This window comes from Rhizobium mongolense USDA 1844, from assembly GCF_000419765.1.
Taxonomy (GTDB): domain Bacteria; phylum Pseudomonadota; class Alphaproteobacteria; order Rhizobiales; family Rhizobiaceae; genus Rhizobium; species Rhizobium mongolense.
Window position 1 is genome coordinate 448653 of the sequence record NZ_ATTQ01000001.1, and the last position, 56234, is coordinate 504886.

Here is a 56234-nt window from a genome sequence, read left to right on the forward strand (position 1 = left end):
GGCCGGATTCGGCCACCGTGCCGACATCCTTTTCCAGACCGGCGAGAGCGGCGGCCAGATCGGTCTGTTCCGGAAGCGTTGCAGGTTCGTCCCACTTCGCTGCTTTTTCGACGGCGCGCATGGCCTTGATCGCCTGCCATTCTTTCTCCGCCACGACGGCAAGGAAACTGCCGTCGCGGATGACCGAGATGACGCCAGCCATGGCGGCGGCCGCCGTGGCATCGATGTCTTTCAATGTTGCACCATAGCTCGGCGGACGGATTACGCGTGCGTGCACCATTCCGTCGAGGCGCAGGTCCTGCACATAGGCTGCAGCACCGGTGACCTTGCCCGGGATGTCGATGCGCTGCACATCACGGCCGATGATGCTCAGCGCATCGGGCTGTTTCAGTTTCGATTGCGGCTGGGCTTCGACGTGCAGGAACTGGCCCGACACCAGCTCGCCATAGGTCGCCGATCTGCCGTCCGGCCCGGAGACGCTTTTCTTTTTCGCTCTCAGCTGGTCTGGGGGCAGGTTAAGACGGCGCGCTGCCTCGGCGATCAGCAGCTCGCGAACCTGCGCGGCTGCGTTGCGGATGGCAGTACCGCTGTTCTGCATCGACTGGCTGCCTGCCGTAAACCCTTCGTCGGGCGTGCGCCCCGTGTCGGCCGTCACGAGCGCGATCTCTGAGGGATCGACGTCCAGTTCCTCTGCGGCGACCTGGATGAGGGCCGTGCCGATCCCCTGTCCAAGCTCCACCTTGCCGGTAAACACGGTGATCTTGCCTTCAGAATCGATCCTTATCCAGCTATCGAGATAGCGGTCGTCATCCAGGCTACCCGGCAACTTCGGTTTTTCGGGCGCCGCAGTCGGTATCTCTTGGGCCAGCGCACGGATCGTGGAAAAGCTGACGATGAGAGCGCCGGTACCGGCAAGCAGGCCGCGCCGGCTCATTTCATGTTGGGTGAGAATATCCATCATCCGGCACTCCTTTTGGCGACCGGAAGCCCCGCAGCTTCCATCAGTTCACTCGCGCGCCTGATGGCGGCAAGGATGCGCATATGTGTGCCGCAGCGACAGAGATTGGTCCGCAACGCCGATCGGATTTCCTCGTCAGTCGGCGTGGCATTCTGCTTCAGAAGCGCTGCTGCGCTCATCATCATGCCGGGAATGCAGTAGCCGCATTGCGCCGCCTGTTTCTCGATGAAGGCCGCCTGCAGCGGTCCGGGCTTTTCAGCTGTTCCAAGCCCTTCCACGGTCACGATTTCCTTGCCTTCGACGACGATGAGCGGCGTCACGCACGAAAGCACCGCCTGGCCGTCGACCATGACGGTGCAGGCGCCGCATTGGCCAAGGCCGCAGCCAAATTTTGCGGCGTTGAGATTAAGATCGTTGCGAAGCACGTAAAGCAGTGGCGTGTCGGGCTCGCTGGCGACCTCGTGGGTGTGTCCGTTGACGTTGAGCGTTGTCATCTCGGCTCCTTCGCGCCGACATTGAACGGCGCTCGTTCAATTCCTTCCGAGGGGCGGACGGCGACAAAATATTCACCGGACCGTGTGCGGTTGACGCGTTGCAGCAGATCGGGCCAAGGATCGCCCGTCGTAAAGCGCCGGCGCATGAAATCGAGCAGATCGGCGATCTGCTGGTCGTTCAACGCCCCGGCAAAGCCGGGCATCACGGCGCTTGGCTCACCGTCGGCCGGTGGCAGGCCGAAAAGCACGACATTGACGATGTTTTGCGGATTGGGCGCGTTGACGGCGGTGCTGAGATTGAAATTCAGTCCTCCAAACGGCGCGGCGCGGCCGGACTCATGACAGGTCGCACAAGCCGCGCCATAGATGGCTGCACCCGGATGAGAGGCAAGTTCGGCCGACGCCTTGGTCTCGTCAATCGCCGCCGTCACCACGCCATCTTGCGCCGGAACGAACTGCTTCTTCAGCTCTTCGCCCCTTTGAACGCGTTCGCCAGACGGTTCGCCCATGATCGAGGCGACATAGGCTGCGATTGCATTGATATCGCTGTCGGGAAGCGCACCGAGATTACCGGTGACTTCCGCCATCGGACCACGCGAGACGCCGTGGAACGCGTGGTAGCCATGACGCAGATAAAACGCGAGCGAACCCTTGTCCCATGGGATCGGTGAGGGGCTTTGCGCATTAATCGCATAAGCCTGCCAGCCTTCCGCCTCGCCGCCGCCGAAATGCCTGCCGCGCGCCTCGGCACCAAAGGCGTTGCGAGGCGTGTGGCAAGCGCCGCAGTGGCCGAGGCCTTCGGTAAGATAGGCACCGCGGTTCCATTCCTCGCTTTTCTGCGGATCGGGCGCGAAATCGCCCTTGTCGAAGAAGACCAGTTTCCAGGCGGCAAGGATCGGGCGGACATGGAGCAGGTACGGCAGCTCGTTTTTGGGTGCCATCGCCTTGATGGGCGTGCGCGTCATCAAGAACGCATAGAGTGCCTTGTTGTCCTCGTCGGTGACGCGGGTAAAATGATCATAGGGAAATGCCGGATAAAGATGATCGCCCTTTCGATCCACTCCTTCGCGCATGGCGCGCTGGAAGGCAGCCTCGCTCCAGCGTCCGATACCGGTGTCATCGTCCGGCGTAATGTTCGTCGAATAAATGATCCCGAAAGGCGTCGGCAGTTTAAGCCCCCCGGAAAAAGCTTCCTTTCCCGGGACTGTATGACAGGCGATACAGTTTCCGACCGCCGCGAGGCTGGCTCCCTTGGCGACCAGTGCGTTATCGAAGCGCATGGTCTCTGAAGGGTTTTGCGGCTTGATTTCGGGGCGCCAGGCAAGAAAAAAGAATGCGAGACCGAAAACGATGAAGAGGGTAAGGATCGTCGACAGCAGTCTGATGGCTCGCATTGCCGATATGACCCTCCCGGGAGTGCAAACCGAACTGCACAAAACGCAAGGAGCAGGAATTTGTTCCCGAAATAGGTGCTGAATCTCTAGCGTTTGGCGATCGTGGCGCGCTCTTGAATGATCTGAGCCCGGTGATTGTCGCCGGCGCGCATAAGACGTCCGGTGGCGCGCAGCATCTCGATCAGGTCAGTTCCATCGATGGACGCCTTGGTCGTTTGCAGCTGTTCGAACTCGGCCGCCGCCTGCTGCCAGTTTTCGGTCTCGCGCCCGCAGGGGCGTCCCTCCGCCTCCCATATGGCGTATGCGCGCTGGCTGATCCAATCTTCCTTGTTGTAAACCATGACACCCAACTCCAATGGAGAAAATATTCGTCTGGAGGTTGCCAGATTTCGCTTACGGAGTTGTTACTCCGCCTCAGACCGGAAGCGCGATTTGCGCGGTATTGCGCCGGAAACAGCAGTGCCGCTCAGATACTGGTGTTGCCGAGCAACTGCCTCAATCGGTCCGCTCGGCGAGCTCGATGAGGATGCCGTCGGGATCGCGCAGAAAAGCAACCTTGTGCAGAACCTCGGAGTTGTAAGCAAGACGCGGGCGCTCCTTGACTTCAACTCCGGCCGCTTCGAGCTTTGCGAAGGTTTCAGCGACGCTGCCGAACAGGAACGTGAGATGGCGCAGACCGGCGGCACCCTCGGGTATGTCGGTTGCGCGCACCGCCCCGCTTGCAGGCGCGAAGACCTCCAGCATGCCACCGCCGGCATCGAGAAAAGCAACGTGCGAGCCGTCCGGCATCGTCTTGCGCAGATGCAGCCGAAGGCCGAGGAGGCCGCAATAAAAGGCGACGGCACGGTCCATATCGCTTACCGTCATGCCGATATGTTCAAAGGATTTCAGCATTCAGAATTCCTCCCACAGATAATGCTCGAGCTGACTGCGGTCCCTTGCCGCCGTCAAGACTAAATCGTGTGATGGCAATCGAAGCGACCTGGCTTGCGGTCGATGAAATCGGGCGCTATCTGGTTGGAAAAGCCACGACGTCACGACCTAACCATCGAAAGCCGGGAGGCAGGGCATGCGCAAAGCGATCATCGTTTGGGGCGGCTGGCAGGGCCACGAACCGGAAGCATGCGCAAGCATCGTCGGCGAACTTTTGCGGGAAGACGGCTTCTCAGTTGAAATTACCCGCGATCTCGACATCTTCGGCTCGCCGGTGATTGCCAATGCCGATCTGCTTGTTCCGATCATCACCGGGGAGCAGTTGGAAAAGGTGCATGCGAATGCGCTGGTCATGGCTGTTCGTGACGGCCTTGGCCTCGGCGGTCATCATGGCGCGCTGGCGACATCCTTCAAGGAGAGTGCGCCGTTCCACTATGTTTCGGGCGTCACCTGGGTTTCTCATCCGGGCAACATCATCGACTTCCGCGTGAATGTGAGCCGACAAAACGATCCGCTGATGCAGGGCATTCCGGACTTCGACTATCACTCGGAGCAGTATTACCTGCACTACGATCCATCCGTTGAGATTCTGGCGACCACCACGTTCACCGGCGAATATGACGAGGCCGCCCGCAATGTCGTAATGCCGGTGGTCTTCAAACGCCACTTTGGTGCGGGCCGCGTCTTTTATTCGGCACTCGGCCATGTCGCAGCCGAATTCGACCATCCTTACATGCGTCTCATTCTTCGCCGCGGCCTTGCCTGGGCTGCGCGCCGGTAGACCCCGATGCAGTCCGGCGCGCGCAACGGTCAGTTCTGAATGATGTGCTGCCTCACCAGTCGCTTGAGCTCTTCTGCGTCCTGGCGCTGAATGGCGTCGATCATCAGGTGATGTTCGCGGCCGGACTGTTCGATGCGGGCGCGCGTGCGCCATTGAGCGACGGGTGCCGAGGAGGTTCGCTGGCGAATTTCCGCAATAAGGTCGACAAGCTCCTGATTGCCGCCAAGGACCAGAAGTTGCCTGTGAAAGGCGAGGTTGGCTTCGTAAAGCTCCAGCATCGTACCATCAAGGACCATCCGGTCGAAATGGACCGCCAGCTTCCGCAGGGTATCGAGATCGTCAGCAGACGCATTCTTAACGATCGTGCCGGCAACCGCCGTCTCGAGAATGATACGGATTTCGCTTACCTCCCTGGCGCGGCGGCCGTCGGGCTCGTAGACGTGGTAGCCGCGATTGGGCACGTGCTCGACCAGCCGCTTCTGCGCAAGGCGATCGAGCGCTCGGCGGACTTCCGGCCGCGTGCATTTGTAGCGTCGCTCGAGATCGATCTGCTTGAGCCAGGTGCCGGGAAGAAGCACGCCCGCCAGAATATCCTGGAGGACAAGATCGGTTACGTCTTTCGAATTTTCGATCTCCGGCGTCGGCCCCATCATAACGTCTGCCATTCAAGACTCCCTTTTTCGAAACGGATATCACGGCACCTTCGGTTTCTGTAGGCAGCCAGACAATTTCGACCCTGTTCAAATTTTATTCATGCCCACGGATTGCGCAAAAACCTTTTGTATCCTAAATTGGCGCCAATTTTGGATACTAAGCGAAAAGAAGCCGTTTTGAAAGCCATGAAAAACTCGGACAGTGTATGGGACATCGTCGAAGGCAAGCGCGAAATCTTCTTTGCGCTCAGCGATCGCATCTGGGATCTGCCGGAAACGAACTATGAGGAATATCGCTCGTCGGACGAACATGCGCGGCTTCTGCAACAGGAAGGCTTTCGCGTCGAACGCGGCCTCGCCGGGCTGCCGACAGCGGTCATGGGAGAGGCCGGCGAGGGCGGACCGGTTATTGCAATTCTCGGCGAGTTCGACGCTCTGCCGGGCCTCAGCCAGGTGGCAGGCCTTGCCGAGCAGCGCGAAGCAATTGCCGGCGGCAATGGTCATGGTTGCGGTCACAACCTTTTGGGCGCCGGTTCGATGCTTGCGGCCGCCGCAGTCAAGGATTTCCTTGCACAGAACGGCCTGAAGGGACGCGTGCGCTATTATGGTTGCCCGGCCGAAGAAGGTGGCTCCTCCAAGGGCTTCATGGTGCGCGCCGGCGTCTTCGACGACGTCGATGTCGCCATCTCGTGGCACCCGGCCGCCTTTGCCGGGGTCAACAATCCGATCTCGCTTGCCTGCAACGAACTCAACTTCCATTTCACCGGCCGCGCCTCGCATGCCTCCGCGACACCGCACCTCGGCCGCAGTGCGCTCGATGCCGTCGAGCTGATGAATGTCGGCGTCAATTACATGCGCGAACATATGCCATCGACAGCCCGCATTCATTATGCCGTGACCGATACCGGAGGCGCTGCGCCAAACGTCGTCCAGGCCCGCGCGACCGTGCGTTATCTCATCCGCGCCCGCACTTTGCCCGAACTTTTGTCGCTTGTTGCGCGCGTCAAAAAAGTCGCCGAGGGGGCGGCGCTGATGACCGAGACGTCGGTCCGCAGCGAGATCCTCAGCGGCGATGCGAACCTGGTCGGCAATACCCCGCTGGAAGAACGGATGTTTGCCCATCTCCAGCGTCTCGGCCCTCCCGTTTTTGACGAAAATGACAAACAAACCGCCCGCACGTTCCAGCAGACGATGAGTGCGGAGGATATCGCGTCTTCCTATGACCGCTTCGGCTTGAAACCGAATAAGGATCACCCGCTTTGCGAGGAGATATTCCCGCTGTATTCCGGAGACGGCTCTATCGTCGGCTCGACCGATGTCGGCAGCGTGAGCTGGGTCGTTCCGACCGTGCAGATGCGCGGCGCGACTTATGCGATCGGTACGCCCGGCCATTCCTGGCAGCTGGTCGCACAGGGCAAGCTTCCGGCCGCCCATAAGGGCACCGAACATGCAGCAAAGGTGATGGCAAGCATGGCCGTTGATCTGATCTGCGACCCGTCACTCATCGATGCCGCCAAGGCCGACCTCAAGGCCCGCCTCGACGGGACACCCTTCGTCAATCCTATCCCGGATGATGTGCAGCCGCCGCTGCCGGAAAAACGACATGCCTGACGAACTTACACAGCCCGATGTCGGGCGGCTGATGGCGCATCTTCGTGAGTTTTCCCGACGCGTCAAGCTGTCCGGAACGCCTGAAGAGCTGGAAAGTTTCGGCTACCTCGACCGGCAGATGAAAAGCTATGGCTATCGCACCGAGCTTTTGTTTCATGAGGCCTTCATCAGCCTGCCGGGACAGGCAAAGGTGGAAATCGACGGCGCAGATCTTCGTTGCATCACCCATTCGATGTCCGCGTCCAGCCCGCCTGCGGGCGTCAGCGCCGAACTCGTTCATGTCGGCGAAGGCACCGAAGCCGATTTTTCGCAGGCCGAGGTGGCTGGAAAGATCGTTCTCGTGGACGGCATTGCAACCGAAGAGGTCGCGGCGCTGGCAAGTGCGGCCGGCGCGCGCGGCCAGCTCCATATCAGTCCTACCGAGCATCTTTATGAAATGTGCGTGTCGCCCGTGTGGGGAAACCCCTCCCAGCATACCCGCGACCGGCTCCCTGCGACCGTGATCTGCTCGATCGACAGGCATGACGGTGCCGCGTTGCGCAAACGCCTTGCAGACGGCCAAACCGTCAAGGCCATCTTGTTTGCCGAGGTCGACACCCGCTGGACCAAGACACCTTTGCTGGTGGCCGAGATACCCGCCCCCGGTAAAGGGCCAGACGATCCGTTCATACTTTTGTCGGGTCATCACGACACCTGGCACTACGGCGTCATGGACAATGGCAGTGCGAATGCGACGATGCTGGAGGCAGCACGACTCCTGGGCGGAGCGGCGTCGAGCTGGAAGCGCGGGTTGCGCATCTGCTTCTGGTCGGGTCATTCGCATGGGCGCTACTCCGGCTCAGCCTGGTATGCCGACGAGTATTTCGATGATCTCGAGCGCCGTTGCGCCGCCCACGTCAATGTTGACTCGACGGGCGGGAAGGGCGCGGCGATTTTGAGCAATTCCAGCGTGATCGACGAGCTCAGACCGCTGGCGGCCGAGGCGATCGAGAAAATCACCGGCCAGCGCCATGCCGGCCGACGTCACGGCCGCGCCGCCGACCAGTCCTTCTGGGGCATCGGCATTCCGTCGATGTTCGGCAGCCTGAGCCATCAACCTCCCGGACCGATAAAGATGCTGACGGCGCTCGGTTGGTGGTGGCACACTGCCCATGACACCATCGACCATATCGACCCGGACAATCTGCGCCGCGACACACAGATCATCATCGAGGTTCTCGAGCGCCTGCTCATCTCCCCCGTTCTGCCACTGGACTACACGCTCTACGCCGCCTCGCTTGAAGAGGAGGTGACGCGGCTGAGTACCGCCATTGGCGGCCGCCTCGATCTCGCACCGATTGCCGGCGCGATTGCCGAGCTGCGGCACAATGCCCAGGCAGTCCTGGCAGCGAGCGGTGGCTGCCTCAAGCAGGCCGAGCGTCTCAACGCAGCGCTGATGCGCGCGTCCCGCCAGCTCGTGCCGCTCAACTATACGCGCGGCGATCGCTTCCATCACGATTCAGCTCTGCCGCATCCGCCATGGCCGGCTTTGGAAGGCCTGCGCGAACTGGCCGGCCTGCCCGAGCACGCACCCGACACTCCATTTTATGTCGTTCACGCCCGACAGACGCGCAATCGCATCGCCCACGCCCTTCGTAACGCCAATGCCGCATTGAGATCCGCATTTGATGCCTGAACAGCGAACCGCAATAAAAAAGGGGAATGATGTCATGAAAAGGAAAAATCTGCTTTTCTTCGTTCTGGCGGCCGTTTTGAATACGGCTGCAATTGCTGCCGAAGCCAAGGACTGGACACATGTGAAGGTCGGCATAGAAGGCGCCTTTCCACCCTGGAACATGATGGATTCCAGCGGCAAGCTCGCCGGCTTCGATGTCGACCTGATCAACGATCTCTGCGCCCGGGCCAAAGTGGAGTGTGAGCTCACTCCTGGCGAGTGGACCGCCATGATCCCGAGCCTCAATGCCGGCAAATTCGATCTGGTGATGACGCTTGGCATCAATGAAAAGCGCCGGCAGGTTGTCGATTTCACCGTTCCATACGCCAGTGGCGTTGCAAGCTTCATTCTGCTGAAGGACGGTCCTGTCGCTTCGCTGCCGATGACCGGACAGAAGCTCAACCTCAACGACAAGAGCAAGGCCGATCCCGTCATGGCCAAGATCGGCGAGGCATTGGACGGCAAGACCGTCGGTGTTGTCCAGTCGACCAGCCAGGAACAACTGATCAATGCTTACTACGGCAGCAATGTCACGGTGCGCGCCTACAAGAATTCCGGCGAACGCGACCTCGACCTGAAGGCAGGCCGCATTGATGCCGGCTTCGACAGCGGCGTCTATGCGACCTCCATACTTGCAAAATCCGGCAACGACGAACTGATGATGTCGGGACCGCTGATAAAGGGCGCCATGCTCGCCACGGAAGTCGCCCTTGGCATGCGCAAGGGCGAAGCAGACCTGAAGGCGAAATTCGACGAAGCCATCAAATCCGCTGCAAAGGACGGCACGATCAAGAAGCTCTCCGAACACTGGAGCAAGATCGACCTCACGCCATCCTTCGAGACGAATTGATCTTGATCCAGGCGGCGACAGACCGCCGCCTTATTCCGCCACCGACTTTTCCGTGATGGGTGACATGTCGTTTCAAGCTCCTCAAGAAAAATGCAAAAGGCAGGCGCCATGAACCAGCCCGGTATCCTTGACCTGGTCAGTTTCGGCCCGGACGGCTGGGGCAAGGCACTGCTTGCCGGTGCGTGGATGACAATTCTGATCGCACTTGCCGGCTATTCGATCGGCGCAGTTATGGGCTCCTTCGGAGCCTGGGCCAAGATATCGGGAAGCCGCGGGCTTCGTATCGCCGCCGACACCTATACGACGGTGCTGCGCGGAATTCCCGATCTCCTAGTGATCTATCTCTTCTATTTCGGCGGCAGTGCCGTTGTCACCGCCGTCGGCCAGCTCTTTGGTGCCCAGGGCTTCGTCGGCTTTCCCGGCTTCCTCGCCGGGTCGCTCGCCGTCGCGGTCACCTCCGGAGCGCAGTTTACCGAGGTCTTCCGTGGCGCGTTCAAGGCTGTGCATGCCGGCGAGATCGAAGCGGCGATCGCGTGCGGCATGAGCCGATGGCTGCGCTTTCGGCGGATCGTCGCGCCGCTGACGCTGCGCCACGCACTGCCGGGGCTCGGCAATGTCTGGCAGGTGGTGCTGAAGGAATCGGCGCTCGTCTCGATTACCGGCGTCGCCGAGTTGCTGCGCCAGACCCAGGTGGCGGCGGGATCGACCGGCCTGCCATTCGATTTTTATCTCATCGCGGGCGCAATCTACCTGCTGATCTCGACGGTTTCCGGTCTCTTCATGCGCCGCGCCGAGCAGCACTTTTCGCGCGGTGTGAGGAGAAGCTGATGGACTGGCAATTTCTCTTCGAGACCTTCTTGAGCCTCATGTCCGCGATCCCGCTGAGCCTGGAGCTTGCCGCGACATCGATCATACTTGGCGCAATCCTCGCCCTTGCCCTGGCACTTTGCCGGCTCTCTAGCATCACAGCTCTCGACTGGTTCGCACGAAGCTACGTCTTCATCGTCCGCGGCACGCCGCTGCTCGTACAGATATTCCTGATCTACTACGGTCTTGGGCAGTTTCCAGCAGTCCGCCACAGCCTATTCTGGCCCTTTCTGCGCGAGCCCTACTGGTGCGCCGTTCTGGCGCTGACGATGAACACGGCCGCCTATGGCAGCGAGATCATCCGTGGCGGCCTCCTGTCGGTGCCTTTCGGGCAGATCGAGGCAGCCCGGGCCTGCGGCATGCCGCGCCTGATGCAGTTTCGACGCATCCTCCTGCCGCTTGCCATTCGTCAAGCACTGCCCGGCTACAGCAACGAAATGATATCGATGGTCAAGGCAACTTCGCTTGCCTCCATCATAACGCTGATGGAGGTAACCGGTGTTGCCGCCAAAATTATCTCCGAGACCTACCGTGCCATCGAGGTCTTCGTCGTCGCAGGTGCCATCTATCTCGCGATCAACTTCCTGCTGACGCGGCTGGTCCATCTTCTCGAATACTGGCTGAGCCCGCACCTGCGCCAGCCCGTGCCACATCCTCCGGCAGGCCTTTCCACCGCACCTATTGAAGGAGACGCGCGATGACCGCGGCAATGCCCTCCCCTGCGCCGATCGCACTCAGCGTCAAGGACATGCACAAGAGCTTCGGCCCGGTCGAAGTGTTGAAGGGCATCTCGCTCGACGCCCACGAAGGCGATGTCGTTTCCATTCTCGGTTCCTCCGGTTCCGGCAAATCGACCTTTCTGCGCTGCATCAACCTGCTCGAAACGCCAAATTCCGGCGAGGTCACCGTGGCCGGCGAGACGATCCGTATGGCGGCTGACGGCAGGGGCGGCAGCTGTCCGGCCGATCGCAGGCAGGTCGACCGCATCCGCTCGCAGCTCGGCATGGTCTTCCAGGGCTTCAATCTTTGGTCCCACAAGACCGTGCTTGAAAATGTCATCGAGGCGCCCATCCACGTCCAGGGCCGGCCCCGCGCCGAAAGCGTCGAAGAGGCCGAGGCTCTGCTTGCCAAGGTCGGCATTGCCGAGAAGCGGAATTTCTATCCCGCCCATCTTTCCGGCGGCCAGCAGCAGCGCGCAGCGATCGCCCGGGCCCTGGCGATGCGGCCGAAGGTCATGCTCTTCGACGAACCGACCTCGGCGCTCGATCCGGAACTCGTCGGTGAAGTCCTGCGCGTCATGCGCGCGCTTGCCGAGGAAGGACGCACAATGCTCGTGGTCACGCACGAGATGGGCTTTGCCCGCGACGTCTCCAGCCGCGTCGTCTTCCTCCACAAGGGCCTCGTCGAAGAGGACGGCAAGCCACAGGACGTATTTGCCAACTCCAAGTCGGATCGTTTCCGGCAATTCATCAGCAAATGACAGCTTCAACCCAAACCAAGAAAAGGGGAGCCTACATGACAGCTTTCAATCGCATCCTGGCGGCGGCTTCCGCCATGACCATGCTGGCCATTTCGACGGCCGCACATGCCGAAGAAAAGAAGTGGACGACGGTCACGATCGCCACCGAAGGCGCGTTCAAGCCTTACAACTTTACCAAGCCCGACGGCACGCTCGACGGCTATGAAATCGAACTCACCAGGTATTTCTGCGATCACATGAAGGTGGAATGCAAGATCGTCGTTCAGAATTTCGACGGCATGATCCCGGCACTCAATGCCGGCAAGTTCGATGCGATCATCTCCGGCATGTCGGCAACCGCCAAGCGCGAGGAAGTCATCGCATTCAGCGACTCCTACGGCTCGACGGGCCAGGCATTTGCAACGTCCAAATCCAGCGATCTCGCCCACATGCCCGAAAAGGGCCAGGTCTTCTCGCTTGCCAGCGACGAAGCAGGTGCGGCCGCCGAAATCGACAAGCTGAAGCCGATGCTTGAGGGCAAGACGATCGGCGTGCAGACCGCGTCGACGGCCGCAGCCTTTGTTGACAAATATCTGAAGGGTGTCGTCGAGGTTCGCGAATACAAAACGACCGAAGAGCACGACCTCGATCTCAAGGCCGGCCGTGTCGACCTCGTCATGGCCTCCATGGCCTATCTGACCACGGCATCGCAAAAACCGGGCAACGAAGACATGGCAACCGCAGGCCCGCGCTTCCAGGGCGGCTTTCTTGGCCGCGGCAGCTCGGTTGGCCTGCGCAAGAGCGATTCCGAGCTGAAAGAGGAATTCAATAAGGCGATTGCCGCCGCCAAGGCCGATGGCACCATCAAGACGCTCTCGGAAAAGTGGTTCGGCTTCGACGTGACACCGAGGTGACCCTGCCAAGGCCGGCGGCGTCACTCAGCGCCGCCGGCCTGATTTTCGCCAAAGACGTCTCAACTTGCTTGCAGCCGTATTTTTGACCTTGCCCCGCCCGGACAGATGTGATCGATTTCCGGCGCTGCTGGAGGGCGGCGAATTTCAATCACGTGAGCAAAAAGCTCGACTGCGACGGAAGGTCATCATGCCTCAGCTTCTCGACGACGCCTCATCGGGCGGCCTGTTCGTCGGCCGCGTCTGGAATCCGCAGGCAGCCGGTCCGGCGATTGTCACGATCCGCGACGGAGAAATCGTCGACATAACATCCAGGCAAGCCCCGACATTGAGCGCACTTCTGGAGAAAGCCGACCCGGCAGGTTTCGTGCGCGAAGCGGATGGCAAACACCTTGCTTCACTCGAAACAGTGGCAACAAACAGCACCGGCAGACCGGACGCTGCCAGCCCTTATCTCTTGGCGCCGGCAGACCTTCAGGCCGTGAAGGCCTGCGGTGTGACCTTTGCCCAATCGATGATCGAGCGCGTCATTGAGGAAAAAGCTGCCGGCAATCCGGAGCGCGCAGCCTCGATCCGGGACCGCGTTGGCACACTGATCGGCGGGAGCCTTGCCAACATCAAAGCAGGCTCTCCGGAAGCGGCAAAGGTCAAGCAGGCGTTGATCGACGAAGGCATGTGGTCGCAATATCTCGAAGTCGGCATCGGCCCGGATGCCGAGGTCTTTACCAAGTCGCCGGTTCTATCCTCCGTCGGCTGGGGTGCCGATGTTGGCCTGCATCCGATTTCGACCTGGAACAATCCGGAACCGGAAATCGTGCTTGCGGTCAATAGCCGCGGCGAAATCAAGGGCGCGACCCTCGGCAACGACGTGAACCTGCGCGATGTCGAAGGCCGCTCGGCTCTGCTGCTCGGCAAGGCAAAGGACAACAATGCCTCCTGCTCCATCGGTCCTTTCGTTCGCCTTTTCGACGCCACGTACGGCCTCGACGACGTCCGCAAGGCCGAGCTTGACCTGAAAGTCACCGGCCAGGACGGCTTCGTTCTCAACGGAAAGAGCTCAATGTCGAAGATCAGCCGCGACCCGACCGATCTCGTCAGGCAGACCTGCGGGCCTCATCATCAGTATCCGGATGGGTTCATGCTGTTCCTCGGCACGCTGTTTGCCCCGACGCAGGACCGCGACGCCCCCAACCAGGGCTTTACGCACAAGGTCGGCGATGTGGTCGAGATCTCCGCATCTGGGCTCGGCAGGCTCGTCAATACCGTTCGCCTTTCCACCGAATGCCCCCCATGGACGTTCGGCATTTCGGCTTTGATGGCAAACCTCGCCGCGCGGGGGCTGCTTCACGCCTGACAGCGCTCCGGGCCACTTCGGCCGCGTGGATCTGCGGCAATTGGCCTCCTGCATTTGTGCACTGCAGCAATCGTCCCTATATGTAATCCTCGGCGCCTTTGTTGGCTCAAGGAGAAGCATGTGTCCTTTCGAGATTCACCAGACGAACGCCTTGTCGAGATCGCAGCATTCGGGTCCAATCCCGGCGCGCTCAAGGCTTGGCTGTTCCTCCCGACACATATGGATACGCGTACCCCGCTCGTCGTAGCCCTCCATGGCTGCACCCAGACAGCTAAAGGATACGCACTGGGTTCTGGATGGTCGCAGCTCGCTGAGCGGCGGGGATTTGCGGTTCTCTATCCAGAACAACAGCACTCGAACAACCCGAACCTCTGTTTCAATTGGTTTGAACCCGGGGATGCACGACGCGGTGCGGGCGAAGCCGCATCCATCAGTCAAATGGTCGCACATGTCGTTCAGTCACAGGGCATCGATCCGAACCGGGTTTTCGTGACGGGTCTTTCAGCAGGTGGCGCCATGGCGAACGCGATGATGTCGACCTATCCTGAGATGTTCGCCGGCGGCGCGATCATCGCGGGTCTTCCCTATGGCGCGGCGGCCAATGTCGCAGAAGCGTTCGCACAAATGCAGGGGCGAAATCCGTCGAGCGCCGTGAAGCTCCGGTCCGCGTTGAGGCGTGCCGGACATCACGCAGGTCCGTGGCCGACTGTATCTGTGTGGCATGGAACGCATGATCAAACAGTGCGACCGAGGAATGCAGATCAGATCGTAGATCAGTGGAGCGGCGTTCACGCGACACGTAAGGAGCCGGATCGCACGGAAGTGGCCAATGGGCACCAGCACAAGCTCTGGTTCGATGCAGATGGGCGAATGGTCATCGAAACCTATTCCATCAAAGGCATGGCGCATGGCCTTCCTCTTGCAACCCAAGGCGGCTCCTCGTTCGGCCGACCGGGACCCTACATGCTTGAGGCGGGGATTTCGTCAACCGCGCGCATTGCGCGCAGTTGGGGCCTCGCTTCCGATTCCGATGTCGAAGCAACAGAGTTCGCCGCTGCCGAGGGGTCTGGCGATCGGAAATTGGCTGGCGCAAGAGAGCGACGAAGCCCTCAACCGGAGCTCGGCGACAGTCGGGTCGGCAAAATCATCAATGACGCGCTGCGCGTAGCCGGGCTGCTTCGCTGACCTCCTGCCGGCAGTCCAGCAACGGCTCTTGCCTTGGCGATAGTCGCCAGTTGCCGCCGATCCATAAGTTCAACCGATGCAGCAAGGCTAAGCTTGGCGCCCCATCTGGCGGTCACCTCGACGGCAGCCGGCTGAGAAAAAAAGCTTGCCCCGGCAACATCCGGCAAGCGACGTAGGGTCGGCGATTTCCGCTTCCGGCTTGGCTTGCGCCTGTCAAAAAAAATGGCACGCAGCAAGATCCTGCCGATTGCCTGCAACAGCGGCAAATGCCGGCCGGGAAATCTACTGGTTGCGCCGGATTCCCTGCATAAGATCCAGCACGGAGTTGGCGGCGTCGAGCACATGCGTGCCGGGGCCGAAAACGGCAGAAACACCGTGATCGGCCAGAAACTGATAGTCCTGGCGCGGGATGACCCCGCCACAAATGACGATGACATCACCGCCGCCCTTTGCTTTCAGGATATCGACGAGCTGCGGCAGCAACGTCTTGTGGCCGGCGGCAAGCGACGAGACACCGATGACGTTGACGTTTTCGCCGATCGCCATTTGCGCCGCCTCTTCCGGCGTCTGGAAAAGCGGACCGGCAAGCACGTCAAAACCGATATCGCCGAACGCCGATGCGATCACCTTGGCGCCGCGGTCATGGCCGTCCTGGCCAAGTTTGGCAACCATGATCTTCGGCCTGCGGCCGAGCGCCGCGCTGACGTCCGACATACGGCTCTTCAGGACCGCAAGCTCCGGCTCGTCGCGATAGGCTTCGCCATAGACGTCCTTGACGACCCTTGGCGTGGCGGCGTGATCGCCGAAGGCTTTCCGCATGGCATCGGAGATCTCGCCCACGGTGGCGCGCGCACGGGTCGCCTCGACGGCCGCAGCCAGGAGATTGCCTCTTCCGCTGCGGGCGACATCGACAAGCGCAGCGAGCGTTTGGGCGACCTTGGCGCTGTCGCGCCGGCGCTTCGTCTCTTCGATACGCTTGATCTGCGCGGCTCTCACGGCGCTGTTGTCGATCTCCAGGATGTCGATCGGCTCTTCGTTCTCGAGGCGGTACTTGTTAACGCCAACGATAACCTCATCGCCCTTGTCCACCGCAGCTTGCCGCCGCGCGGCGGCTTCCTCGATCAATCTCTTCGGCAGGCCCTCGTTGACTGCGCGTGTCATGCCGCCAATGGCCTCGACCTCCTCGATCAGAGCCCATGCCTTTTCTGCCAGTTCCTGCGTCAGGCTCTCGACATAATAGGAGCCGGCGAGCGGGTCGACGACCCTCGTGACACCTGTCTCATGGCTCAGGATGAGTTGCGTGTTACGGGCGATGCGCGCGGAAAATTCCGTCGGCAGCGCGATCGCCTCGTCGAAGGAATTGGTGTGCAGCGACTGCGTGCCACCCAGCACCGCCGACATCGCTTCGAAGGCAGTGCGGATGATATTGTTATAGGGATCCTGCTCCTGCAGCGACACACCCGAGGTCTGGCAATGGGTGCGCAGCATCAACGAGGACGATTTCTTCGGCGAAAACTCCTCCATGATCCGCGCCCAGAGCAGCCGGGCCGCGCGCAGCTTCGCCGCCTCCATGAAGAAGTTCATGCCGATCCCAAAGAAGAAGGAAAGCCGTCCGGCAAAGTCGTCGACATTGAGGCCTTTGGCGATTGCGGCGCGCACATATTCGCGGCCATCAGCCAGCGTGAAGGCAAGCTCCTGCACCAGTGTCGCACCCGCCTCCTGCATGTGGTAGCCGGAGATCGAGATCGAATTGAACTTCGGCATTTCCGTCGCCGTATACGCAATGATGTCCGCGACGATCCGCATCGAAGGTTCAGGCGGATAAATATAGGTGTTGCGGACCATGAACTCCTTGAGAATGTCATTCTGTATGGTGCCGGAAAGCTCGCCCCTCAAGCAGCCCTGCTCCTCGCCTGCGACGATGAAGGAGGCAAGGATCGGAATGACCGCGCCGTTCATGGTCATCGACACGGACATCTCGTTTAACGGAATGCCGTCAAAGAGGATCTTCATGTCTTCGACCGAGTCGATTGCGACACCGGCCTTGCCGACGTCACCTTCGACGCGCGGATGGTCGCTGTCATAGCCGCGATGGGTGGCGAGATCGAAGGCGACGGAGAGGCCCTTCTGGCCAGCGGCGAGATTGCGACGGTAAAAGGCGTTGGATTCTTCGGCCGTCGAAAAACCGGCATACTGGCGGATCGTCCAGGGCCTGCCGGCATACATCGTCGCACGCGGCCCCCGGACGAATGGTGCAAATCCCGGAAGGGAGTCGAGATGCCCCGCCCCTTCGATATCGGCGGCCGTGTAAAGCGGCTTGACGTCGATGCCTTCCGGGGTGTGCCAGGTCAGCGTCTCAGGCTGAGCGCGCAGCTCCTTCTCCGCCAATGCCGCCCAATCCGCGGTCGTTTTCTTGGCCATGTTTTCCTCCGGCATTTCCATTTGGCCGCACGCTATCACTCGAACCGCATAGGGCGCGATAGGGCCTTAGGATAATTTACGCAGGAAACTGGCGATTTCCATGTCCAGCGTGGCGCCTATCGCGCCTGTATCGGCCGCCAGCGCAGCAGGTAGGATTCAAGCGCATAGGCGAGACGGTTGAGCGAGAAGCCGACAAGACCGAGAACGAACACGCCGACCATGACAAGGGCCATGTCGAAACGCTCGCGGCCGGCGATGACCAGCCCGCCGATGCCCGGGCCGACGGCGAGGAAATATTCAGCACCCACCGTCGCAAGCCAGGCGTAGATCAGCCCGAGATGCACGCCGGTGGCAATCGACGGCATGGCCGACGGCAGATGGATGCGCAGGATACGCTGACGGGTCGTGAATTTCAGGGCGCGGCCGACTTCAATGAGATCGGCGGGAGCGCTGCGCATTCCTTCATAGGTGTTGAGCACAATCGGGATGAAGGCGGCAAGTGCCACGAAGACGATCTTCGCCTGCTCGCCGAAGCCGAACCAGATGGAGATGAGCGGGATCCACGCAAGCAGCGAGATCTGTTTCAGGCCGTTGAAGGTGGGTGAGATCAGCCGGTCGGCGGGGCGCGAGAGCGCAAGCAGCGTTGCCAACGCGATGCCTAGGACGGTGCCGATCCCGAAACCGGCGATATTGCGCATCAAAGAAAAGCCGAGTTCGGCAAAGAGGCCGTTGTCGAAAATCTCACGCTTGGCCGTCAGCGCCACGTCTTTAAGAGAAGGCAGGAACCGCGGGTCGGCAAGGCCAGTGCGGGCCGATACCTCCCATGCAACGAGAAGAAGGACCGGCAGTGTGATGCCGCGGCGGAAGCGGGTGGAGAGTGCCAACGTCATGTCATATGTCCTGACGTTTCCAGCGCTGGATCAGCATTTCGGTGCGATCCAAGCCCTTGTCCATGGCAAAGCCGACGAAGCCGATGACAATCATGGCAACGATGACCGTATCGAGCCAGAACATCTGCCGGCCCCAGACGAGCAGATAGCCAAGTCCTTCGGACGAAGCGAGCAGTTCGACCCCGACAAGCGAGGTCCAGGAATGGGTTAGACCGTAACGGACGCCCGTAAAGATCGAGGGGACGGCGCCCGGGAGCACGATCAGCCGCAATCTCTGCCAGCGGCTGAAACACAGCGCTTCGCCGACCTCGACGTATTTTGGCGATACGCCGCGGATGCCGGAAAATGTATTCAGCGTCATCGGCACAAGCGCTCCCTTGGCGATGATGATGATCTTCAGCGTTTCGCCGATGCCGACAAAAAGCATCAGCAACGGGATCCAGCCGAGCGTCGGGATTTGCGCAAAGGCAAGGAAGAGCGGCTTGACATAGTCCTCGATTTTCTGCGACAGGCCGATCGCGATACCGAGGCAAAGCCCGGCCGCGGAACCTATTGCAAAACCGATCACCACACGGCGAAGGCTGACGCCGGCGTGAAAGAGAAGTTCGCGGCTTGCGATCATGTCGCGTGCCGTCTCATAGACGAAGAAAGGCGGCGGTAGGATTTGTTCTGCAAGCCAGCCCTTTGCCGAGGCCACCCACCAGAGGCCAAGAAGCGCGGCTGGCAGGACCAGACCGGAGAGGCCGACGACGGCGCGACTTCGCCGTCGTTGGGCCATGCGAATGCCGGCATCGCCGGCGGCCTCGAACATTGCAGCCATGCCCGTCTCCGTTTGCCTCAGCCTACGATGCGTGAGGTTTTCCATCCGCGCCGTAAGATTGCCAGAAATTCTTGAGGCCGAGCCGTTCGATCGCACTGTTCAAGTATTTCGGCTCGAACCAGCCGTTGAGATCGACATCGCGGCGGATGAGACCGAACGCCTTGCCCTTTACCGCCTGCTCCTTGTACTGCGACACCAGCAGGTCATCGATGAGTGGCGAGTTGCGGTAAGCCAGCGTGTCGTTGCTGAAATATTCCTCCAGGATCGGAACCGGCGTGCCGGACTTGTGCCAGAGTTCGAAGAGCGCGGGACGATTTTGCTCGTCGGACGACCATTTCGCCGCCTTGACGAAGGCATCGACGACGCGCTGCGTGATTTCCGGATGCGCCTCGATGAAGGCTTGGCGGCCGATCACGCCTGCATTGCGACCGAAGCGGGGATCATCGCCCTTGGTCGTGTAGATGATGTCGGCTGCACCCTTGGCCGCCAGGTTGATGAGCTGCGTGTCGCCGAAGGCTGCATCGATGTCCTTGCTCGTCAGCGCAGCGACCGTTCCGGCACTGTCGAGATTGACGACCTGCACGTCGCGCTCATTCAGTCCGTGAGCCGCAAGCACCTTGATGGCGGCAAGATGACCATTCGTGCCGCGCTGCAGCGCGATCTTGCGTCCCTTCAGGTCCTCGATCCTCGTGATGCCGGAGGCCTTTGCGGCAGCAAGATAGAGTGGCTTGCGGGCACCGCTTGCCAGCAGGTACCTGGTCTTCAAGCCGGTTGCCCGCCCGATCAGCGAGGGCAGGTCGCCCTGGTAGGCGAAATCGAGCTGGTCGTTGGCAAAGCCTTCATTGACCGCCGGGCCGGCGCCCTTGAAGAATGTCCATTCGATCTTGATATTCGGATCGTTTGCGAATTCCTTCTCCAGGTATTCACCAGCGCGCGCCGTGGCCGCCGATGTGCCCTCCGAGTAAGGCCGGTTATCGACGCCGATTGCCGCATAGCCGACATGAATGACGAGCGGCTCCTCAGCTAGCGCACCAGTGAAGAGGCCAAGTGCAAGCGCAATGCCTGCGGCAAGGGATGCAAGTTTCATAATTTCTCTCCGTTTCGACAAATTTAGCCGGCCGCGGCAATGGCGGGACGCAGTCCAGCCACCTTGGGGGCCCTGGGGGGAACACCGGGGCTTTGCTGTGGGCCAGCCTTCGTCGTGATGCTGAGGCTTTCGAGCACGCGGTTGCGGACTTTAGAAAGTGCTGCCGAGGTCCGGTCGCGCGGTCGCGGCAGATCGACAGGCACAATCTCGCGGATGCGGCCGGGGCGTGGCGACATCACGACGACGCGGTCGCCGAGATAGGCCGCCTCCTCGACATCATGGGTGACGAGGATCATCGTGATGCGCTCCCTGGCCCAGATTTCCTGAAGCTCGTCCTGCAGCCGCGTCTTGGTGATGGCGTCCAGCGCGCCAAAGGGCTCATCGAGGAAAAGCACGTTCGGCCGGTTGACAAGCCCGCGGGCAATGCCTGCGCGCTGGGCCATGCCGCCCGACAGCTGGTGCGGATAGGCATCGGCGAAGGCCGACAGGCCGACCAGCTCCAGATGCTCCTCGACGAGACGCTTCTTTTCCGCCTTGCCAAGGCCGGCGTTCTCAAGCCCGAGCGCAACATTGCGGCCGACGGTCAGCCAGGGAAACAGCCGTGGCTCCTGGAAGACGATGCCGCGATTAAGACTGGGACCGGTTACTCTTTTTCCGGCATGGGTGATCGAGCCGTCGTAAGCCGTATCGAGTCCGGCGCCAAGGCGCAGCAGCGTCGATTTTCCGCAGCCGCTGGCGCCGACGATCGTCACGAATTCACCTTCTGCGACATCAAGGCTGATATCGTCGAGTGCGGTGAGCTTGTTGCCGTTCACCTGGAAGTCGCGGGTGACGCTGCGGATTTCGAGAAGGGTCGAACTGGTCATGTTGCTTCCTCCCCCTATTCGGCAGCGATCTGAGCACGGGCCGGATGGCGCGGCACCCCGAGCCCGAGATTTTCACGAAGCGTCCGGCCTTCGTAGTCGCTGCGGAAAAGGCCGCGGCGGCGAAGCTCCGGCAGGACATGCTCGATGAAATCGTAAAGGCCGACCGGCAGATGCGGCGGCATGATGTTGAAGCCGTCGGCAGCACCCGTCGTGAACCACTCCTCCATCTTGTCGGCAATCTGCACCGGTGTTCCGACGACCTGGTAATGACCGCGGGCGCCGGCGATGCGCAGATAAAGGTCGCGGATGGTCAGGTTCTCGCGGCGCGCAAGATCGAGCAGCAATTTCTGGCGGCTCTTGCTGCTATTGGTTTCGGGAAGCTCCGGCACTGGGCCGTCCAGCGGATATTGCGACAGATCGATCGGGCCTGCCATGCCCGCGAGCATCGACAGCCCGACGGCCGGGTGGATGAGGTCCTGGATCTGTTGAAACTTGTCCTGCGCCTCCTGCTCGGTTCGCCCGACGACTGGGAAGATGCCGGGCATGACTTTCAGATCGTCGCGGTCGCGGCCGTATTTTGCGAGCCTGCCCTTGAGGTCCGCATAGAAGGCGCGCGCATCCTCGGTCGTCTGGTGGGCGGTGAAGACCACGTCCGCGGTGCGGGCGGCAAGTTCCTTGCCGGGCTCGGAAGAGCCTGCCTGAACCAGCACCGGATGTCCCTGCGGCGCACGGGCAACGTTCAGCGGCCCGCGGACTTTGAAATACTTGCCCTTGTGATTGAGGATATGCTGCTTGTCGGGGTCGAAATAGATGCCGCTTTCCTTGTCGCGAGGGAAGGCATCTTCCTCCCAGGTATCCCAAAGGCCGCGAACCACGTCGGCGAATTCCTCGGCGCGTTCGTAGCGTTCTGCATGGGCATAGTGCTCGTCGCGGCCGAAATTATGGGCCTCATGTTCGCTCGACGAAGTAACGAGGTTCCAGCCCGCCCGACCGCCGCTGATGTGATCGAGGGAGGCAAATTTGCGGGCGATATGATAAGGCTCGTTGTAGGACGTGGAGGCGGTTGCCACAAAACCGATATTGCTGGTTACGGCGGAAAGTGCCGAAAGAAGGGTGATCGGTTCGAACTGCGCGACGTAGCGGATGGCGGTGCGGCTCAGCGCTTCGATGTCCGTGCCGCGGGTACCGACACCATCCGCCATGAAGATGAGATCGAATTTTGCAGCTTCGGCAGCCTGCGCAAGCGCGACATAATGGGCGAAGTTGGAGCCGGCATCGGCTTGCGCATCGGGATGGCGCCAGGCGGCGACATGGTGGCCGGTCGGATAGAGAAAGGCTCCAAGCTTGAGCTCTCGGCGAGTGTCGGTCATGTTGCATTCCTCGGCAATGGCGATCCGCAAAGCCTAGCAACAATAACTATAATCCATAGAAATAGTATTCTATTACGGTTCGATCCGGGAAATTAAATCTCTAGGCCTTTCAACCGGAGCGGGAAAAGCATTGCGGTCGAGTTCGGGGGCCGGGTCAGATGGCCTTGTGCCTCGGGATGCGCGGCAGAAAGACCGTGAGCAGGCCAAGCAGCGGCAAATACGAGCAGATCCGATAGACGAACTCAATGCCGTGACTGTCGGCGAAATCGCCGAGGAAGGCAGCACCCAGTCCCCCCGCCCCGAAGGCGAAGCCAAAGAAGACGCCGGCGATCAGGCCGACGCGACCGGGCACCAGTTCCTGCGCGAAGACGACGATCGCCGAGAACGCAGAGGCAAAGACAAGGCCGATGACGACACTGAGGATGCCGGTCCAGAAGAGGTTTGCATAAGGCAGTAGCAATGCGAAGGGAATAACCCCAAGGATCGAGAACCAGATTACGAAACGGGAACCGAAGCGATCGCCGATCGGCCCGCCGAGGAAGGTGCCGACGGCGACCGAACCGAGGAAGAGGAACAACATCAGTTGGGCCTGCTGCACATCGAGCTGGAACCTGTCGATGACGTAGAATGTGAAGTAGCTTGACACGCTCGCCATGTAGACGTTCTTCGTCGCCGTCAGCAAGACGAGAATGATGAGCGCAATGATCACCTTGTTCTGCGGCAAGGGCAGCGCACGGCTCACCGCAGGCTTTCCGGCATTCTGCCGGCGGTGACTCATGAACCAGTTGCCGACCCAGCCGAGCACGACGATGCCGATCATCGCGATGGCGGAGAGCCAGGAGACGCTGTGCTGGCCGAGCGGCAGTACGACGAAGGCGGCAATCAGCGGCCCAATGGCCTGGCCGGCATTGCCGCCGACCTGGAAGAAGGATTGCGCAAAGCCGTGACGGCCGCCGGAGGCAAGACGCGCAACGCGCGAGGATTCCGGGTGAAAGACGGCCGAACCAAAACCAATGAGGCTCGCAGCCACCAGCAGCATTTCGAAACTTGCGGCGTTGCCGAGCAGGATCAGGCCGCAAAAGGTGCTGGCCATGCCGACCGGCAGAGAATAAGGCATTGGCCAGCGGTCTGTGACGATCCCCACAAAGGGCTGCAACAGGGAAGCCGTGACCTGGAACGTCATCGTCAGAAGTCCGATCTGGACGAAATCGAGATCGTAGTTTGCCTTGAATAGCGGATAAAGCGAGGAAAGCAGCGACTGCATGATGTCGTTCAGCATATGGCAGAAGCTGACAGCCACGAGGATGGACATCGTCGTCTTCTCGAAACGGGGGGAAGTCTCGCTCAATACGGCCATAGGCATGTCTCCTGCGGACCGCTGCGCGTGCCGCCGATCACTTATTCATCAGATGAATCCGGCGACTGGAGCCTTGGGGAAGCTCCGGCGCCGCAAGCAGAGCATCTACCGCAACTTGCGCGTCAGTTACAGCCCAGTTTTCCCAAGTTTGGTACGCTGATGCTTTAATTTCGCTGGAACGCCTGTATTGCTGCACGAATGATTCCGCCACAAGAAAGTACCAATTGAATTTTCCTATGTGCTCATACACTATCATTCTGCCCGAAATCCCGCCTCGAAAGGGCGCCCCGTCAACACAGTCCATGGAACCCAAAAATGAACGCAAAAGCTCCTAATGCAATAGACATCTACGTGGGCTCGCGCGTGAGGATGCGTAGACTGCTGTTGGGGTTTAGCCAGGAGCGGCTGGCCGACCAGATCGGCGTTACCTTTCAGCAGGTGCAGAAATACGAGAAGGGCATGAACCGCATTGGCGCAAGCCGGCTGCAAAAGATTGCCGAAGTCCTTGCCGTACCGCCGAGCTTCTTCTTCCAGCAGGACACCGCTGAGCCGCTGAGCCTCGACGGACTGGAGCCCTCCGAAACTTTCGACCCGGTCGGAGAATTCCTGCGTTCGAAGGAGGGGCTGGCGCTTAATCGCGCTTTCTTGAAGATCACCGACCCGACCGTGCGTGAAAAGATCCTTTCCCTCGTCAAGGCGATGGCTCAGGCCGGCGAGCGCCGGGATATGACTGTCGAACCGGCAAACTCTGAGACGAGCGCTGCGCTCGACGCTTGAGGAAAACCCGCTGCCGGGAGAACCGCAACGCTCCCTGCCCGGTCTTGCCGGAACTGTGGGAGCGTTCTTGATTCATCGCACGCAGCCTAGATGAGCTTTTCCAGCGTGATCGGCAACGAACGGATGCGCTTGCCGGTCGCGTGAAAGACGGCGTTGGCGATCGCAGGTGCCACCCCGACGATCGGCAATTCGCCGACAGCCTTGCCGCCGAGCACCGAGGCACGGTAATCGGGGATGCCGACGGAAATCACCTGAAGGTCGGGCACGTCCGAATTGGTCGGCACGAGGTAGTCGGCCAGATTGTTGTTGATCACGCGGGCATATCGTTCGTCGACAATACCTTCCTCCAGCAACGCCTGGCCAATGCCCATGATAATGCCGCCGCGCCACTGGCTTTCGGCGAGCTTCGGGTTGTAGAGCCTTCCCGAATCGAGCGCGGAAACCATGCGCGAGACGCGGACCGTGCCGAAATCTTCATCGACGCGAACCTCGACGAAATGCGCACACCAGCTATGGAGCGAATAGCCGCCTTCAGTCGGCGCCTTCATTGTCATCATCGTCGTAAAGTTGTCGTAGCGGTCTTTTCCATCCCGCTTGTCTTCCGGCAGCGTGTCACGCAGCGTCTCGACCTTCTCACGGCCGATCTGCCGCATGAAGTCTGCAATCGCAACGCCATCACCTTCTCCCCTCGGCGGCAAGATCCGGCCTTCAGAGATCGTGAGCGTATTGGCCTGCGCGTCCCGCAACGGCGAATTGGCATCGTTGAGAGCAAGCCCGATCAACTCGTCGCGCGCGGCAAGGGCGGCCTTATGGACAGCACCCGTCATCAGGTTTGCAAGCTGCGAGCCGCCCGCGACGGGCGCCCTCGGCAAGGCCGAGTCGCCGAGCTTGACGCGGATCTGCTCGACGGGGATGCCAAGGATTTCAGCGGCGGTCTGGGCCATGATGGTATAGGTGCCCTGGCCCATGTCGATGCCGCTGCTTGCAATCTCCGCCGTACCATCCGCAAGGATTCGCACAAGTGCCTCACCGGGCGTGCGGCGCACCGGATAGGTGCCGGCCGCCACACCCCAGCCGATCAGCGCGTTGTCGTCCCGCATGGAACGCGGCTTTGGCGAGCGCTTCGACCAGCCGAAGGCCTCGCCACCCACGGCAAAGGCTTCGCGCAGTTGTCGCGTCGACCAAGGGATCTTGGCATGCGGGTCTTGCTCGGCATAGTTCAGCAAACGGATCTCGACGGGGTCGATGCCGACGGCATAGGCGAGTTCATCGATTGCCGACTCCAGGCCCCATGCACTGGGATTTTCGCCGGGAGCACGAAGCGCGCCGGGCAGAACCGTATGCACAGGCACGATGTTTTGCCTCGAGCTGAAGTTCGGCACGTCATACATGATCGAGGTGACGGCACCGAGCGGCTCGACGGCCACACCCGTCATCGCCGTTTCATTGGCACCGCGCTGGACGATCGAAAGCAGCTTTCCTTCCTTCGTTGCGCCGAGCGCCAGCGTTTGACGGGTGGCAGGGCGGCCGCCGAAGGCAGTGAATGTCTGCGCACGGGTGACCGCGACCTTGACGGGACGGTCGAGCTTCCTTGCGGCCATGATCGCAAGTGCTGCATGCGGCAGCGAGAGTGCCTTGGAACCGAAACCGCCGCCGATATAGGGCGAGATGATCCGCACATTCTCGAAGGGCAATTCGAACCACTCGGCATAGCTTCGCGCCATGCCATCCACCCATTGGCTCGGTTCCCAAAGCGTCAGCACATCGCCGTCCCATTTGGCGATCAGCCCGTGGGGTTCGATCGGCACGTTATATTCACGCGGTGTCTTATATTCAGCTTCGATCCGAACAGGAGCTTCAGCCAGCGCCTGTTCGGCCTTACCCCACTCAATCGTCATTTGCTCGACCGCAATACCCTCCCCGGCCCGTGGATCATCGAAGCCGAAGATGGCCTGCTTCTCGTCGTAGCTCACCTTGATCAACGCCGCGGCAGCGGTCGCCTGTTCGAGCGTTTCGGCGAACACGGCTGCAACATGCTGCCCACTGAAGGTAATCTCGTTGGTCAGCGCGAGATAAGGACCTTCAGGACCGGGCGTGCCGGCCCAGGTGGTTGCCGATTTCAGCTCCATGATGTTGTCCGGGGTCAGCACGAGCAGCACGCCAGGCGATGCCTCAGCTGCAGAGATGTCCATCGAGCTGATTGTGCCTGCCGCAATCGTGCTCTGGACCATCACGCCGTGAACGACGCCGTCGATTTGATTTTCGAGCGCGTAGTTTGCCTTGCCGGTGATCTTTGCCGGTCCATCCAAGCGCGACAGGCGACCTCCAAGCACGCCATCTGCTGCATCACCGCGTTTGATTTTCGGTTCCATGACGGTCATGCCAGACCTCCCAATCTTTGTATGGCGCGAGCAACGACACGTGGCGCCAGGTCGATCTTGTACCGGTTGGCGCCATGGTCGATGGCGCCCTCAATGGCAAGCACGCTTGCTTTTGCGATCGCCGCGGCTTCGACGGTCTTGCCGATCAAGGCGCGTTCGACCGCGCGGGCGCGCCACGGTTTTGTCGCAACGCCTCCCAGCGCAACACGAAGGTCGCGGATCGTTTTGCCATCCTCTTCCAGCTCGAGGCCGACAGCAGCGCTGGCGGTAGCAAATTCGTAGGATTGCCGGTCGCGGACCTTGAGATAAATCGATCTTCGGGCTGCTTGCGAGGCGGGGATGAAAATGGCGGTGATGAGTTCACCGCGTTCAATTTCATGCTCCAGTTGCGGCGTGTTGCCCGGAGCCAGAAAGAAGTCGTCGACCGCAATCTGCCGCACGCCCAGATGGATCACCGCGTCGAACGCGACGAGCGCCACCGCGAGATCGCCCGGATTGACCGCGATGCAGTGCTCGCTGGTGCCGAGCACGGCGTGGTTGCGGGTCATTCCGCCGATCGCCGAACATCCCGAACCCGGCTCGCGCTTGTTGCAGGCTTTAAAGACTGCCGGGTCGCGGAAATACGCACAGCGGGTGCGCTGCAGGAGGTTGCCACCAATTGTCGCCATGTTGCGAAGCTGGGCGGATGCCGCCAGCGACAGCGATTGCGAGATCGCGGGGAACGCTTCTCTTATGACCCGATGCTCGGCCACCTCGCTCATCTTGGCGAGCGCGCCGATCGTAACGCCTGTCTCGGTCGACGAGATTGCGTCCAGCCCGGAAAGAAATGTGATATCGACGACCGTTTCCGGCGCGGCAATGCCGCATTTGGCAAGATCGAGCAGGGTGGTGCCGCCTGCAATGACCATCGCGCCTTGCCGGGCGGCTGCCTCTCTGGCTTGATCGGCCGACGATGCGCGCAAATAGGAAAACTCTTTCATCGCGCCGTCTCCGCAGCTTCGCGCACCGCCGCTACGATGCTGTTATGGGCCCCGCACCGACAGAGATTGCCGGACATATATTCACGGATCTCGCTATCGGAGCCCGTATGACCCTCGCGAATGCAAGCAACTGCCGACATGATCTGGCCCGGCGTGCAATAGCCGCACTGGAAAGCATCATGCTCAAGAAACGCCGCCTGAACCGGATGAAGGGTGCCGTCTGCCGCAGCGAGGCCTTCGATTGTCGTGACTTGCCGCCCCTCGGCCTGGGCCGCAAGCGTGAGACAGGCAAGCACGCGCCTGCCGTCGATATGGACGGTGCAAGCGCCGCACTGCCCGTGGTCGCAGCCTTTCTTCGTGCCGGTCAGCGCCAGATGTTCACGCAATGCATCGAGCAGCGTCACGCGTGGATCGACAGCAAGCGCGTGCGGTGCACCGTTGATATCAAGCCTGAGGTTGATTGTCCGGGTCATGGTGTTCTCCTGCCTCGACGGAGGAATTTTGCGCCGTCATTGAAAATAGCCGGGTCTTGAATTGCAAAGCGCCTGCGCCAGCTAAAATCTGGTTTCGGTCTCTGCGGGATTTGCTTTCACCTCGTGGCGCCTGCGCAATTGAGACATGACATTCCGCCTCTTTCTGCGATAACAGGTGCAAGGCCCTCAAGTTAAACGGAGGCGCCTCCGATTAAACTAGCGGCTTGCGCGGCAGCGTCAAGCCCCCATCCGCAGGAGAGGCTTTTGACCGGAAAGGCAATAGCCGGAAGCGAGACGAAACCCGAAAGGCGCATGCGTGCCGATGCGTTGCGCAACCGCGACAAACTCATTGCTGTTGCCGCCGACGTCTTCGCCGATGATGGCGTCGAAGGTTCGCTGGAGGAGGTCGCCCGGCGTGCCGGCGTCGGTATCGGTACGCTCTACCGGCACTTTCCGACGCGCGAACATCTGGTCGAAGTTGTCTATCGGCGGGAGCTGCAGAATTTGGCGACTGCCGCGAGCGATCTGGCGGCAACGCATCCGGCGGACCAGGCCCTTGAAGAATGGATGCACCGTTTCGTCAACTACATTGCCGCCAAGCGCGGTATGGCACAAAGCCTGCGCATTTTGCTGAATTGCAACTCCGAGCTCTTTGCCGAAAGCGCCGGCATCATCTCCGGGGCTCTTCGACACTTGATGGACAACGCTGCCGCAATGGGCATGATCCGCAGCGACGTGGAGAGCACCGACCTCTTGCATGCGCTTTCGAGCATCTATTCGATGCCCGACTCGCCGGAATGGCGGGAACGCTCGCGCAGGCTGATCCGCCTGTTGATGGATGGACTTAAATGGGGGGTAAAAATGGGGCCGGCCGATTAGGCGAGGGGCGTTGTTCTTGAGCTTTGCCAAGATGGCTCGCTCGGCACGCTGCGCTCGCACCCAACTCATTGCCTCATCGTTCAAGACATAGTCCTGATGACCGGCCTGTAGGATCGACAGGAAGTTAAGCCGCGATTTTGGTCATGGCAGGCTCATAGCGGGGCTCGCAAAGAGCGCGGCCGCGGCCCCCGCAATATATAGTAGATTGCTCCTCGCTGCTGAAATCCATTCCACCGGGAGAGCAGTTTATGTCCCTGATGCGCCACAAACCGCACCGCCTGCCGGATCGATCGGAGTTTTGACAGCGATCGAAATTTAGGGTAGAAATGCTTAAAAAGGTAGAAATGTCGGAGCTGTCATGTCGCTCAATATCAAAAACCCCGCCACAGTCGCTCTTGTTGACGAGCTTGCGCGGCGGCAAGGTATCAGCAAGACCGCAGCCATTCATCAGGCTTTGACGGAGCGTCTACATCGCATGGGATACGGCGATGTGGCGCAGGAGCGCCTGCTCGCCGAGATGCAGGCGATTCGTGGGCGAGTGTCGCGATTGCCCGAACTCGACAGCCGAAGCGATGAAGAAATCATCGGCTACGATGAGCATGGAATTCCGAACTGATGGTGATCGATACCTCTGCAATTGTCGCGATCCTGCGCAGTGAGCCAGAGGCCGCAGCGCTCGAGAGAACGGTCGTTGCCAACCCTATTCGCTTGGTCCCCGCCACATGTGTTCTTGAGGCGCGTATGGTTTTGGTCAGCCGGCGCGGCGAACACGCACTTGCCGAGATCGATCTGTGGCTCACCAGAATAGAGGCCGACATCGTTCCGGTCGACGCCGATCTGGTGGATCTGGCGACACAGGCCTGGCTTACTTACGGCAAGGGCCGCCATCCGGCGGCATTGAATTTTGCCGATTGTTTTTCCTACGCTTTGGCAAAGCGTGCGGACGAACCGCTTCTCTTCATCGGCGAGGGCCTTTCGCGCACCGATATCGAGGCGGCATAATGATGGCTGGCGACGCTGCTTCCGATAACGACTGCCTAACATCGTCCCCCCGCCCTACCCGCGCATTGCAGGATGCCACCGATCGTGCCCGCGGCTACGTCGAGGCGGCGAACTCTGCCAATACGCGACGCGCCTGTGCCGCCGACTGGAAACCGCAACCGCCACTCTTCCACGCCCCGGCAGGAGGAAGCCATTCTTCCGGAAGACCTGGTCGCCATGCTGGAGACGCTGGATCGCTGCGGGGCTTGCGCGACCGCGCCATGCCCCTCGTCGGTTTGCCGGAGCCTGCGCGCTTTGAAATCATCGGGCTCAACCTCGCGCGCGACCAGACCGAGGACGGGCTCGGCTGGTTAATTGAAATCGAAAGACAGCCACCTTATCTGCTCGCGTACCCGATTCGGCGGGTGCAGACCTTGGCGCTTTCCAGCTAATGCGCTGATATGATTTGCTTCCAGTTCATTACGGAAGCTAAAAAGGGGTTCATTTCTGCAAGCCATACTTCTGTGACGCGGCTAAGTACTCCGCGAAAAAGCCCGTTTAGAAGGTGCTTAACCGCCTGTTAAGCCAGCGGCCTTGCAAGAAAATGAGAATCGGCGCTAAATGCGGTTTCATTGGCCTCACGGCGTTAAAATCGCATTTTCGAGATTTCCATGAATATGGCACCTACAATTGGTAAAGCAATTTCTGATGTCGATCAGCTGATCATCGGCCAGGCACAGGAACTGTCCGACAAATTGAAGCAGCATCGCCTGGAAATGTTTCCGCCCCGTGCGATGAAAAGCCTGCGCGAATTCCAGCTTGCCGAGGTGGCGCGCTTCCTTGGCGTCACGAGCGGCTATCTTCGCAATCTCTCGCTGGAGGGCAAGGGGCCTCTGCCGCAGGTGACGCCATCCGGGCGCAGATCCTATACCGCCAGGCAGATGGATGAAATGCGCCTGTTCTTGGATCAGAATGCCCGAGGCAGCACGCGTTACGTCCCCCACCGCACGGGCAATGAACACCTGCAGGTCATCGCCGTCGTGAATTTCAAGGGCGGCAGCGGCAAAACCACGAGTGCTGCCCATCTCGCCCAGCATCTGGCGCTGACTGGCCACCGCGTTCTTGCCGTCGACCTTGACCCGCAGGCCTCGCTTTCGGCGATCCACGGCTTCCAGCCCGAATTCGACGTCGACGAAAACGAGACGCTTTATGCGGCAATCCGTTACGACGACGAGCGGCGACCGCTGAGGGAGATCATTCGCAAGACCAATTTTCCCAATCTCGACCTGGTTCCAGGCAATCTCGAATTGATGGAATTCGAGCATGATACGCCGCGCGTGCTTGCCCAGGGCAAAGCGAGCGACTACGGCCGCATCTTCTTTGCCCGCCTTGACGAGGCGCTGTCTTCCGTCGCCGACGACTATGATGTCGTCGTCATCGACTGCCCTCCCCAGCTCGGCTTCCTGACGATGAGCGCCATCTGCAGCGCAACCGCCGTGCTCATCACCGTTCATCCGCAAATGCTCGACGTGATGTCCATGTGCCAGTTCCTGCAGATGCTGGGCGAGGTGCTGAACACGCTGAAAGGCGCCGGCGGCAACATGAATCTCGACTGGTTGCGCTATCTCGTGACACGCTACGACCCGCAGGATGGACCACAGACGCAGATGGTCGCCTTCATGCGCTCGATGTTCCGCAATCACGTGCTCACAAATCCCATGTTGCGAAGCGTGGCGATTTCGGATGCTGCCATGACAAACCAGACCCTCTACGAGGTGGAGCGCAATCAGTTTACCCGCGCGACCTATGACCGCGCCATGGAGGCCATGAGCGCCGTAAATGGCGAAATCGCCGAGCTCATCCATAAGGCATGGGGGCGCAGATGACGGCGCACCGATTGACCGCGACCAACCGTTCAACCGCCAGGAGGAGAAAGAATGGCACGTAAGAATATCCTCTCGGGCCTGATGGACGATTCCAAGAAGTTTACCGCCGTAAACAGCGAGCCCGTAAACGACCCCGATAAGCAGCAGATCAACTTCAAGGGAATTGGCGCCCTCGGCGCCGTTACCCGCAGTATCGATGCCCTTGCCGCAAGGGCCGACGCTGCGCGCGAGATCGAAGAAAAGCTCGCCCATGGCGAAACCGTGATTGATCTCGACACCGCACTCATTGAAGATTCCTTCGTCAGCGATCGCCTCGGGCACAACGACGAGCAGTTTCAGGAATTGGTGGAAGCCATCCGCCTGCGAGGACAGGATTCTCCCATTCTTGTCCGCCCGCATCCTGAAAAGGATGGAAAGTTCCAGATCGCCTTCGGCCACCGCCGCGCGCGCGCTGCCAAGGAACTTGGCCGGCCGGTTCGCGCCGTCGTCAAGAAGCTTGCCGACCGCGATCATGTGATCGCCCAGGGACAGGAAAACTCCGCACGCGCGGATCTCTCCTTCATCGAACGGACGATGTTTGCCGACAAACTCGACAAGCTCGGCTTCGATCGGGAGACAATCATGTCAGCGCTCAACGCTGACAAGACGACCATCTCCAAGATGCTGTCCGTCACCCGGCGCATTCCGGCCGAGATTCTGTCGGCAATTGGCGCAGCGCGCGCAACCGGCCGCGACCGTTGGCATGACCTTTCGGCGAAGTTCGAAGAAGACAACGCCGCCGAGCGGGCGATGCTGTTTATCGAAACGCCAGCCTTCGAAGCTGCCGAGCCGGAGGCCCGGTTCGACATGCTTGCCGCTTTCCTCAGCAAGAAGCCGGCATCAGCCGTCCAGACCACAACGCCGTCTTCGGCCGTGACCCAGTGGCAGCGCAGGGACGTCAAGGCGAAGATTAAGGATGACGGGAAGCAATTCACCATCGCGCTGAGGGCAGGGAAGGCGTCAGCCTTCGGCACCTATATCGCGGATAATCTCGATCGTCTCTACGAGGCGTTTGAAGATAGCAGGACGACAGGAAAGAACGGAGATCAATAGCAAAAGAAAAGGCCCCCGAACGTTGCCGTAGCGGAAGCCCTCTCTGATCTAGACACCCAGAGAATCACATTTCCGCACAACATAGTCAAGAGTCTCCGGCACCTATTTTCGGTGAGCTGATATCTTTTGCCTTGAAGAAGGCAAAGAAAATGGAAAGCGGAAGTGTGACGACGCCTTTTGGGCGGCGGCCGATGACACTTGGCATGCTCGCAAGTCAGGTCACCAGCCAAAAAATTGAGCCAGGCGCCTCAATCGATAAATGGAAAATCTATCGCGCGCTTTGCGAAGCCAAGCCTCTGCTCGATATATCCGACAGAGCGCTCACGGTATTGAACGCGCTTTTGAGCTTCTACCCAAAAGGTGAGCTTGCTGCAGACGACAGTCTTGTCGTCTTTCCCTCCAACACGCAGCTCTCGCTTCGCTGCCATGGCATGGCCGAGCAAACGATCCGGCGCCATATGGCCGTCCTCGTCGCTGCCGGTCTCGTGATCCGCAAGGACAGCCCCAACGGAAAGCGCTATGCTCGCAAGAGCCGCAATGGCGAGATCCACGAAGCTTTTGGCTTCTCACTCGCCCCTTTGCTTGCGCGCGCCGGCGAAATCGAACACCTGGCCGCGAAAGTCTCTGCCGACCGCCTCTACATCCAAACGCTCAAGGAACGTCTCACGCTCACCCGCCGCGACATCTCAAAGCTTGTCCACGCAGCGATCGGTGAAGAGCTTCCCGGAGATTGGCAAGCGGTGAACGAACGCTTTCACGACATCCTGAACCAATTGCCGCGCGCAGCTGGTGCCCATGCGGTTGCGTCCACCTTGGATCTCCTCGAGGCATTGCGCGATGAAATCGTCAAGCGACTGGAAATACAAATTAAAACGGACAATCTGAGCGCCAATGACTCACAAAATGAGCGGCACATACAGATAACAGAATCCGAATCTCTTCTTGATTCTGAAGCCCCGGTTAGAACTCCGATCCCTGAGTTGACTGCAGTAAACTCGCCAATGATCGATCCGGCAAACGACAGCGGTACTCAACTCCCTCAACCTCAGGCAAGAACCAACACCGTATCCACGATATTTCCGCTCTCCCTCGTCCTGCAGGCATGCCCGGAAGTGCGTAGCTATGGACCTGCCGGAACTGTCCGAACCTGGCAGGACCTTATTGCCGCAGGCGCTATCGTCAGTTCAATGCTTCATATCAGTCCCTCAGCATACAGGGACGCCTGCAGGATCATGGGTCCGCAAGCTGCCTCAGCCGTGCTCGCCTGCATTTTCGAACGGTCGGGGACGATCAATTCAGCCGGCGGTTATTTGCGCGACCTCACGCGGCGTGCCCAACGCGGAGAGTTTGCGATCGGATCGATGTTAAGAGCGCTCGCAAGGACACAGGAACGTCATGACGCCCATCACTGAGTTTACCGCAGTAAACTCACACCTGACCGGCCCCAAAACGACAGCCCCGCAACGTTCATCGGCCGACGCCGCATCCCCGTTCGTTCGGCTCTTCCTCGTTTGCCGGCACGCCCAACGCTGCGGGTTACGGCCCGGCCGAACCGATCAAAACCTCGTAGGACATTACCCGCCGGCGTGCTGATCAGCCAGGCGCTGCAATCAATACTTCAGACCCAACCATGCTGCTTCCTCGGTCTGCGATAGGCAGAGTGTTCCCGCCTCCTGGACGCGGCCGGGCCGATCAACCGAGCCGCTGGTGCGCCCTTAAACACCCTGAGGCAAGCTGATGGAGTTGCGATAGCATCAAAATTCGGGGGCCCGGCAGGGGTGGAGAAACAGAGGAAGCGCATCACTCGTTCGATCGCGAGAAATCAAGGCATAACGAGGCCTGAAACAGGAGCCGTAGTGACCGAACGAAATGTCGTGATTGTTTCCGTTAGATGTTGAATAGTCTGTGATAACAAACTGTTAGAGATCGGCTAAACTTGATCTGATCCCCCGGAAATCATGCTGCTATGGTACCTAAACGGGGCCGTATGGTCAAGGAAAGCATGTCGTCCCGCGCCGGAGATCGGCAAGATGCGACATCGAACCATCCTTGCGGCAAAACCGGCGGGATGGACAGGTCTGCGCCAGCCTGGAAGCAGACATCGCTCCAGACGAGGATGCCAAAGGCAGGAGCGAATGATGCCTGCCCGCCACCATCAACCGATCCTTTCCTTCGATGGTGCCGTCGTTAACGGGTGAGATACTGGATGTAATGCCTGCCGTGAACCACCGACTTCTCGATATGAGCCCGGACCCCGAATACATCCCGAACGAGCTCTTCGGTTAGAACCGCTTCGGGCGGCCCGGCAGCAACCACGCGGCCGCTATGCAGGACCGCCAAGCTGTCGCAGAACATTGCCGCCAGATTGAGATCATGCAATGCGATGACGCTGGTGACCGGAAGCGTCGTGACGAGATCCAGCAGCTCCAACTGATGCTGGATGTCGAGATGATTGGTTGGTTCATCAAGCAGCAGTTCGGTCGGCGTCTGCGCAAGGGCGCGAGCGATGTGCGTGCGCTGACGCTCTCCGCCTGACAGCGTGCGCCACAGCTGTAAAGCCTTGGCCGTCATGCCGACCTGTTCCAGTGCCGCATTGACGGCGGCTTCGTCGGTCCTATCCCAGGGGGAGAGTGCGCCTCGATGCGGCGTTCGCCCGAGGCGGACAACATCCCTTACCGAAAGGTCCGCATCGGTTGTCGCCTGCTGTTCGACCAGTGCGATACGCTGGGCGATCTCGCGACGCGCCATTGTGCTGATATCGCTCTCGCCCAGTCTGATGACGCCGCTCTTGACCTGCCGCAGCCGGCAGATGAGACGCAGCAGGCTCGACTTGCCAGAGCCATTGGGTCCGAGCAGACCAAGCGTCTTGCCCGGCGCAACATCAAGGCTGACGCCATCGACGATCACTGTGCTGCCGGCGTCCCAGGCGACGTTGCGCATCGATATGCTCATACCGGCCTCCTTGCCTTGTAGAGGATGAGGGCGAAGACAGGAGCGCCGAAAAGTGCCGTGACCACGCCAATTGGAAGCACTTGCTGCGGGATGATCGTGCGCGAGACGATATCGGCAAGTACCATGAAGATCGCCCCGATCAACGCAGTTGCCGGCAGTAACCGCTCGTGAACCGGACCGACCAGAAAGCGCGCCGCGTGCGGAATGACAAGACCAACGAAGCCGATCGAACCGACGATGCTGACGACGGCAGCGGTCATCACGGCCGTCAGTCCAAGAAGGGTAAGACGCACCCGCCGTACCGGTACGCCGAGCGCTGCGGCAGAGTCCGTACCGAAGGCAAAGGCATCCAGCACACGTGCGTGAAGCATGCAGATAACAAAGCCGCCGCCGGCAATGGGGGTGACGAGCAAAACATCCGTCCAGCGTACGCCGCTGAGGCTCCCGAGCAACCAGAACATGATACCCCTTGCCTGCTCGGCATTGGCCGAGGTCGTGACGATGTAGGACGTCAGCGCATTGAAGAGCTGCGAACCGGCAACGCCTGCCAGGATGATCCGATCGGCGCCGCCGCCTGCGCCTGCGGCCAAAAGCGAGACGAGACCGAAGGCTGCCACCGCACCGAAAAAAGCACCGGTGGATAGCGAAAGCACGCCGGACCCGATGCCGAGGATCATGATGGCGACCGCGCCGGTCGAAGCGCCCGCCGAAATGCCAAGCACATAAGGTTCGGCAAGCGGATTGCGAAGCAGCGCCTGCAGCATGGCGCCCGTCATAGCAAGAGCCGCGCCGGAACTTGCAGCGACCAGGGCGCGGCTCAGTCGATAGTCCCAGATGATACCCTCATGGATCGGCTTGATTGCGAAGGAGGTGCCGAACATTCGGTTGGCAATAGCTTCCGCAATCGTGCGCAGCGGTATGGCGATTTCGCCGATCGACACGGCAAGGCCCATCGACAATGTCAGTGCAGCCATTGAAAGCAGGGACAAGGCGGCAAAGCCGCCCCATCCGTCGTGTTGCCCGGCGTCGTTGCTCACTTCGCCAGTCCAAACTGCCGTATGGCTGCTGCAAGCGTTTCGATGCCGTCGACAAGGCGGATCGATGGGCTCATTGCCTGCGAATCCATGACGACCACGTGCTTCTTTTCCACAGCGCTGATCCTGCTTGCCACAGGATCGGTGTTCAGAAACCTAAGCTTGATGGCCGGATCGTCGGCAACGTAGCGGCGCCGGTCCATCCCGGCGATGACGATGATTGCAGGATTAAGACCGGCGACCGTTTCCCAGCCGACCAACGGCCATTCCTCGTTCGTGGCAATCACGTTCTTTGCCCCAAGGGCCTGCATGATATAGGCGGGCGCGCCGCTGCGGCCGGCCATGAAGGCTTCCCCGTCGACTTCCTTGCTGGAGAACCAGAATACGACCGGGATACGCCGTACCCTTGCCTCGGCAACGGATGCAATCGCCTTGTCCTCACGCTCCTTCAGCCTTGCGATCAATGCCTCGCCGCGGTCCTGAACGTCAAAGATCGCGGCAAGTTCGGCGATCTCCTGATAGATGACCTCGGTTTTCAGCATTTCCTTGCGGACACCATCACCACCCGTCGTATTGTCCTTGGCGGCGCAATCGGCCGGCGCGACATAGGTGTTGATGCCAAGCTTCGAAAACTGATCGTAGGTTCCAACCGAGCCGTTCGGGCCAACATGCCACTCGAACTCGGCAGCAACCAGGTCGGGGCCGGTTCCGACCACCGCCTCGAAGCTTGGATCATTGTCGGCGAGCCGCTTGATCTTGCTGTTTTCCGCATCGAATTGTTTGAGCACCGGGCTGAACCAGACAGCCGTGGCCGTGATGCGATCCGAAAGGCCGAGCGACAGCAGGATTTCAGTCATCGCCTGGCCGATCGATACCACCTTGTCCGGCGCCTTATCGAAGGTGATGGATCGGCCGCAATTGGCAATTGTCAGGGGGTAGGTGGTCGAAGCGGCAAAAGCAGGTGCAGAAATCGCGCAGGTTGCCAATGCCGCGAAGGCAAGGCGCAGAATGAACCGCCGAAGTTTTGGATCGGATGACATGGAAACACTCATAGGGAATTGAGGATGCGTCGGCACGGCGGCCTGATCGCTCCGATGTTGATGGGAAACGCTTAAGGTGGTCACCGGCCATACGGGCGGGCGAGCCGTCCGGCACGACTGGCTTGTTACCTGCAGCGGCTATGGTTTATTGAAAAGAGCGATCCGTTCCGTCTCACGCGGAAGGGGTCTGCGCCGATTAGGGGCGTCAAAAGAAATCATCTCGTCTCCTGTTCCGGGCAACCCCGCCCGTTCAATTGGATCTCTCTTTGACGGCAGGTCTCCTGGCTCGCGGATATGCGCCGGACCATCTGCCTTCCCGTGAGACCGAGCTCACAGTGGCATGGCGCATGGCGCCACGAGGATGGTCGGCAATCCGCTTACAGTTGCGGGGGCAGCCACGGTCTTGGTCCCTTTTGGGTCGTCCGCACCGTGTTCCCTATTAATCCCCTCGGAGTTTACTTCGGGGAACCGTCGCGCTCAGTTATGCCGAGCGCAACCGTCACGTCAAGCCGTAGATACAAGGGTAATCAATGGACGGCGCCTGATCCCCCAACGGCGACGATGCTGAAAGGCAGTCCCTCAACTGGGATGGTCCGAACCTCTTTCATGGTCTCAATATCGATCATCCGCACAACGCTATGGCGAGGATCGGTGATGGCAATCTGATCGCCTGCAACGGCGAGCCGCGGGCGCGGATCGCGCCAGTGACCATCCTTGCTGTAAGGCTCGGTGACGCTTGCCGACATCGTGATCTGACCGCTTAGAATGTCGACAAGATGCAGTTGCCCGTCTTCGGTCAGTACATAGGCATTCTTGACCCGCGTGGGATCGAGCGCGAAATCGACACGGCGGGTCGGCAGGTCGACCAAGCGATACGGTTCGGTGCCGTCTGGGTCGATCAGGGCAATTTTGTCCTCGCCGTAGTTGCCCAGGAAAAATTGCATCGCCTTACTGCCGAGCAAGGTCGTCACTTTTCCCTTCGGCAGCTTGTGGCCATATTCCAGCATTTTAAGTTGCACGGTCTGCTCCTTGCCAGGACGCGCAATCAGGACACCTTCCTCGCAGCCGAAGGCAACGAGCTTTGCCGAGAAGGCTTCCCCGTGCAGCGCCGTGCAGGGTGTGACGTCGCCGACCTGTCTTCCGTTTGCGCTTAGAACACGTAGGCCCAGACGCGGCGGCAGCTCATCCGGTTTGGTTTCCGCGTTGGTATCGGGAACCGAGACCAGCATATTCCGCCCCATGGGCACGGCGACACCATGGTGAGGTGCCGTCGCGTCTATGAGCGTTTCGGATGCTGCGCCGTCCAGAAGACCTTCTTCGGAAACGAGCTTGGCTTTGCCTTCCCGATCGTAGAACAATACCACGTCGTCGCCATGCATGACGGCGTGGACCGGCCGCTTCCCGTCGAGTGTGGCCTGTAGCAGCGAAGGTGCGGATGTTTCCAGATCGCGATGCTCGCCATGGTCGGAAAGCGTCACGCCGGTTTTGATCACCTGGACGGTATTGGCTTCTGATTGGACGGCAAAAACAGTCTGGCCGGAATGACTGGCGGCCAGCGCCGCATAACCCTTTAGCCCAAACTCGCCGATCTCATCACCGGTCTTGACGTCGAATGAACGAACGATGGGTGCCGTGTGGTCGGCGATGAACAGGCGCCATGTCTGCTTTTCCTCTTCAGCGGAGGCCGGGTTCACCAAGAGGCTTGCTGCAAAGGCCCCGGCGATTGTCAATCTGGGTAACATCGGAAATCCCTTTTTGATATGTAATAACATTACAAGCTCTAGCGGAGTTCCAGAAATATGTCCAGGCCGCCGGGCTATGGCTGTCGAAATCGGCACCAGCAGGAGCCGAAGAAAGTCCAGACCCCATAAGCGTGCTCGCGCTGACGGCCCGGTCTGTAAGAGCTGCTGGGCACTTTGACTCTGGCCGCTGCCGCTCCATTGTTCCTTTCATGATCTACTTTACGAGTGACACCCATTTCGCCGACCCACGTGTGCTGCGGATCGATCGCAGGCCGTTCCCCGATATGGCAGAGCACGACGTTGCGCTGATCAGGAACTGGAATGCCATCGTCGGAAAAGACGACGACATCTGGCATCTCGGCGACTTCATGTCGGCGAAAGGGGGCGACTGCGATCAGCTTCTTTCGATTCTGAACGGCCGCAAGCACTTGATTATTGGCAACTGTGATCCCGAGACGACCACGAAGGCTGAGAACTGGACCAGCGTTCAGCATTATGCCGAGCTCGTTACAGACGAGCACCTTCTCGTGCTATGTCATTTTCCGTTCCGGACTTGGCACAAGATGGGCAAAAACTCGATCAACCTTCATGGGCATTCGCATGGCCGGCTGAAGCCGATGCCCCGGCAATATGATGTCGGCGTCGATGCGCGGGCTCTCCGTCCGGTCACACTTGCGCAGCTGCTGTCTTTGCCGTGACAAGTTGCGGTCTCGATCATGGCGTCGATGGCGACTGATAATGCCGAAGGCGCTGCGTTCCCCATCCCTGTTGCGACCGCGTGACACGGATTGCGTTTGGACAGAACAAATGGTCGTAGCGAATAAATGTCCTGCCCGGCCCTGGTCGAACGAAAGAGCAACCTCCAGCGCCGACGCGGGGCATGCTGGAAGGCCGCGGGAATGGCGGCCCTCCAGGCAATCAGAAATAATGACTCATGCAGCCTTCGTTGCCTTCACATTTGCCGAAGTTTGCGCAAGCTGGGTGAGCTTCTTGTCGGTGGCTTCCTCTTCCGCGAGGCTTGCCTGAAGGAGAGGGATCGCGTCCTTCAGACCCAGCTGCTTGGCCCAGGCGATCAGCGTGCCGTAGCGGGCGATTTCATAATGTTCGACGGCCTGGGCCGCAGAGATCAGGCCCGCGTCGAGTGCGGCAGAGCCTTTGAACTCTTCGATGATCTCTTCGCTTTCGGCGATGATGCCCTGAATCGCCTCGCAGGTCTTGCCACGAGCGGGCTTGCCGATGATCTCGAACACCTGCACGAGCCGCTCGATCTGACTTTCGGTTTCGTCACGGTGTTTCAGGAAACCCGCTTTGCCTTCCTCCGATTGCGCCGCGCGCGCCATCTTCGGCAAGGCTTTGAGGATTTGCTTCTCGGCGAAGTAAATGTCCTTCAGTGTGTCGACGAACAGGTCGTTTAGCGTCTTTGCAGCCATTCTGCTCTCCTATGGCAGGGGTAAGTGACCAACCTGAACGCGACGCAGCGCGGGATGTTCCGAGCAACTGATAACAAGCCCATGGCGCACCGACATGCGAAACGTAAAACCTCTGCGAGACGACCCGACTGCCCGTCGTCTTCGGAACGATTGTCCAAAGGCATCACGTTTCACGCGGAACCAGCGCTCCCGGAAAGTGTTTCACTGACAACCCATGGAGAGCTCAGATGAAATACTTTTACAGGGTCGTCGGCGCGAAAGGGGAATTGGCAGAGACGAGCCGCGAGTTTGACGGGGTGCAGGCTGCAAAGGCCGAAGCCCGCCACGCTCTTACCGAGACTGCCGCCGGCGGATTGCCCGAAACCCCCGTCCACATGTTGTCCGTCGAGCTGTTCGACGAAAACCGCCTGCCAATCACTGAGCTGCGATTGATCCTAGAGGAAATTAGCAAGGAGTGACGCCGCTGAGCGAGCATATGCACAGTCTTGGCGAATGGCGTCACTTGTGCGTGGACATGCAGAGCCTGTTCTTCGAGGCGACGCCATGGCACGTCGAATGGATGAAACGCACCTTGCCGCTGGTTGAGGAGGTCGCAGGCCATCACGCCGAGCGGACGGTCTTCACCCGTTTTATTCCACCGGAAAACGCAGCCGACATGCCGGGCACATGGCAACACTATTATGAGAAATGGTGGATGATGACGCGCAAGCAGCTGCCGTCGGGTCTGATAGAACTTGTCCCTTCGCTTGCCCGCCTTGTGCCGCCTGCTCGGGTCTTCGACAAGGCCACTTACTCACCTTGGATCAGTGGTCGGCTCCATGCGACGCTTGCCGAAGAGGGCGTGTCGACCCTTGTCATCAGCGGTGGCGAGACGGACGTCTGCGTATTGGCTGCGGTTCTGGGTGCAATCGATCTCGGCTACCGGGTCATTTTATTGACGGACGCTGTCTGTAGCGGTGCAGATGAATCGCATGAGGCGTCGTTGGAACTCCTGGGCGAGCGATTTTCAGTACAGCTTGAGCTGACGGAAACCGATCGATTTCTGCAGTGCATCTAGTCGACACTCCTCGCGCCCAGGCCGTCCATGCACAGGAACACGCAAAGGCTGACGTCGATGCCACGGCTTCTCGTCAGAGGGTTTCGTCGTTCTTTCGCAGAGTGGCGCATCATTTCCGTATAATGCATTGCCATGCTACCGCACCTTCTTCGACGGTGGGAGCTTAGGGGGTAGACTTGGCTTTTTCACCTCGTCGGTCGTGCTGGCGCGGTCAGATTTCTTCCCGCCGTTGGGTCGTTTCGCGAAGTTGTGCGTTTACCATCGTAGAAACAGAGCCTGCCAGGAGAGAATGATGACCAAGACCTTTGACCTGTCCAACTTGTCCGACGAGGAACTGGCCTCCCTCATAAACGAGGCAACAACCCTGCGAGACACTAGACGTGCCAGCCGTGAAGGTGAGCGTCCAGTAGGTTCGGATGGTTCGATCGGGCAAGATGTGAGGGCCCCGGATCATGGCGTTATCCCCACGCCCACGCCGCGGGAAGTCAAGGATGAAGGTCGGGCACATGGCGTACCCAAATAGTGGCGCCGGGAGCCGGTTATTGCGCGCCACCCACGTCCACGATGCTCGATTTGTATTGCTTGCGCATCGCATCGGCTGACTGGCGAACGATTTCAGAAACCTTCAAGAACTGTTGGGCTAAGGGGCTCGTCTTGCGCCAGATCATGCCAATCGTTCGTGAGGGTTGAACGCTTTGAAAGTGAGCGACAGAGACTGACGCCGAGCGCGTCTCGACTCCCACGGCCATTTCGGGGATCAAAGTGACGCCAATACCGGCGCTGACCATTTGGACCAGCGTCGACAAAGAGCTGCCGTCCAGCAGCTCTCGCGGCAGCGCTGAATGAATGTTGCAGAATGACAAAGCCTGATCGCGAAAACAGTGCCCTTCTTCCAGTAGAAGCAGTCTCATTTCACGCAGGGCCTCGCGGTTGGGTACAGGCTTACCTTCATCCTCGCTTGGACGGACCAGAACGAAATTCTCCGAAAACAACGCAACCTCGGTCAACGAAGGTTCGGATACCGGCAACGCGACAATTGCAGTGTCGAGCCTGCCTTCCGCCAGTTCATGAACCAGCTTGGAGGTCAACGTCTCGCGCACATGGATCTCAAGCCCGTCATTTATGCGGGTGAGGTTGCCGATGATCGTAGGCAGCAGGTAGGGCGCGACCGTCGGGATCACGCCAATCCGCAGCCGCCCCACCAGCCGGTCCTGCGAAGCGCGTGCTAGGTCTGCCAGTTCATCAACAGAACGCAGGATGTCGCGCACGCGAAGCGCAAAGGCTTCGCCGAAGCTGGTCAGGCGGACTTGACGCGCGCCTCTTTCGAAGAGCTCCGTCCCCAGCGTTTCTTCCAGTTCCTTGATCTGCATGGACAAGGCCGGCTGGGAAATCGCACAGACATCTGCCGCGCGTCCAAAATGGCCCTGTCGGGCCAGCGCCTCGAAATAGCGAAGCTGCTTGAGTGTCACATTTGTCATAACCTCACCTTATCGCTGCGATCAGAAAATCCAACTTAAATTAATGAAGCAGCTTGGATATAGTGCGAAAAGCAGAGGAGATGCGGCCGCTGTCCGACCCGGTTTGTGATCGACGGCGGTCTGCAGCGTGTTGATGTCCAAATATCCGCAACGCCTAACGCCGTAAGCTCTTTTCCTGCAGGCCGTCTTCCGCTGGGTCACCCAGTACAAGTAATCGCAAGGGATAAAAACATGGATTCAAAAGTCGAGACCGCGGGCAAGTGTCCGGTTGCCCATACACATACGGCCCATGGCGGGCGGTCGAACCGGGACTGGTGGCCGAACCAGTTGAATCTCAAAATTCTTCATCAGAATTCCTCGCTGTCCGACCCTATGGGCAAAGGATTCAACTATGCCGAGGAGTTCAAGAAGCTCGATCTGGAAGCTCTGAAGAAGGATCTCTTCGCGCTGATGACTGATTCGCAGGACTGGTGGCCGGCGGACTTCGGTCACTATGGCCCGCTTTTCATACGCATGGCATGGCATAGCGCGGGCACCTACCGTACCGGCGACGGGCGCGGCGGCGCGGGAGCCGGTCAGCAGCGATTTGCACCGCTCAACAGCTGGCCGGACAATGTCAACCTCGACAAGGCGCGCCGGCTGCTATGGCCGATCAAGCAGAAATACGGCAACAAGATCTCCTGGGCCGACCTCATGATCCTCACGGGCAACGTTGCGCTGGAGTCGATGGGCTTCAAAACGTTCGGCTTTGCCGGCGGTCGCGCGGATGTATGGGAGCCCGAGGAGGACGTCTACTGGGGCGCCGAGGACACCTGGCTTGCCGACAAGCGCTACTCTGGCGAACGAGACCTCGAGAACCCTCTCGCCGCCGTACAAATGGGCCTCATCTACGTCAATCCGGAAGGACCGAACGGCAATCCCGATCCGCTTGCCGCCGCCAGGGACATTCGTGAGACCTTCGCGCGCATGGCCATGAATGATGAGGAGACCGTTGCGCTCATTGCAGGCGGACATACCTTCGGCAAGACGCACGGCGCAGGCGACGCCTCACATGTCGGCGTAGAGCCCGAGGGGGCTGGCATCGAGGAGCAGGGCCTCGGCTGGACAAGCAGCTTCGGAACGGGCAAGGGCGGTGACACCATCGGCAGCGGTCTCGAAGTCATCTGGACCACGACACCGACGAAGTGGAGCAACAACTTCTTCTGGAACCTGTTCGGTTACGAATGGGAACTGACGAAGAGCCCGGCCGGTGCGCATCAGTGGACGCCGAAGCACGGTGCCGGTGCTGCTACCGTACCGGACGCGCACGACAAGTCCAAGCGTCACGCGCCGTCCATGCTGACCACGGACCTTGCCTTGCGCTTCGACCCTGCCTACGAAAAGATTTCGAGGCGCTTCTTCGAAAATCCGGATCAGTTCGCCGATGCATTTGCCCGTGCGTGGTTCAAGCTGACCCACCGCGACATGGGCCCGCGGCCACGCTATCTCGGCCCGGAGGTTCCGGCAGAAGAATTGATCTGGCAAGATCCGGTTCCCGGCGTTGATCACGTCCTGATCGATACGCAGGATATCGCCGATCTCAAGGACAAGATCCTCGCATCGGGACTGCCCATCTCCCAGCTTGTCTCGACCGCCTGGGCCTCGGCGTCGACCTTCCGCGGCTCCGACAAGCGCGGCGGCGCGAATGGCGCGCGCATCCGTCTTGCGCCTCAAAAGGACTGGGAGGTCAATCAGCCGGCCCAGCTGGCAACCGTGCTCGACACCCTTGAAGGCATCCAGAAGGCGTTCAACGATGCCCAGCCTGGCGGCAAGAAGGTGTCGCTTGCAGATCTCATCGTGCTCGGCGGCGCAGCGGCCGTCGAGAAGGCTGCGGCGAACGGCGGTCATCACATCGAGGTTCCGTTCACACCCGGCCGCACCGACGCGACGCAGGAGCAGACCGATGTGGCCTCCTTTGCCGTTCTCGAACCGATCGCCGATGGGTTCCGCAACTATCAGAAGGGCGAATATTCCATTTCGCCCGAGGAGTTGCTGATCGACAAGGCGCAATTGCTGACGCTGACCGCGCCGGAAATGACGGTTCTTGTCGGCGGCCTGCGTGTGTTGAACGCCAATGCGGGACAGTCCCAGAATGGCGTGTTCACCAAGCGCCCTGAAGCGCTCACCAACGACTTCTTCATCAACCTGCTCGACATGGGCACGGTTTGGAAGGCGGCTCCAGGATCAAAGTATGTGTTTGAGGGACGCGACCGCAATACGGATGAGCTGAGGTGGACCGGTACCCGTATCGACCTCGTCTTCGGCTCGAATTCTCAGCTTAGGGCGCTTGCCGAGGTTTACGGTCAGAGCGACACGCAAGGGAAGTTCGTGCACGATTTCGTCGCGGCCTGGACGAAGGTGATGGACGCCGATCGCTTCGATCTCCTCGCTTGAGATGAAACGCGCTCGGGCGCGGCTGAAGTCCAGCCACGCCCGAGCGCTAAACAGGGGCAAATTGCCTCCGTGCAAATCTGCGCGCAGGCGTGCACCAGTACAGACGCGGACCTCGTGCACGCCTTTGCTGTCGCAGTCGGCCGTTATTGCCGCATGAACGCCTGCATCTCCTCGGGTGTGACCTTTCCGTCCTTGTTTGCATCGACCTTGTCGAAGATCCGCTCGTGGATCGCGGTTACCTCCTCAAGGAAAGCGCGCCATCTCCATCTGCGTCAGCGATGGCGAGCATGATCTTCATCATATGACCACGCATGGGCCCCAACGGCATTCCCACCCATCATGCCGGACGGCATCATGTCTCGACCCATCATCCCGCGAGGCATCTTCCCCGGTCCTCCCGGCTGGATCGCCTCGTCCTGACCCGCCGAAAGTTGAGATATCACTGCTGCTCGAGCGGCCGGGCGGACCGGCCGGTGAGCGTTTGAATGTTGATCGCATAGTAGATCGGGCTGGTTTCAGCTTCCGAGCGCATCGCCTCCGGCTTCAGGGCACCAATTTCCCACCAGTCATTATGCTTTTGCAGAAGTGACCAAGCATGCATCCGCTGGGCGTGCCATGGCTCGATGTCGGGCAGTTCCTGGAACTTGCCCGTGGCGATGACGCAGTTCCAACCCTTGTCTCCGCCCTGTTCCTCGGCTTCAAGGCAGACGTTTGGATTGTCCCGCATCCATTCGATCTTCCTGCCCGCCAACGAGAAGCTGTAAATGGTGTTCGCTTCGTAGGCGAAATAGATCGGGACAATGTAGGGACTGGCCTCCCTGCAGCATCCAAGCCGGCCGAAATGTGCTCGCTGCAGCAGCTCAACGCATTCCTTGTTGCTCATTTCATGGATTTCAAACACGCAAACACCTCCCTGTGATCTGAAATAGCGTTCTGCGCCCAGATTGGTAGCGAGCATACCTGCAGGGAAGGTCATCCGGCTTGATGTCGGTCTTGCGCTCGCTTTTACATCCCTCTGCACCTTTCGGAATCTTGATCGTCAGGACGCTGTTGTCGGCATGTAGTGTTTCGAGCGACATTCCTTTCTCCTTTGCAGGCAGCTGCAATGATTGCCCGGTGACAGGAGCTTAGGACAATGGCGGAGTGAAACTATGATATTCGTCAAACTGCAACGGCGGAGTTTCAAACTCCGCACAGTCGGATCTTGTAGAGTAGGACATATTCGCTCCTGCCTCCCAAGGAAGCTCTTGTCATGCCGAAACGTAGCGCAGGCCTTTTGATATTCCGGCAGACCGCCGGATATCTGGAAGTGTTTCTGGTCCATCCCGGTGGGCCGTTCTGGGCGCAGAAGGACGAAGGCGCCTGGTCGATCCCGAAGGGCCTTATGGAGCAAGGTGAGGATGCGCTGGAGGCGGCAAAACGGGAGGTGTTTGAGGAGGTTGGGTCGAAAATCGAAGGCAACTTCATCTGGCTCGGCGAATACCGGCAGCCCGGAGGTAAAGTCGTGCTGGTATGGTCAATAGAGGCCGATATCGACGCCGAAGCAATTGTCAGCAACACATTCCAGATCGAATGGCCTCCGAGATCAGGGAAAATGAGGGCATTTCCAGAGGTCGATCGAGCCGGATGGTTCCGTCTTGACGAAGCCGAACACAAGATATTGAAAGGTCAGCAACAGGTGCTTCTCGCTTTTGCAACACGCCTGCAACCCTAGCTGGGCGCCTTTCCAACGGCTCGAGCAAGCAGCAACAAGGCGATCATTGCGCGTGAGCATTTGACGAACCGCACAACCGGACCCTTCGCTCGCACTTCGCCAGGATTTCAGACAGCTTCCTTCACTTTTATTGCGTCCGGATTGTAGACCTGCCCGAAACGGTTGTTCAGGAGAGTTGTAAGATCGACTTCCTCTTGGCGGACGAAGCCCTTGCCGGGCAACTTACCATGCGACAAAAGGTCGAGAACGGTGGCAATGCCGGCTGCGGTGGTGATCTGGATGGCACTCATCTTCTTCCCTCCAACAGTCCCAGCATAGACCTTGTTGGCATAAGTCTCCTGCATGTAGCGGCCTTCGCGCCAGCCGCAGACAGTGACGAATATAACCACGACGTCTTGCATGGTGGCCGGCAGGGCGTTTTCGAACAGATCCTTCAGCACGTCGCGCCGGTTCTTTAGATTGAGGTCGTTGAGCAACGCCTTGATGATCGCCTGATGCCCGGGATATCGAATCGTGCGGTAATTCATCGTGCGTACCTTCCCTTCCAGCGTCTTGGCGAGGGTTCCCAAACCTCCGGAGGTGTTGAAGGCTTCATAGGTTACACCGTCGAGCGAAAACTCCTCCCGCTCCTCCAGGGCCGGCACGGTCACCAGCTTTCCTTCGACGATCGCCTCGCAAGGCTCGATATATTCATTGATCAGGCCATCCGTGCTCCAAGTCAGATTGTAGTTCAGCGCATTGGAAGGATATTGCGGAAGGGCACCCACCCGCATGCGAACACTGTCCAGACTGTCGAAGCGCTTTGCCAGATCGTTGGCAACGATGGAGATGAAGCCTGGCGCCAAACCGCATTGTGGGATGAAAGCCGTCCGTGCGCCTTTGGCCAACGCCTCCACCTTTTTAGTCGTTGCCACGTCCTCCGTCAGATCGAGATAATGCACGCCGGCTTCGAGGGCAGCCTCAGCCACCAATCCCGTAAGATCAAAGGGTGCAGCGGAAAGAACGGCGAATTTTCCCGTAAGAACAGTGACAAGACTTTCGCGGTCTGAAACGTCGAGGACGACTGTGCAAATCCCGAGGTGACGATCGATATTTGAAAACTGCGTCTCGCTACGGTCAGCCACCGAAACGCGGTAATCGCCTGTCGCTGCAAGCATTGCGGCGACCGCACCACCTATCTTGCCTGCCCCAATGATCACGATTTCCTTCATAGACGTCCCCTGGTCGTGTGCCTTCGATGGACGTAGATGATGTCAACGCAAGGTCGAATCAAAGCTATGAAACGAGCGTTTCGCTGTATAATATTATGCAAAATGACGACTTGGTTGAGCGAAATGTAGGTTGAACGATGCAAATCACAGCGAAGGATCGCGACCTGCTGGCGTTGCTGGCGGAGAATGCCCGCCTGCCGGTGGCGACGCTTGCCAAGCGGCTGTCGCTGTCTCGGACGACGGTCCAAGCACGGCTTGAGCGACTGGAGCGGGAAGGTGTGATCGCAGGCTATGGCTTGAGGTTGTCGGAGCGCTACACGGCCGGTCTGGTCCGGGCGCATGTTCTGATCACCATCGCTCCTAAAGCGCTTTCGCAGGTCACCTCGTCCCTTGATAAGATCCAGGAGGTGACGACGCTTCATTCAGTAAGTGGTTCGTTTGACCTGATCGCAATCATTACAGCGCCATCGATCGCCGAACTCGACCAGTTGATCGACCAGATCGGAACGATTGACGGCGTTGAACGAACGCTCTCCTCCATTATTCTCTCGACCCGCATCGCACGATGAAAGTGTCGGAGCGTCGTCTTTACTCGACAGTGCCCGGAAGATATCGAAAGTGAGGACGTCTTCGCCGCTGTGCGCAAAAGTCCTCCCGGACCGAGCTTCACGAGGAGGCCGCCGCGCCATTGGATTAGGCGCCTATCGGCTACTGATCGTCACACGCTGACTTCCGCAAATGAGGCCCATTGCGGAAATAGAAGGTTGGATCACTGAAAGACGGCTTCACGCCTCGTGTCAGGCGTTAAGACACCCGGTTTCTCTGCCGGTCGACTACGAAAGCGATAATGCCGTCTGTGAGCCGTTCAGGCGGCTAGCGTTCCCGCAATAATCGAGTACTTTCCATCCCATTCTCAATACTTTCAGGGCGTCAGGTGAGTTGAGCGAGGATATCGTCGACGACACTTGGGACGGTACCCGTCGTGTCGATATTGATGCCGATGGGAAGATATTCCCGGGTATGATGGTAGCGGAGCACCAGCGTCCGCTCGGCCGGCTCGAAGCCCGGCTCATTTGGCCGCCCATCCAATCGTCGGTTCAAGGTCTCAACGTCTATATCGAACACGAAAACCTTGTCGAAAAGGTCCAGGAATTTGTGGAAATTGCGCGAGCCGCCACAGAAGAAGGTGGCAGGATGGGTGGTGTCGGCAGCAATAGCGCGGACCTTGTCGACACGCCAGATCCAGTGGGCGTATCCCCAAACAATGCGGTCCGCGCCTTCGGGTGGTCCTGCGAGTGCCTGGCCTGTCTCGGGGTCGCCGACATAGGCCAAGACCCGGTCACCATGGACGACATGGTAGCCCCGCCGCTCCAGTTCGGTAGCGACAGACGTTTTCCCAGTGCCGGAACCGCCTTCGATCAGATAGTTCTTGATTCCCATAGGCGCCGCTTATCATGGCCTTCGATCTGGTGAGAAGACACTCTACCTGGGAACGCTTCGCCAACGAAATGACGGCCCCTCTCACTGCTCACATACGGTTTCCAAGCGGCCAACCTTTGGCCGAAGGAGAACTCAAATGGGTATTGCACAATACGATCCAACTGCACTGGCCGTCCCGCATGGAACGCCGGCCGGAAGGTCGGCGTCAAAAAGCCGCTGAACCAGCGCCAGATTTGGGCAATACGCTTCTTACGGGAGGGGCGCATGAGAGATCGCGCTGTTTGATCTCGCAATCGACAGCAAACTTCGCGGCTGTGATCTCGTTAAAATCAAAATCGGCACTCTCGTCACAGGTATAGAAATTCGAACCCGTGCCATGGTCGTCCAGCAAAAGACCGGTCGTCCGGTGCAGTTCGAGATCACGACTGACGTCAGGGCAAGTCTGCTCTCATGGCTTGAACGCAGAGGTGGAACAGTTGACGACTACGCCTTTCCTAGTCGAGTCGACTGTGCCGATCATCTGAGCACTCGCCAGTATGCCCGATTGGTGGATGAGTGGGTAACAGCAATCGGACTACGTCGCGAAGACTACGGCACGCATTCGCTTCGGCGCACCAAGGCCGCGATGATCTACAAAGCGACAGGCAATCTTCGCGTGATCCAGATCCTCTTGGGTCATACCAAGATCGAGAACACGGTCAGGTACCTGGGGGTGGACATTGAGGATGCTCTGGAACTAGCGGAGCATACCGAGATTTGACATAGTGCGGCCCCGCATCCAGCGGGGGCTATTCGACCGAGCGGCTATGCGCCCTCACATCGGCCGTAAAGCCCGCCGCAGCGTCTTCCGGAATGCAGACGTCGATCAAGCTACGTTTTTGACGGCATCAATGCGCCAACACAAGTGATGGCGCAGTCAAAGTGCAAGGGAGCGTGAGTCATCGTCTCTGGATTGCATCATTATTCGACAATAGCGCTCGGCCAATTGCAAGAGACTGGGACGTCAGCCATCGTGAATGGATCAAAACCTTGCTGCGGAGCTTCTAAATGTCTGAAACGCGTTCGCCACGTCTCGCGGTGCTCATAGATGCTGATAACGCGTCCGCGAAAATTGTCGACGGTCTGTTCGAGGAAATTGCCAAAATTGGCGAAGCGAGCGTGCGACGCATCTATGGCGACTTCGCCAGTACTCGCTCAAAGGCTTGGATCGACGTTCTCGCTCGGCACGCGATAATTCCGCAACAACAATTTGCCTACACGACGGGTAAGAACGCCTCCGATATAACGCTCGTCATCGACGCGATGGACCTCCTGCACAGTGAAAGATTTGACGGCTTCTGCTTGGTCTCTTCCGATAGCGACTTCACTCGCTTAGCATCACGCATCCGGGAGCAAGGCATCGACGTTTTCGGATTCGGCGAACAGAAGACACCGGAGAGCTTCCGACAAGCCTGTCGCCGATTCATCTACACCGAAAACTTAGCTCCGCCTGTCGCGACAAACGAAGCAGATGCAGTACAGGCAGCGCGCTCACTAGAGCCGCCGAGCGCTGCCACACCGATAATAAAGAGGGTGATTGCGCAGATGGAGACCGAGGATGGATGGGTGCCGCTAGGCGCAGTTGGGACTCAACTTGCGAACCTGGCATCTGACTTCGATCCAAGGACCTTCGGTTTCAAGAAATTGAGCGATCTGGTGAAAAAGACGAATTCGTTCGAGGTGGATCATGCTGAAGGACGTCCCGTTCGTATTCGTCTCAAGCCTCCGGCCAAGAAACCTTTGAAATCGACCACCTAACCCGTAGCAGATGATTGCGAGAGGGCTGAAAAGCGCCGCCATAATGGTCATCGAGCCACCCGTCGCTGTTGCTGCAAAGCGGACATGACGCAGTGACAACGCGGGTCGCAGTTGCGCCAAAAGCCGCCATTCCGCCCCATGCGGTGATTAGATCACGAATTCCTCCTCGTACGTCTGTGGCTCGGGAACGACCGTAACCTCCACCGGAACGATCCAATTGGCCGCGTAGCTCTCGCAGTCGGAACGCTGGAGGTCGGGCTGCACGCACCCCGCCCCATCGATCGCGCGACATCGCAGTATATATCGCCCCAATTCTTCAGGGGTCCACATGTACTCCCACAAGCGCCATGCAAAGGGACGTTCTGTTTCGAGGAGCCTTCCCTCACGCCAGCCCCTGCCATCTCCGGTGCAGACCTGCACCTGCCGGATAGCAGCCTCTCCGCTCCAGGCGGCTCCGAAAATCCGGTACGGTTGGCCGGCGATGAGATGCGCCCCCTGTACGGGACGCGCGATCTGCGCTTTGACCTCCATCTCCGCAAGGGGGACCAGCCTGGGTTCCCCGAGGCTGCGCTCCCAACGGAAATAGTCGCGCGCCTGCCAGTAGCCAAGGAACGGTTGCTCCACAACCGTGATATGCGTGATCCACTTGACCCAAGCCATGCCGAACCAGCCACCCACGACCGCGCGTAGCGGGTAGCCGTGATCGCGCGTCAACGGCTCCTCGTTCATCGAATAGGCAAGGATCGTGCTGTCAGCGATGGCCTTCTCAAGCGGTAAACTGCGCGCAAAAGCGATGGGGCCGGGAGAAGCCGTTTTCTTGTTCGTGTCGACGACGCCGCTGTCGGCGCCTGCGAGCAGAACCTCACGTGCGGTTCGGTTAACGCCCGCCATTTCCAAAATCTCGCGCAGAAGAACACCTGTCCACGCGGCATTGCCGACGGCTCCGTTCTGCCACTGCAACCCCTCCTTCGGCGGCACATAGTAGACGCGCCCGTTCCCTGCACACTCGACGACGGCGCTGAAAGTCGTGCTCCGCATCGCCTTGATGCTGTCGAGGTCAAGTTCGATCGGCCGCTCCACCGCCCCGCCAACGCGCAATCGCCAGTCTCGCGCATCGAGGTCCGGCGACGGGAAATGGTTTCGCACGAAGAACAGCTCGGTTGGGATCAGCCAATCGGAGAGCGACGCAAACGGAAACTCGATGTTCTGTGGGGATTTCTGTCGAACTATTAGACTGGGTTGCTGTGGTATCGGCATCGTCCTCGTCTCCCCTTTCAAGAGCACAACGTCGGCTCTCGGTCGCGCGAAGTCCGGTACGATCACACCGCCCCTCGCAGTGCGTCTGTCGCATTCCGCCTTCGGGCCGCATTCTAGCACATACCGCACGTTCCTCGGATCGACCTCGAACGGCAGCAAAGGGGCCGACTGCGGTCTTGACCGCTTTGCGCCTTCATTTCAGTCGTAGAACCCAGCCAAGCGGCGGCTTGAAAGCGGACAACGCATTCTGGCGAGGCGATGTTTGCGTCAAAAGCGGATTTTACGTTGAACGTGATTGCATCTCCGATGCCTGCGCCTGTTTTTGGCCCTGTGTCCAGCGGGTCACTCGGTCGCAAGCACTGTCTTTCCAGATGCAAATTGGCGATCATAGAAAATCCGAACCGACAGAACGACGCCGGCGATCAGGACAACCACCCCGGCGACTTCGATCGGCGTTGGCCAGCGCGCATGCACGACAAGTCCGCCGATCACGCCGAAGGCAGTCTCTGAGACGATCAATTGCGCGGCCAAGGCAACCGGCAGGCTGCGTGAGGCAATATTCCAGGTCCAGACGCCGCCCACGGTGGCCAGTAGCGCGAGAGTTGTGCCCCAGACATAGAGGTTGCCGGCAGCGCTCCAACCGAATCCCAATGTAGGAAGACGGAAGAGGTCCATCGCGGCACCGATGGGATAGAAGGCCAGCATCAAGACGCCGCCGCCAACCAGTATCAGCGCCGACCACACGCCGGAGGGCATGTCCGGCCGTGCAGCGAGTGCTGCCTGATTGGAAAGCGCGAACCAGACCCAAAGGCCCACGGCAGCAAGCGCCAGCGGCACGCCAATCCACAATGATTGCACATTGTCTAGTCCTTCGGCCGTGAATGCCGTGCCATTGACGAGAACAAGGCCGACCAGCACCAGTGCTAGAGGCACCACGAGGGAGCGCCATGGCAATGATGCCTGACGCTGATTGCCAATGACCATCAATACGATTGGTACCAGCCCGAGAAAGGCCGGAGCGATGACTGGGCCTGCAAAGAGGGCCGCTCCCGTCACTGTCAGGAAGTAGCCGACATAGCCGACGAAGGCGAGCCAGATGGCTTGCAGGCAGTTTCGAAGCGTGAGGTGGCGCATGACACCCTTCTCGGAAAACAGAATGTAAAGCCCGACGAGTGCCGAGACGACGTGACGGATGAGGGCAAAATCAAAGGTGGAATAGTCACCGATGATGAAGGGCACGACGAAGTTGAGCGAAAAGGCAAAGGCCGCGCAGAGAGCGGCCGACACGCCAACATAGAAAAGTCTGTCCATAATGTTCACCCCTTTGAAGTTGCGTCACCGAGCCCTGGTCTCCGCGACACCGAGTGTGCCGTTTGGCAATCAAGCGAAATGCTGGATCGGATGAGGAAAATTTACCGGCCACGCGCTCTGGTCGGTAGCCGGCGAAAATGAGAACCAGCCTCTCGATACCCATCACCCGGATCGTGAAACGGTGCTGCTGCATCGCGGGAGCCGGCACGCGCCTCCCACTTTGACCGGGGCGGGCGACTGGTTGCCTCTACCGGCTGCCGCAACTCCGCCGCCCGCAAGCCTATGGCAGCCGACTTCGCCGGGGAATTTGCCTTTTGGTGCCTCTGAGCGAAGGCGGAGTTCGGCCCGAAGCGGACTTTTTTGTTGTCGAAGGAGATGGCGGCTTTGCGCCATCATGTCGGATATTCAGGGTTGCTATGGAGTTTCCCAGAAGCTGCCGCTCGCCAAAATCAGATAGGATGTCCGATTTGGGGTGGGCAGCGGGTAGTCCGGTAGTCCAAAAACGGTCACCGTGCATCAATTTTAGAGAGCGGCGCTCGAAAGGTTCCGCCGCCCAGGAAATCGCGAAGCGGAATTACAAATTCAGAGCAGTGAGGTACAGCTAGATCTTTGTACTTCCCGATCTACAAAGGATATCCTTGCTCTGCAAGTGAACCGGCGGCGCATAGCGGGATGGAAAGCTTCGGCTTCGAATTTCCATCGGCCGCAGGTGAGCGAAACGGCGGCACTGAGCATCGACTGGCTTGGCTTGAACTGCTGATATGGGCAATTCCTTTCTCTCTCGATGGACAGGAACGGATGAGATCGGGCGTTTTCGATCTCTGGATCGACAGCAAGCTATAAGCCTGCGATCTGGACAAAGATAAAGATCAGCACTGTCGTAACAGGTCAGGAGGTGCGGACACGCGCCATGG

The 56234-nt window shown here is 59.6% G+C and carries 53 protein-coding genes, 3 pseudogenes and 1 riboswitch (1 of these 57 only partly in view); of the genes and pseudogenes, 27 read left to right on the top strand and 29 right to left on the bottom strand.

The window, feature by feature from the left end:
- From A3C3_RS0102480 to A3C3_RS0102500, 5 genes are all read right to left on the bottom strand, one after another.
- A protein-coding gene (locus A3C3_RS0102480; protein ID WP_022713037.1) for a xanthine dehydrogenase family protein molybdopterin-binding subunit crosses the window boundary here: on the bottom strand, positions 1-961 show its beginning. 1283 nt of this gene lie to the left of the window's left edge; 961 of the gene's 2244 nt are visible here — the first part of the coding sequence; the start codon lies at positions 959-961; its stop codon lies beyond the left edge, outside the window.
- A complete protein-coding gene (locus A3C3_RS0102485) occupies positions 958-1452 on the bottom strand; it encodes a (2Fe-2S)-binding protein (protein WP_022713038.1) in 495 nt (164 codons plus the stop codon). The genes A3C3_RS0102480 and A3C3_RS0102485 overlap by 4 nt, the downstream gene beginning before the upstream one ends.
- Positions 1449-2846 carry a c-type cytochrome gene (locus A3C3_RS0102490; protein ID WP_022713039.1) on the bottom strand — a complete coding sequence of 466 codons (1398 nt, stop codon included), beginning with the start codon at positions 2844-2846 and terminating at the stop codon, positions 1449-1451. Before A3C3_RS0102490 ends, A3C3_RS0102485 begins: the two co-directional genes overlap by 4 nt.
- Positions 2847-2932: 86 nt before the next feature.
- Complete coding sequence (locus A3C3_RS0102495) at positions 2933-3187, bottom strand: DUF2934 domain-containing protein (protein ID WP_022713040.1); 255 nt, start codon at positions 3185-3187, stop codon at positions 2933-2935.
- A gap of 154 nt (positions 3188-3341) precedes the next feature.
- Positions 3342-3740, bottom strand: a complete 399-nt coding sequence (locus tag A3C3_RS0102500) for a VOC family protein (protein WP_022713041.1) — start codon at positions 3738-3740, stop codon at positions 3342-3344.
- A 175-nt stretch (positions 3741-3915) separates the two neighbouring features.
- On the opposite strand from A3C3_RS0102500, the gene A3C3_RS0102505 reads away from it, so the two are divergent.
- Positions 3916-4560, top strand: coding sequence for a ThuA domain-containing protein (locus A3C3_RS0102505; protein WP_022713042.1), 645 nt, complete (start codon positions 3916-3918; stop codon positions 4558-4560).
- 29 nt (positions 4561-4589) lie between these two features.
- Here the strand turns inward: A3C3_RS0102505 and A3C3_RS0102510 are convergent, their stop codons facing one another.
- Positions 4590-5225 (bottom strand): GntR family transcriptional regulator, encoded by a 636-nt coding sequence (locus tag A3C3_RS0102510; protein WP_033419537.1) that lies wholly within the window; start codon positions 5223-5225, stop codon positions 4590-4592.
- 174 nt (positions 5226-5399) lie between these two features.
- On the opposite strand from A3C3_RS0102510, the gene A3C3_RS0102515 reads away from it, so the two are divergent.
- The 9 genes from A3C3_RS0102515 to A3C3_RS37580 all read left to right on the top strand — a co-directional run bounded on the left by A3C3_RS0102515 (position 5400) and on the right by A3C3_RS37580 (position 15164).
- On the top strand, positions 5400-6824 hold the full coding sequence (locus A3C3_RS0102515; protein ID WP_022713044.1) for a M20 family metallopeptidase: 1425 nt from the start codon (positions 5400-5402) through the stop codon (positions 6822-6824).
- A complete protein-coding gene (locus A3C3_RS0102520) occupies positions 6817-8499 on the top strand; it encodes a M28 family peptidase (RefSeq protein WP_022713045.1) in 1683 nt (560 codons plus the stop codon). Before A3C3_RS0102515 ends, A3C3_RS0102520 begins: the two co-directional genes overlap by 8 nt.
- Before the next feature lie 34 nt (positions 8500-8533).
- Entirely contained in the window at positions 8534-9388 is an 855-nt protein-coding gene (locus A3C3_RS0102525) for a transporter substrate-binding domain-containing protein (RefSeq protein ID WP_028739339.1), read from the top strand.
- 108 nt (positions 9389-9496) lie between these two features.
- Entirely contained in the window at positions 9497-10216 is a 720-nt protein-coding gene (locus A3C3_RS0102530) for an ABC transporter permease (protein WP_028739340.1), read from the top strand.
- Entirely contained in the window at positions 10216-10956 is a 741-nt protein-coding gene (locus tag A3C3_RS0102535; RefSeq protein ID WP_022713048.1) for an ABC transporter permease, read from the top strand. Before A3C3_RS0102530 ends, A3C3_RS0102535 begins: the two co-directional genes overlap by 1 nt.
- 8 nt (positions 10957-10964) lie before the next feature.
- On the top strand, positions 10965-11735 hold the full coding sequence (locus tag A3C3_RS0102540; RefSeq protein WP_033419576.1) for an ABC transporter ATP-binding protein: 771 nt from the start codon (positions 10965-10967) through the stop codon (positions 11733-11735).
- 35 nt (positions 11736-11770) lie between these two features.
- Positions 11771-12628: a transporter substrate-binding domain-containing protein gene (locus A3C3_RS0102545; protein ID WP_022713050.1), complete on the top strand. Its 858-nt coding sequence runs from the start codon at positions 11771-11773 to the stop codon at positions 12626-12628.
- A 184-nt stretch (positions 12629-12812) separates the two neighbouring features.
- Complete coding sequence (locus A3C3_RS0102550; protein WP_145611751.1) at positions 12813-13979, top strand: fumarylacetoacetate hydrolase family protein; 1167 nt, start codon at positions 12813-12815, stop codon at positions 13977-13979.
- Between the two features lie 120 nt (positions 13980-14099).
- Complete coding sequence (locus A3C3_RS37580; RefSeq protein WP_022713052.1) at positions 14100-15164, top strand: extracellular catalytic domain type 1 short-chain-length polyhydroxyalkanoate depolymerase; 1065 nt, start codon at positions 14100-14102, stop codon at positions 15162-15164.
- 282 nt (positions 15165-15446) lie between these two features.
- On the opposite strand, the gene scpA is transcribed toward A3C3_RS37580, so the two are convergent.
- The 7 genes from scpA to A3C3_RS0102590 all read right to left on the bottom strand — a co-directional run bounded on the left by scpA (position 15447) and on the right by A3C3_RS0102590 (position 23975).
- The gene (gene scpA, locus A3C3_RS0102560; RefSeq protein ID WP_022713053.1) at positions 15447-17585 is read right to left on the bottom strand and encodes a methylmalonyl-CoA mutase; all 2139 of its coding nucleotides are present in this window, start codon (positions 17583-17585) and stop codon (positions 15447-15449) included.
- Positions 17586-17701: 116 nt separating this feature from the next.
- Positions 17702-18475, bottom strand: a complete 774-nt coding sequence (locus tag A3C3_RS0102565; protein ID WP_022713054.1) for an ABC transporter permease — start codon at positions 18473-18475, stop codon at positions 17702-17704.
- 1 nt (position 18476) lies between these two features.
- Positions 18477-19295 (bottom strand): ABC transporter permease, encoded by an 819-nt coding sequence (locus tag A3C3_RS0102570; protein WP_022713055.1) that lies wholly within the window; start codon positions 19293-19295, stop codon positions 18477-18479.
- A 22-nt stretch (positions 19296-19317) separates the two neighbouring features.
- Positions 19318-20382 carry an ABC transporter substrate-binding protein gene (locus A3C3_RS0102575; RefSeq protein WP_022713056.1) on the bottom strand — a complete coding sequence of 355 codons (1065 nt, stop codon included), beginning with the start codon at positions 20380-20382 and terminating at the stop codon, positions 19318-19320.
- A gap of 23 nt (positions 20383-20405) precedes the next feature.
- Positions 20406-21248, bottom strand: coding sequence for an ABC transporter ATP-binding protein (locus A3C3_RS0102580; RefSeq protein WP_022713057.1), 843 nt, complete (start codon positions 21246-21248; stop codon positions 20406-20408).
- Positions 21249-21262: 14 nt separating this feature from the next.
- Entirely contained in the window at positions 21263-22618 is a 1356-nt protein-coding gene (locus tag A3C3_RS0102585; RefSeq protein WP_022713058.1) for an LLM class flavin-dependent oxidoreductase, read from the bottom strand.
- A gap of 154 nt (positions 22619-22772) precedes the next feature.
- Positions 22773-23975 carry an MFS transporter gene (locus A3C3_RS0102590; protein WP_022713059.1) on the bottom strand — a complete coding sequence of 401 codons (1203 nt, stop codon included), beginning with the start codon at positions 23973-23975 and terminating at the stop codon, positions 22773-22775.
- A gap of 315 nt (positions 23976-24290) precedes the next feature.
- On the opposite strand from A3C3_RS0102590, the gene A3C3_RS0102600 reads away from it, so the two are divergent.
- Complete coding sequence (locus A3C3_RS0102600) at positions 24291-24752, top strand: helix-turn-helix domain-containing protein (protein ID WP_022713061.1); 462 nt, start codon at positions 24291-24293, stop codon at positions 24750-24752.
- A gap of 86 nt (positions 24753-24838) precedes the next feature.
- Here the strand turns inward: A3C3_RS0102600 and A3C3_RS0102605 are convergent, their stop codons facing one another.
- Genes A3C3_RS0102605 through A3C3_RS0102615 form a run of 3 tightly spaced genes read right to left on the bottom strand, consistent with a single transcriptional unit; the run spans position 24839 to position 28586 of the window.
- Positions 24839-27133: a xanthine dehydrogenase family protein molybdopterin-binding subunit gene (locus tag A3C3_RS0102605; protein WP_022713062.1), complete on the bottom strand. Its 2295-nt coding sequence runs from the start codon at positions 27131-27133 to the stop codon at positions 24839-24841.
- Positions 27130-28113 (bottom strand): FAD binding domain-containing protein, encoded by a 984-nt coding sequence (locus tag A3C3_RS0102610; RefSeq protein WP_022713063.1) that lies wholly within the window; start codon positions 28111-28113, stop codon positions 27130-27132. The genes A3C3_RS0102605 and A3C3_RS0102610 overlap by 4 nt, the downstream gene beginning before the upstream one ends.
- The gene (locus A3C3_RS0102615) at positions 28110-28586 is read right to left on the bottom strand and encodes a (2Fe-2S)-binding protein (RefSeq protein ID WP_022713064.1); all 477 of its coding nucleotides are present in this window, start codon (positions 28584-28586) and stop codon (positions 28110-28112) included. Before A3C3_RS0102615 ends, A3C3_RS0102610 begins: the two co-directional genes overlap by 4 nt.
- 312 nt (positions 28587-28898) lie before the next feature.
- On the opposite strand from A3C3_RS0102615, the gene A3C3_RS0102620 reads away from it, so the two are divergent.
- The 7 genes and pseudogenes from A3C3_RS0102620 to repC all read left to right on the top strand — a co-directional run bounded on the left by A3C3_RS0102620 (position 28899) and on the right by repC (position 34836).
- Positions 28899-29465 (top strand): TetR/AcrR family transcriptional regulator, encoded by a 567-nt coding sequence (locus A3C3_RS0102620; RefSeq protein ID WP_051154427.1) that lies wholly within the window; start codon positions 28899-28901, stop codon positions 29463-29465.
- Between the two features lie 358 nt (positions 29466-29823).
- Positions 29824-30081 carry a type II toxin-antitoxin system VapB family antitoxin gene (locus A3C3_RS0102625; protein ID WP_022713066.1) on the top strand — a complete coding sequence of 86 codons (258 nt, stop codon included), beginning with the start codon at positions 29824-29826 and terminating at the stop codon, positions 30079-30081.
- Positions 30081-30467 (top strand): type II toxin-antitoxin system VapC family toxin, encoded by a 387-nt coding sequence (locus A3C3_RS0102630; RefSeq protein WP_022713067.1) that lies wholly within the window; start codon positions 30081-30083, stop codon positions 30465-30467. Before A3C3_RS0102625 ends, A3C3_RS0102630 begins: the two co-directional genes overlap by 1 nt.
- Positions 30468-30614: 147 nt before the next feature.
- Positions 30615-30820 (top strand): annotated as a pseudogene (locus A3C3_RS48400) (integrase); the annotation flags it as partial.
- A 297-nt stretch (positions 30821-31117) separates the two neighbouring features.
- The gene (gene repA, locus A3C3_RS0102640) at positions 31118-32332 is read left to right on the top strand and encodes a plasmid partitioning protein RepA (protein WP_022713069.1); all 1215 of its coding nucleotides are present in this window, start codon (positions 31118-31120) and stop codon (positions 32330-32332) included.
- 51 nt (positions 32333-32383) lie between these two features.
- The gene (repB, locus tag A3C3_RS0102645) at positions 32384-33424 is read left to right on the top strand and encodes a plasmid partitioning protein RepB (protein WP_022713070.1); all 1041 of its coding nucleotides are present in this window, start codon (positions 32384-32386) and stop codon (positions 33422-33424) included.
- Positions 33425-33573: 149 nt separating this feature from the next.
- The gene (repC, locus tag A3C3_RS0102650; protein WP_022713071.1) at positions 33574-34836 is read left to right on the top strand and encodes a plasmid replication protein RepC; all 1263 of its coding nucleotides are present in this window, start codon (positions 33574-33576) and stop codon (positions 34834-34836) included.
- 775 nt (positions 34837-35611) lie between these two features.
- Here the strand turns inward: repC and A3C3_RS0102655 are convergent.
- From A3C3_RS0102655 to A3C3_RS0102670, 4 genes are all read right to left on the bottom strand, one after another.
- Positions 35612-36376 carry an ABC transporter ATP-binding protein gene (locus A3C3_RS0102655; RefSeq protein ID WP_022713072.1) on the bottom strand — a complete coding sequence of 255 codons (765 nt, stop codon included), beginning with the start codon at positions 36374-36376 and terminating at the stop codon, positions 35612-35614.
- Positions 36373-37350, bottom strand: coding sequence for a FecCD family ABC transporter permease (locus A3C3_RS0102660; protein WP_084796897.1), 978 nt, complete (start codon positions 37348-37350; stop codon positions 36373-36375). The genes A3C3_RS0102655 and A3C3_RS0102660 overlap by 4 nt, the downstream gene beginning before the upstream one ends.
- 59 nt (positions 37351-37409) lie before the next feature.
- Complete coding sequence (locus A3C3_RS0102665; RefSeq protein ID WP_022713074.1) at positions 37410-38450, bottom strand: ABC transporter substrate-binding protein; 1041 nt, start codon at positions 38448-38450, stop codon at positions 37410-37412.
- Positions 38451-38704: 254 nt separating this feature from the next.
- Positions 38705-38938, bottom strand: a riboswitch (cobalamin riboswitch).
- 39 nt (positions 38939-38977) lie between these two features.
- The gene (locus A3C3_RS0102670; RefSeq protein WP_033419538.1) at positions 38978-40192 is read right to left on the bottom strand and encodes a metallochaperone AztD; all 1215 of its coding nucleotides are present in this window, start codon (positions 40190-40192) and stop codon (positions 38978-38980) included.
- Between the two features lie 209 nt (positions 40193-40401).
- Between A3C3_RS0102670 and A3C3_RS0102675 the strand changes: the two genes are divergently transcribed.
- A complete protein-coding gene (locus A3C3_RS0102675; RefSeq protein WP_028739344.1) occupies positions 40402-40890 on the top strand; it encodes a metallophosphoesterase family protein in 489 nt (162 codons plus the stop codon).
- A 234-nt stretch (positions 40891-41124) separates the two neighbouring features.
- On the opposite strand, the gene A3C3_RS0102680 is transcribed toward A3C3_RS0102675, so the two are convergent.
- Positions 41125-41622, bottom strand: coding sequence for a YciE/YciF ferroxidase family protein (locus A3C3_RS0102680; protein ID WP_022713077.1), 498 nt, complete (start codon positions 41620-41622; stop codon positions 41125-41127).
- Positions 41623-41849: 227 nt separating this feature from the next.
- On the opposite strand from A3C3_RS0102680, the gene A3C3_RS0102685 reads away from it, so the two are divergent.
- From A3C3_RS0102685 to A3C3_RS46455, 3 genes are all read left to right on the top strand, one after another.
- Positions 41850-42080, top strand: a complete 231-nt coding sequence (locus A3C3_RS0102685; RefSeq protein ID WP_022713078.1) for a DUF6894 family protein — start codon at positions 41850-41852, stop codon at positions 42078-42080.
- A gap of 17 nt (positions 42081-42097) precedes the next feature.
- Positions 42098-42679, top strand: a complete 582-nt coding sequence (locus A3C3_RS0102690) for a cysteine hydrolase family protein (RefSeq protein WP_028739345.1) — start codon at positions 42098-42100, stop codon at positions 42677-42679.
- A gap of 292 nt (positions 42680-42971) precedes the next feature.
- Positions 42972-43202 carry a hypothetical protein gene (locus A3C3_RS46455; protein WP_022713080.1) on the top strand — a complete coding sequence of 77 codons (231 nt, stop codon included), beginning with the start codon at positions 42972-42974 and terminating at the stop codon, positions 43200-43202.
- 16 nt (positions 43203-43218) lie between these two features.
- Here the strand turns inward: A3C3_RS46455 and A3C3_RS37585 are convergent, their stop codons facing one another.
- Positions 43219-44157: a hydrogen peroxide-inducible genes activator gene (locus tag A3C3_RS37585; RefSeq protein ID WP_022713081.1), complete on the bottom strand. Its 939-nt coding sequence runs from the start codon at positions 44155-44157 to the stop codon at positions 43219-43221.
- Positions 44158-44388: 231 nt separating this feature from the next.
- Between A3C3_RS37585 and katG the strand changes: the two genes are divergently transcribed.
- Positions 44389-46590 (top strand): catalase/peroxidase HPI, encoded by a 2202-nt coding sequence (gene katG / locus A3C3_RS0102705; protein WP_022713082.1) that lies wholly within the window; start codon positions 44389-44391, stop codon positions 46588-46590.
- Positions 46591-46733: 143 nt separating this feature from the next.
- On the opposite strand, the pseudogene A3C3_RS43135 reads toward katG, so the two are convergent.
- From A3C3_RS43135 to A3C3_RS0102720, 3 genes and pseudogenes are all read right to left on the bottom strand, one after another.
- Positions 46734-46994: pseudogene (locus A3C3_RS43135) on the bottom strand (EF-hand domain-containing protein); the annotation flags it as partial.
- A gap of 35 nt (positions 46995-47029) precedes the next feature.
- The gene (locus A3C3_RS0102715; RefSeq protein WP_022713083.1) at positions 47030-47491 is read right to left on the bottom strand and encodes a pyridoxamine 5'-phosphate oxidase family protein; all 462 of its coding nucleotides are present in this window, start codon (positions 47489-47491) and stop codon (positions 47030-47032) included.
- Positions 47484-47669 carry a hypothetical protein gene (locus tag A3C3_RS0102720; RefSeq protein ID WP_022713084.1) on the bottom strand — a complete coding sequence of 62 codons (186 nt, stop codon included), beginning with the start codon at positions 47667-47669 and terminating at the stop codon, positions 47484-47486. The genes A3C3_RS0102715 and A3C3_RS0102720 overlap by 8 nt, the downstream gene beginning before the upstream one ends.
- A 173-nt stretch (positions 47670-47842) precedes the next feature.
- Here A3C3_RS0102720 and A3C3_RS0102725 point away from each other — a divergent pair, with 173 nt between their 5' ends.
- Positions 47843-48304: an NUDIX hydrolase gene (locus A3C3_RS0102725; RefSeq protein ID WP_022713085.1), complete on the top strand. Its 462-nt coding sequence runs from the start codon at positions 47843-47845 to the stop codon at positions 48302-48304.
- Positions 48305-48411: 107 nt separating this feature from the next.
- On the opposite strand, the gene A3C3_RS0102730 is transcribed toward A3C3_RS0102725, so the two are convergent.
- Positions 48412-49515, bottom strand: a complete 1104-nt coding sequence (locus A3C3_RS0102730) for a saccharopine dehydrogenase family protein (RefSeq protein WP_022713086.1) — start codon at positions 49513-49515, stop codon at positions 48412-48414.
- A 137-nt stretch (positions 49516-49652) separates the two neighbouring features.
- On the opposite strand from A3C3_RS0102730, the gene A3C3_RS0102735 reads away from it, so the two are divergent.
- Positions 49653-50084 (top strand): Lrp/AsnC family transcriptional regulator, encoded by a 432-nt coding sequence (locus tag A3C3_RS0102735; RefSeq protein WP_022713087.1) that lies wholly within the window; start codon positions 49653-49655, stop codon positions 50082-50084.
- 361 nt (positions 50085-50445) lie between these two features.
- Here A3C3_RS0102735 and A3C3_RS0102740 read toward each other — a convergent pair whose 3' ends face one another.
- Positions 50446-50955 (bottom strand): DEAD/DEAH box helicase family protein, encoded by a 510-nt coding sequence (locus A3C3_RS0102740; RefSeq protein ID WP_022713088.1) that lies wholly within the window; start codon positions 50953-50955, stop codon positions 50446-50448.
- 136 nt (positions 50956-51091) lie between these two features.
- On the opposite strand from A3C3_RS0102740, the pseudogene A3C3_RS41110 reads away from it, so the two are divergent.
- Both A3C3_RS41110 and A3C3_RS0102750 read left to right on the top strand, forming a co-directional pair.
- Positions 51092-51715: pseudogene (locus A3C3_RS41110) on the top strand (tyrosine-type recombinase/integrase).
- Positions 51716-52002: 287 nt separating this feature from the next.
- On the top strand, positions 52003-52752 hold the full coding sequence (locus tag A3C3_RS0102750; RefSeq protein WP_022713089.1) for an NYN domain-containing protein: 750 nt from the start codon (positions 52003-52005) through the stop codon (positions 52750-52752).
- A gap of 147 nt (positions 52753-52899) precedes the next feature.
- Here A3C3_RS0102750 and A3C3_RS0102755 read toward each other — a convergent pair whose 3' ends face one another.
- Both A3C3_RS0102755 and A3C3_RS0102760 read right to left on the bottom strand, forming a co-directional pair.
- On the bottom strand, positions 52900-54009 hold the full coding sequence (locus tag A3C3_RS0102755) for a sulfite oxidase (RefSeq protein ID WP_210309105.1): 1110 nt from the start codon (positions 54007-54009) through the stop codon (positions 52900-52902).
- Positions 54010-54351: 342 nt separating this feature from the next.
- Positions 54352-55320: a DMT family transporter gene (locus A3C3_RS0102760; protein ID WP_022713091.1), complete on the bottom strand. Its 969-nt coding sequence runs from the start codon at positions 55318-55320 to the stop codon at positions 54352-54354.
- Positions 55321-56234: the final 914 nt, after the last annotated feature.

What these genes read in the sequence shown, in the direction of transcription:
- A3C3_RS0102485 (WP_022713038.1), bottom strand. Translation starts at nt 1,452, where the DNA reads ATGACAACGCTCAACGTCAACGGACACACCCACGAGGTCGCCAGCGAG.
- A3C3_RS0102490 (WP_022713039.1), bottom strand. Translation starts at nt 2,846, where the DNA reads ATGCGAGCCATCAGACTGCTGTCGACGATCCTTACCCTCTTCATCGTT.
- A3C3_RS0102495 (WP_022713040.1), bottom strand. Translation starts at nt 3,187, where the DNA reads ATGGTTTACAACAAGGAAGATTGGATCAGCCAGCGCGCATACGCCATA.
- A3C3_RS0102500 (WP_022713041.1), bottom strand. Translation starts at nt 3,740, where the DNA reads ATGCTGAAATCCTTTGAACATATCGGCATGACGGTAAGCGATATGGAC.
- A3C3_RS0102505 (WP_022713042.1), top strand. Translation starts at nt 3,916, where the DNA reads ATGCGCAAAGCGATCATCGTTTGGGGCGGCTGGCAGGGCCACGAACCG.
- A3C3_RS0102510 (WP_033419537.1), bottom strand. Translation starts at nt 5,225, where the DNA reads ATGGCAGACGTTATGATGGGGCCGACGCCGGAGATCGAAAATTCGAAA.
- A3C3_RS0102515 (WP_022713044.1), top strand. Translation starts at nt 5,400, where the DNA reads ATGAAAAACTCGGACAGTGTATGGGACATCGTCGAAGGCAAGCGCGAA.
- A3C3_RS0102520 (WP_022713045.1), top strand. Translation starts at nt 6,817, where the DNA reads ATGCCTGACGAACTTACACAGCCCGATGTCGGGCGGCTGATGGCGCAT.
- A3C3_RS0102525 (WP_028739339.1), top strand. Translation starts at nt 8,534, where the DNA reads ATGAAAAGGAAAAATCTGCTTTTCTTCGTTCTGGCGGCCGTTTTGAAT.
- A3C3_RS0102530 (WP_028739340.1), top strand. Translation starts at nt 9,497, where the DNA reads ATGAACCAGCCCGGTATCCTTGACCTGGTCAGTTTCGGCCCGGACGGC.
- A3C3_RS0102535 (WP_022713048.1), top strand. Translation starts at nt 10,216, where the DNA reads ATGGACTGGCAATTTCTCTTCGAGACCTTCTTGAGCCTCATGTCCGCG.
- A3C3_RS0102540 (WP_033419576.1), top strand. Translation starts at nt 10,965, where the DNA reads ATGCCCTCCCCTGCGCCGATCGCACTCAGCGTCAAGGACATGCACAAG.
- A3C3_RS0102545 (WP_022713050.1), top strand. Translation starts at nt 11,771, where the DNA reads ATGACAGCTTTCAATCGCATCCTGGCGGCGGCTTCCGCCATGACCATG.
- scpA (WP_022713053.1), bottom strand. Translation starts at nt 17,585, where the DNA reads ATGGCCAAGAAAACGACCGCGGATTGGGCGGCATTGGCGGAGAAGGAG.
- A3C3_RS0102565 (WP_022713054.1), bottom strand. Translation starts at nt 18,475, where the DNA reads ATGACGTTGGCACTCTCCACCCGCTTCCGCCGCGGCATCACACTGCCG.
- A3C3_RS0102570 (WP_022713055.1), bottom strand. Translation starts at nt 19,295, where the DNA reads ATGGCTGCAATGTTCGAGGCCGCCGGCGATGCCGGCATTCGCATGGCC.
- A3C3_RS0102575 (WP_022713056.1), bottom strand. Translation starts at nt 20,382, where the DNA reads ATGAAACTTGCATCCCTTGCCGCAGGCATTGCGCTTGCACTTGGCCTC.
- A3C3_RS0102580 (WP_022713057.1), bottom strand. Translation starts at nt 21,248, where the DNA reads ATGACCAGTTCGACCCTTCTCGAAATCCGCAGCGTCACCCGCGACTTC.
- A3C3_RS0102585 (WP_022713058.1), bottom strand. Translation starts at nt 22,618, where the DNA reads ATGACCGACACTCGCCGAGAGCTCAAGCTTGGAGCCTTTCTCTATCCG.
- A3C3_RS0102590 (WP_022713059.1), bottom strand. Translation starts at nt 23,975, where the DNA reads ATGGCCGTATTGAGCGAGACTTCCCCCCGTTTCGAGAAGACGACGATG.
- A3C3_RS0102600 (WP_022713061.1), top strand. Translation starts at nt 24,291, where the DNA reads ATGAACGCAAAAGCTCCTAATGCAATAGACATCTACGTGGGCTCGCGC.
- A3C3_RS0102605 (WP_022713062.1), bottom strand. Translation starts at nt 27,133, where the DNA reads ATGACCGTCATGGAACCGAAAATCAAACGCGGTGATGCAGCAGATGGC.
- A3C3_RS0102610 (WP_022713063.1), bottom strand. Translation starts at nt 28,113, where the DNA reads ATGAAAGAGTTTTCCTATTTGCGCGCATCGTCGGCCGATCAAGCCAGA.
- A3C3_RS0102615 (WP_022713064.1), bottom strand. Translation starts at nt 28,586, where the DNA reads ATGACCCGGACAATCAACCTCAGGCTTGATATCAACGGTGCACCGCAC.
- A3C3_RS0102620 (WP_051154427.1), top strand. Translation starts at nt 28,899, where the DNA reads ATGCGTGCCGATGCGTTGCGCAACCGCGACAAACTCATTGCTGTTGCC.
- A3C3_RS0102625 (WP_022713066.1), top strand. Translation starts at nt 29,824, where the DNA reads ATGTCGCTCAATATCAAAAACCCCGCCACAGTCGCTCTTGTTGACGAG.
- A3C3_RS0102630 (WP_022713067.1), top strand. Translation starts at nt 30,081, where the DNA reads ATGGTGATCGATACCTCTGCAATTGTCGCGATCCTGCGCAGTGAGCCA.
- repA (WP_022713069.1), top strand. Translation starts at nt 31,118, where the DNA reads ATGAATATGGCACCTACAATTGGTAAAGCAATTTCTGATGTCGATCAG.
- repB (WP_022713070.1), top strand. Translation starts at nt 32,384, where the DNA reads ATGGCACGTAAGAATATCCTCTCGGGCCTGATGGACGATTCCAAGAAG.
- repC (WP_022713071.1), top strand. Translation starts at nt 33,574, where the DNA reads ATGGAAAGCGGAAGTGTGACGACGCCTTTTGGGCGGCGGCCGATGACA.
- A3C3_RS0102655 (WP_022713072.1), bottom strand. Translation starts at nt 36,376, where the DNA reads ATGAGCATATCGATGCGCAACGTCGCCTGGGACGCCGGCAGCACAGTG.
- A3C3_RS0102660 (WP_084796897.1), bottom strand. Translation starts at nt 37,350, where the DNA reads ATGGCTGCACTGACATTGTCGATGGGCCTTGCCGTGTCGATCGGCGAA.
- A3C3_RS0102665 (WP_022713074.1), bottom strand. Translation starts at nt 38,450, where the DNA reads ATGTCATCCGATCCAAAACTTCGGCGGTTCATTCTGCGCCTTGCCTTC.
- A3C3_RS0102670 (WP_033419538.1), bottom strand. Translation starts at nt 40,192, where the DNA reads ATGTTACCCAGATTGACAATCGCCGGGGCCTTTGCAGCAAGCCTCTTG.
- A3C3_RS0102675 (WP_028739344.1), top strand. Translation starts at nt 40,402, where the DNA reads ATGATCTACTTTACGAGTGACACCCATTTCGCCGACCCACGTGTGCTG.
- A3C3_RS0102680 (WP_022713077.1), bottom strand. Translation starts at nt 41,622, where the DNA reads ATGGCTGCAAAGACGCTAAACGACCTGTTCGTCGACACACTGAAGGAC.
- A3C3_RS0102685 (WP_022713078.1), top strand. Translation starts at nt 41,850, where the DNA reads ATGAAATACTTTTACAGGGTCGTCGGCGCGAAAGGGGAATTGGCAGAG.
- A3C3_RS0102690 (WP_028739345.1), top strand. Translation starts at nt 42,098, where the DNA reads ATGCACAGTCTTGGCGAATGGCGTCACTTGTGCGTGGACATGCAGAGC.
- A3C3_RS46455 (WP_022713080.1), top strand. Translation starts at nt 42,972, where the DNA reads ATGACCAAGACCTTTGACCTGTCCAACTTGTCCGACGAGGAACTGGCC.
- A3C3_RS37585 (WP_022713081.1), bottom strand. Translation starts at nt 44,157, where the DNA reads ATGACAAATGTGACACTCAAGCAGCTTCGCTATTTCGAGGCGCTGGCC.
- katG (WP_022713082.1), top strand. Translation starts at nt 44,389, where the DNA reads ATGGATTCAAAAGTCGAGACCGCGGGCAAGTGTCCGGTTGCCCATACA.
- A3C3_RS0102720 (WP_022713084.1), bottom strand. Translation starts at nt 47,669, where the DNA reads ATGTCGCTCGAAACACTACATGCCGACAACAGCGTCCTGACGATCAAG.
- A3C3_RS0102725 (WP_022713085.1), top strand. Translation starts at nt 47,843, where the DNA reads ATGCCGAAACGTAGCGCAGGCCTTTTGATATTCCGGCAGACCGCCGGA.
- A3C3_RS0102730 (WP_022713086.1), bottom strand. Translation starts at nt 49,515, where the DNA reads ATGAAGGAAATCGTGATCATTGGGGCAGGCAAGATAGGTGGTGCGGTC.
- A3C3_RS0102735 (WP_022713087.1), top strand. Translation starts at nt 49,653, where the DNA reads ATGCAAATCACAGCGAAGGATCGCGACCTGCTGGCGTTGCTGGCGGAG.
- A3C3_RS0102740 (WP_022713088.1), bottom strand. Translation starts at nt 50,955, where the DNA reads ATGGGAATCAAGAACTATCTGATCGAAGGCGGTTCCGGCACTGGGAAA.
- A3C3_RS0102750 (WP_022713089.1), top strand. Translation starts at nt 52,003, where the DNA reads ATGTCTGAAACGCGTTCGCCACGTCTCGCGGTGCTCATAGATGCTGAT.
- A3C3_RS0102755 (WP_210309105.1), bottom strand. Translation starts at nt 54,009, where the DNA reads ATGCCGATACCACAGCAACCCAGTCTAATAGTTCGACAGAAATCCCCA.
- A3C3_RS0102760 (WP_022713091.1), bottom strand. Translation starts at nt 55,320, where the DNA reads ATGGACAGACTTTTCTATGTTGGCGTGTCGGCCGCTCTCTGCGCGGCC.